This is a genomic window from Streptococcus sp. SCPM-O-B-15294 (M123) (assembly GCF_058200455.1).
Genome location: NZ_JBYQGU010000001.1, coordinates 173,015 through 230,685, shown reverse-complemented (window position 1 = coordinate 230,685; position 57,671 = coordinate 173,015). Strand labels below are relative to the sequence as shown.

General features: G+C 41.4%; 52 protein-coding genes, 7 pseudogenes and 1 riboswitch (2 of these 60 running past the window's edge). Of the genes and pseudogenes, 14 read left to right on the top strand and 45 right to left on the bottom strand.

Annotated elements, in window-relative coordinates:
• The 4 genes from AC3E8G_RS01000 to AC3E8G_RS00985 all read right to left on the bottom strand — a co-directional run.
• Positions 1-880: the 5' portion of a VanZ family protein gene (locus AC3E8G_RS01000; protein WP_490676808.1), read on the bottom strand. The gene continues 242 nt to the left of window position 1, outside the view; only the first 880 of its 1,122 coding nucleotides appear in the window; the start codon lies at positions 878-880; its stop codon lies off the left edge, out of view.
• Positions 881-1,017: 137 nt separating this feature from the next.
• Positions 1,018-1,614: a rhomboid family intramembrane serine protease gene (locus tag AC3E8G_RS00995; RefSeq protein ID WP_048716305.1), complete on the bottom strand. Its 597-nt coding sequence runs from the start codon at positions 1,612-1,614 to the stop codon at positions 1,018-1,020.
• 164 nt (positions 1,615-1,778) lie between these two features.
• Complete coding sequence (locus AC3E8G_RS00990; protein WP_490676806.1) at positions 1,779-2,489, bottom strand: CPBP family intramembrane glutamic endopeptidase; 711 nt, start codon at positions 2,487-2,489, stop codon at positions 1,779-1,781.
• A gap of 489 nt (positions 2,490-2,978) precedes the next feature.
• Positions 2,979-5,123 (bottom strand): AAA family ATPase, encoded by a 2,145-nt coding sequence (locus tag AC3E8G_RS00985; protein ID WP_490676805.1) that lies wholly within the window; start codon positions 5,121-5,123, stop codon positions 2,979-2,981.
• A gap of 260 nt (positions 5,124-5,383) precedes the next feature.
• On the opposite strand from AC3E8G_RS00985, the pseudogene AC3E8G_RS00980 reads away from it, so the two are divergent.
• A pseudogene (locus AC3E8G_RS00980) lies at positions 5,384-5,758 on the top strand (DUF421 domain-containing protein); the annotation flags it as partial.
• Positions 5,759-5,944: 186 nt separating this feature from the next.
• Complete coding sequence (locus AC3E8G_RS00975; RefSeq protein ID WP_021154436.1) at positions 5,945-6,148, top strand: CsbD family protein; 204 nt, start codon at positions 5,945-5,947, stop codon at positions 6,146-6,148.
• Positions 6,149-6,408: 260 nt separating this feature from the next.
• Here AC3E8G_RS00975 and AC3E8G_RS00970 read toward each other — a convergent pair whose 3' ends face one another.
• The 10 genes and pseudogenes from AC3E8G_RS00970 to AC3E8G_RS00925 form a co-directional block, all read right to left on the bottom strand.
• A complete protein-coding gene (locus AC3E8G_RS00970) occupies positions 6,409-6,825 on the bottom strand; it encodes a hypothetical protein (RefSeq protein ID WP_154857338.1) in 417 nt (138 codons plus the stop codon).
• A gap of 87 nt (positions 6,826-6,912) precedes the next feature.
• A complete protein-coding gene (locus tag AC3E8G_RS00965; protein WP_125329184.1) occupies positions 6,913-7,530 on the bottom strand; it encodes a CPBP family intramembrane glutamic endopeptidase in 618 nt (205 codons plus the stop codon).
• A 759-nt stretch (positions 7,531-8,289) separates the two neighbouring features.
• Positions 8,290-8,574, bottom strand: a complete 285-nt coding sequence (locus tag AC3E8G_RS00960) for a hypothetical protein (RefSeq protein ID WP_490676803.1) — start codon at positions 8,572-8,574, stop codon at positions 8,290-8,292.
• A gap of 247 nt (positions 8,575-8,821) precedes the next feature.
• On the bottom strand, positions 8,822-9,160 hold the full coding sequence (gene cadX / locus AC3E8G_RS00955) for a Cd(II)/Zn(II)-sensing metalloregulatory transcriptional regulator CadX (RefSeq protein WP_414281186.1): 339 nt from the start codon (positions 9,158-9,160) through the stop codon (positions 8,822-8,824).
• Positions 9,161-9,171: 11 nt separating this feature from the next.
• Entirely contained in the window at positions 9,172-9,786 is a 615-nt protein-coding gene (locus tag AC3E8G_RS00950; protein WP_002911684.1) for a CadD family cadmium resistance transporter, read from the bottom strand.
• Positions 9,787-10,085: 299 nt separating this feature from the next.
• The gene (locus AC3E8G_RS00945) at positions 10,086-12,149 is read right to left on the bottom strand and encodes a heavy metal translocating P-type ATPase (RefSeq protein ID WP_002893754.1); all 2,064 of its coding nucleotides are present in this window, start codon (positions 12,147-12,149) and stop codon (positions 10,086-10,088) included.
• Between the two features lies 1 nt (position 12,150).
• Positions 12,151-12,429 carry a DUF6110 family protein gene (locus AC3E8G_RS00940; protein ID WP_002893755.1) on the bottom strand — a complete coding sequence of 93 codons (279 nt, stop codon included), beginning with the start codon at positions 12,427-12,429 and terminating at the stop codon, positions 12,151-12,153.
• Between the two features lie 180 nt (positions 12,430-12,609).
• Positions 12,610-13,200, bottom strand: a pseudogene (locus AC3E8G_RS00935) (IS256 family transposase); the annotation flags it as partial.
• A 148-nt stretch (positions 13,201-13,348) separates the two neighbouring features.
• Positions 13,349-13,682 (bottom strand): annotated as a pseudogene (locus tag AC3E8G_RS00930) (diacylglycerol/lipid kinase family protein); the annotation flags it as partial.
• A 3-nt stretch (positions 13,683-13,685) separates the two neighbouring features.
• A pseudogene (locus AC3E8G_RS00925) lies at positions 13,686-13,829 on the bottom strand (IS982 family transposase); the annotation flags it as partial.
• Between the two features lie 350 nt (positions 13,830-14,179).
• Between AC3E8G_RS00925 and AC3E8G_RS00920 the strand changes: the two are divergent.
• Positions 14,180-14,788: a DUF1269 domain-containing protein gene (locus AC3E8G_RS00920; protein ID WP_002893760.1), complete on the top strand. Its 609-nt coding sequence runs from the start codon at positions 14,180-14,182 to the stop codon at positions 14,786-14,788.
• A 244-nt stretch (positions 14,789-15,032) separates the two neighbouring features.
• On the top strand, positions 15,033-15,254 hold the full coding sequence (locus AC3E8G_RS00915; RefSeq protein WP_002893762.1) for a tyrosine-type recombinase/integrase: 222 nt from the start codon (positions 15,033-15,035) through the stop codon (positions 15,252-15,254).
• 475 nt (positions 15,255-15,729) lie between these two features.
• On the opposite strand, the pseudogene AC3E8G_RS00910 reads toward AC3E8G_RS00915, so the two are convergent.
• From AC3E8G_RS00910 to rlmB, 9 genes and pseudogenes are all read right to left on the bottom strand, one after another.
• Positions 15,730-16,779, bottom strand: a pseudogene (locus AC3E8G_RS00910) (DUF389 domain-containing protein).
• On the bottom strand, positions 16,776-17,099 hold the full coding sequence (locus AC3E8G_RS00905) for a potassium channel family protein (RefSeq protein WP_000825751.1): 324 nt from the start codon (positions 17,097-17,099) through the stop codon (positions 16,776-16,778). Before AC3E8G_RS00905 ends, AC3E8G_RS00910 begins: the two are co-directional and overlap by 4 nt.
• Positions 17,096-17,455, bottom strand: a complete 360-nt coding sequence (locus AC3E8G_RS00900; protein WP_000397555.1) for a hypothetical protein — start codon at positions 17,453-17,455, stop codon at positions 17,096-17,098. The genes AC3E8G_RS00905 and AC3E8G_RS00900 overlap by 4 nt, the downstream gene beginning before the upstream one ends.
• On the bottom strand, positions 17,380-17,682 hold the full coding sequence (locus tag AC3E8G_RS00895) for a TMEM175 family protein (protein WP_006151097.1): 303 nt from the start codon (positions 17,680-17,682) through the stop codon (positions 17,380-17,382). The genes AC3E8G_RS00900 and AC3E8G_RS00895 overlap by 76 nt, the downstream gene beginning before the upstream one ends.
• A 353-nt stretch (positions 17,683-18,035) precedes the next feature.
• The gene (rpsI, locus tag AC3E8G_RS00890) at positions 18,036-18,428 is read right to left on the bottom strand and encodes a 30S ribosomal protein S9 (protein WP_002893764.1); all 393 of its coding nucleotides are present in this window, start codon (positions 18,426-18,428) and stop codon (positions 18,036-18,038) included.
• Positions 18,429-18,446: 18 nt separating this feature from the next.
• Positions 18,447-18,893, bottom strand: a complete 447-nt coding sequence (gene rplM, locus AC3E8G_RS00885) for a 50S ribosomal protein L13 (RefSeq protein WP_002876943.1) — start codon at positions 18,891-18,893, stop codon at positions 18,447-18,449.
• A 152-nt stretch (positions 18,894-19,045) separates the two neighbouring features.
• Entirely contained in the window at positions 19,046-19,909 is an 864-nt protein-coding gene (locus AC3E8G_RS00880; RefSeq protein ID WP_490676802.1) for a DegV family protein, read from the bottom strand.
• On the bottom strand, positions 19,909-20,421 hold the full coding sequence (locus AC3E8G_RS00875) for an NYN domain-containing protein (protein ID WP_490676801.1): 513 nt from the start codon (positions 20,419-20,421) through the stop codon (positions 19,909-19,911). Before AC3E8G_RS00875 ends, AC3E8G_RS00880 begins: the two co-directional genes overlap by 1 nt.
• An 18-nt stretch (positions 20,422-20,439) precedes the next feature.
• A complete protein-coding gene (gene rlmB, locus AC3E8G_RS00870; RefSeq protein ID WP_003010074.1) occupies positions 20,440-21,168 on the bottom strand; it encodes a 23S rRNA (guanosine(2251)-2'-O)-methyltransferase RlmB in 729 nt (242 codons plus the stop codon).
• A 96-nt stretch (positions 21,169-21,264) separates the two neighbouring features.
• Here rlmB and AC3E8G_RS00865 point away from each other — a divergent pair, with 96 nt between their 5' ends.
• Together AC3E8G_RS00865 and AC3E8G_RS00860 are read left to right on the top strand one after the other, a co-directional pair.
• Positions 21,265-22,227, top strand: a complete 963-nt coding sequence (locus tag AC3E8G_RS00865) for an aromatic acid exporter family protein (RefSeq protein ID WP_049487803.1) — start codon at positions 21,265-21,267, stop codon at positions 22,225-22,227.
• A gap of 116 nt (positions 22,228-22,343) precedes the next feature.
• Positions 22,344-25,565, top strand: coding sequence for an LPXTG-anchored zinc carboxypeptidase (locus AC3E8G_RS00860; RefSeq protein WP_490676800.1), 3,222 nt, complete (start codon positions 22,344-22,346; stop codon positions 25,563-25,565).
• Positions 25,566-25,624: 59 nt separating this feature from the next.
• On the opposite strand, the gene AC3E8G_RS00855 is transcribed toward AC3E8G_RS00860, so the two are convergent.
• From AC3E8G_RS00855 to AC3E8G_RS00805, 11 genes and pseudogenes are all read right to left on the bottom strand, one after another.
• Positions 25,625-27,292 (bottom strand): alpha-glucosidase, encoded by a 1,668-nt coding sequence (locus AC3E8G_RS00855; protein ID WP_490676798.1) that lies wholly within the window; start codon positions 27,290-27,292, stop codon positions 25,625-25,627.
• Positions 27,293-27,358: 66 nt separating this feature from the next.
• Complete coding sequence (locus tag AC3E8G_RS00850) at positions 27,359-28,489, bottom strand: ABC transporter ATP-binding protein (RefSeq protein WP_021154414.1); 1,131 nt, start codon at positions 28,487-28,489, stop codon at positions 27,359-27,361.
• 123 nt (positions 28,490-28,612) lie between these two features.
• Positions 28,613-29,473: a helix-turn-helix domain-containing protein gene (locus AC3E8G_RS00845; RefSeq protein WP_129270009.1), complete on the bottom strand. Its 861-nt coding sequence runs from the start codon at positions 29,471-29,473 to the stop codon at positions 28,613-28,615.
• A complete protein-coding gene (locus tag AC3E8G_RS00840; RefSeq protein ID WP_129270007.1) occupies positions 29,473-29,868 on the bottom strand; it encodes a Mini-ribonuclease 3 in 396 nt (131 codons plus the stop codon). Before AC3E8G_RS00840 ends, AC3E8G_RS00845 begins: the two co-directional genes overlap by 1 nt.
• Positions 29,861-31,204 carry a cysteine--tRNA ligase gene (gene cysS / locus AC3E8G_RS00835; protein ID WP_129270005.1) on the bottom strand — a complete coding sequence of 448 codons (1,344 nt, stop codon included), beginning with the start codon at positions 31,202-31,204 and terminating at the stop codon, positions 29,861-29,863. The genes AC3E8G_RS00840 and cysS overlap by 8 nt, the downstream gene beginning before the upstream one ends.
• 17 nt (positions 31,205-31,221) lie before the next feature.
• Positions 31,222-31,743, bottom strand: a complete 522-nt coding sequence (locus AC3E8G_RS00830; RefSeq protein ID WP_129270003.1) for a dihydrofolate reductase family protein — start codon at positions 31,741-31,743, stop codon at positions 31,222-31,224.
• Positions 31,744-31,751: 8 nt separating this feature from the next.
• Positions 31,752-31,916 (bottom strand): annotated as a pseudogene (locus tag AC3E8G_RS00825) (nucleoside phosphorylase); the annotation flags it as partial.
• Positions 31,894-31,989 (bottom strand): annotated as a pseudogene (locus AC3E8G_RS00820) (YdeI/OmpD-associated family protein); the annotation flags it as partial. The pseudogenes AC3E8G_RS00820 and AC3E8G_RS00825, both read right to left, overlap by 23 nt.
• A 30-nt stretch (positions 31,990-32,019) precedes the next feature.
• The gene (gene cysE / locus AC3E8G_RS00815; RefSeq protein ID WP_129270001.1) at positions 32,020-32,637 is read right to left on the bottom strand and encodes a serine O-acetyltransferase; all 618 of its coding nucleotides are present in this window, start codon (positions 32,635-32,637) and stop codon (positions 32,020-32,022) included.
• Positions 32,638-32,661: 24 nt separating this feature from the next.
• Positions 32,662-34,878, bottom strand: a complete 2,217-nt coding sequence (pnp, locus tag AC3E8G_RS00810) for a polyribonucleotide nucleotidyltransferase (RefSeq protein ID WP_324250047.1) — start codon at positions 34,876-34,878, stop codon at positions 32,662-32,664.
• Between the two features lie 363 nt (positions 34,879-35,241).
• Entirely contained in the window at positions 35,242-36,738 is a 1,497-nt protein-coding gene (locus AC3E8G_RS00805) for a hypothetical protein (protein WP_490676796.1), read from the bottom strand.
• A gap of 174 nt (positions 36,739-36,912) precedes the next feature.
• On the opposite strand from AC3E8G_RS00805, the gene pepF reads away from it, so the two are divergent.
• Together pepF and AC3E8G_RS00795 are read left to right on the top strand one after the other, a co-directional pair.
• Entirely contained in the window at positions 36,913-38,709 is a 1,797-nt protein-coding gene (gene pepF, locus AC3E8G_RS00800; RefSeq protein WP_490676795.1) for an oligoendopeptidase F, read from the top strand.
• A 54-nt stretch (positions 38,710-38,763) separates the two neighbouring features.
• On the top strand, positions 38,764-39,555 hold the full coding sequence (locus tag AC3E8G_RS00795) for a DUF2785 domain-containing protein (RefSeq protein WP_490676794.1): 792 nt from the start codon (positions 38,764-38,766) through the stop codon (positions 39,553-39,555).
• 73 nt (positions 39,556-39,628) lie between these two features.
• On the opposite strand, the gene trxA is transcribed toward AC3E8G_RS00795, so the two are convergent.
• The 5 genes from trxA to AC3E8G_RS00770 all read right to left on the bottom strand — a co-directional run bounded on the left by trxA (position 39,629) and on the right by AC3E8G_RS00770 (position 44,011).
• Positions 39,629-39,943: a thioredoxin gene (gene trxA / locus AC3E8G_RS00790; RefSeq protein ID WP_490676793.1), complete on the bottom strand. Its 315-nt coding sequence runs from the start codon at positions 39,941-39,943 to the stop codon at positions 39,629-39,631.
• Positions 39,944-39,955: 12 nt separating this feature from the next.
• On the bottom strand, positions 39,956-40,180 hold the full coding sequence (locus AC3E8G_RS00785) for a DUF4649 family protein (protein WP_490676792.1): 225 nt from the start codon (positions 40,178-40,180) through the stop codon (positions 39,956-39,958).
• Positions 40,181-40,824: 644 nt separating this feature from the next.
• On the bottom strand, positions 40,825-41,094 hold the full coding sequence (gene rpsO / locus AC3E8G_RS00780) for a 30S ribosomal protein S15 (RefSeq protein WP_004193424.1): 270 nt from the start codon (positions 41,092-41,094) through the stop codon (positions 40,825-40,827).
• Positions 41,095-41,336: 242 nt separating this feature from the next.
• The gene (locus tag AC3E8G_RS00775; RefSeq protein WP_490676790.1) at positions 41,337-43,064 is read right to left on the bottom strand and encodes a Cna B-type domain-containing protein; all 1,728 of its coding nucleotides are present in this window, start codon (positions 43,062-43,064) and stop codon (positions 41,337-41,339) included.
• Positions 43,065-43,282: 218 nt separating this feature from the next.
• A complete protein-coding gene (locus AC3E8G_RS00770; protein WP_490676789.1) occupies positions 43,283-44,011 on the bottom strand; it encodes a pseudouridine synthase in 729 nt (242 codons plus the stop codon).
• A 171-nt stretch (positions 44,012-44,182) separates the two neighbouring features.
• Between AC3E8G_RS00770 and def the strand changes: the two genes are divergently transcribed.
• Complete coding sequence (def, locus tag AC3E8G_RS00765) at positions 44,183-44,797, top strand: peptide deformylase (RefSeq protein WP_490676787.1); 615 nt, start codon at positions 44,183-44,185, stop codon at positions 44,795-44,797.
• Between the two features lie 267 nt (positions 44,798-45,064).
• Here the strand turns inward: def and AC3E8G_RS00760 are convergent, their stop codons facing one another.
• The gene (locus AC3E8G_RS00760) at positions 45,065-45,916 is read right to left on the bottom strand and encodes a mechanosensitive ion channel family protein (protein ID WP_154857290.1); all 852 of its coding nucleotides are present in this window, start codon (positions 45,914-45,916) and stop codon (positions 45,065-45,067) included.
• 149 nt (positions 45,917-46,065) lie between these two features.
• Between AC3E8G_RS00760 and sstT the strand changes: the two genes are divergently transcribed.
• A complete protein-coding gene (sstT, locus tag AC3E8G_RS00755) occupies positions 46,066-47,283 on the top strand; it encodes a serine/threonine transporter SstT (protein ID WP_490676786.1) in 1,218 nt (405 codons plus the stop codon).
• A 29-nt stretch (positions 47,284-47,312) separates the two neighbouring features.
• Here sstT and AC3E8G_RS00750 read toward each other — a convergent pair whose 3' ends face one another.
• From AC3E8G_RS00750 to AC3E8G_RS00730, 5 genes are all read right to left on the bottom strand, one after another.
• Positions 47,313-48,653, bottom strand: coding sequence for an alanine/glycine:cation symporter family protein (locus AC3E8G_RS00750; protein WP_490676784.1), 1,341 nt, complete (start codon positions 48,651-48,653; stop codon positions 47,313-47,315).
• Positions 48,654-48,809: 156 nt separating this feature from the next.
• Positions 48,810-48,900: riboswitch (glycine riboswitch) on the bottom strand.
• Between the two features lie 137 nt (positions 48,901-49,037).
• Positions 49,038-50,456, bottom strand: coding sequence for a C69 family dipeptidase (locus AC3E8G_RS00745; RefSeq protein WP_490676783.1), 1,419 nt, complete (start codon positions 50,454-50,456; stop codon positions 49,038-49,040).
• An 80-nt stretch (positions 50,457-50,536) separates the two neighbouring features.
• Positions 50,537-52,873, bottom strand: a complete 2,337-nt coding sequence (locus tag AC3E8G_RS00740; RefSeq protein WP_490676782.1) for an endonuclease MutS2 — start codon at positions 52,871-52,873, stop codon at positions 50,537-50,539.
• Between the two features lie 96 nt (positions 52,874-52,969).
• Positions 52,970-53,524, bottom strand: coding sequence for a CvpA family protein (locus AC3E8G_RS00735; protein WP_414286351.1), 555 nt, complete (start codon positions 53,522-53,524; stop codon positions 52,970-52,972).
• 10 nt (positions 53,525-53,534) lie between these two features.
• A complete protein-coding gene (locus AC3E8G_RS00730; RefSeq protein ID WP_023024429.1) occupies positions 53,535-53,825 on the bottom strand; it encodes a cell division protein ZapA in 291 nt (96 codons plus the stop codon).
• 152 nt (positions 53,826-53,977) lie between these two features.
• Here AC3E8G_RS00730 and AC3E8G_RS00725 point away from each other — a divergent pair, with 152 nt between their 5' ends.
• The 4 genes from AC3E8G_RS00725 to recD2 all read left to right on the top strand — a co-directional run.
• Complete coding sequence (locus AC3E8G_RS00725; RefSeq protein ID WP_490676780.1) at positions 53,978-54,457, top strand: glutathione peroxidase; 480 nt, start codon at positions 53,978-53,980, stop codon at positions 54,455-54,457.
• A gap of 55 nt (positions 54,458-54,512) precedes the next feature.
• On the top strand, positions 54,513-55,403 hold the full coding sequence (gene rnhC, locus AC3E8G_RS00720) for a ribonuclease HIII (RefSeq protein WP_414286349.1): 891 nt from the start codon (positions 54,513-54,515) through the stop codon (positions 55,401-55,403).
• Positions 55,404-55,406: 3 nt separating this feature from the next.
• Positions 55,407-56,045 (top strand): signal peptidase I, encoded by a 639-nt coding sequence (gene lepB / locus AC3E8G_RS00715; RefSeq protein ID WP_414286348.1) that lies wholly within the window; start codon positions 55,407-55,409, stop codon positions 56,043-56,045.
• A gap of 93 nt (positions 56,046-56,138) precedes the next feature.
• Positions 56,139-57,671 carry the 5' portion of an SF1B family DNA helicase RecD2 gene (recD2, locus tag AC3E8G_RS00710; RefSeq protein WP_490676778.1) on the top strand. Its footprint extends 903 nt past the window's final position, so only the first 1,533 of its 2,436 coding nucleotides appear in the window; it begins with the start codon at positions 56,139-56,141; its stop codon lies beyond the right edge, outside the window.

The following is a 57,671-nucleotide window of genomic DNA, read 5'->3' as shown; positions in this document are numbered from 1 at the left end:
TCCAGTAGAAATAGCCTACCACTAGGATTCCTCGCCAGATGGTACGAAGCCATTTTTGCTTGTCAAAACGCAAGCGGAATTTTACCAAAGCCATTCCCAAGGTTTTGCCCCGCCACAAGGGAAGCAAACTAAAGTAAAGCACCAAAACCGCTACATAGGGAATCATCTCTAAACGCTCGATTACCGCATAAAGCAAGGATAGCATCACAAAATCAATCAAGAAAGCAAGACCCATCCGGAAACCAGATACTTTCGTCCCTACTCGGAAAGAATGCTCGTCAATCTCATCTCGTGTTGGCAATAACCAAACCAGGAACCAACCAAGCAAGTAGCCCACTCCACCACCAGTGGTATTTTGAATAATATCATCGACATCTGCTAGGCGGTAAGGGCCCGGATACAGAAAGTAGAGACCTGATAACTGGGTCAGCTCCAAAAAGAGACTAAAGAGGGCTGTTAGGAGAATCGTTTTCTTAAAACCACACTTGAAATAATAACGTAGATACATCCCAAAAGGAATCAACATTAGGACATTAAAAGCTGGTACATAAAAAGTTGGATGCTTGATAGCCTGAAGCCAAGTACCAGTCTGCGCTAGATCAAAGGGGCTCTCCTTGAAAAAATCCACCACAAAAGCAAAGGGATGGAGATTGACCATTTCCGAGTAGCTAGTATGGATCTTACTCGGATCTGGCAGAGGCAAGACTACCAAGAGATAGACCGTCATCAAGTAAAGCATAAAAGAATAGAAAATCAGCACCCGCAATTTATTGACCGAGCCATATTTTCGATAATTCAAAATCATGTAGGGCAAGGTCAGCAAAAAGGCCAGGAAAGGAAAGAGCTGAACAGCTGTTTTGATTGTAGAAATGTATCCCATTGTGTCTCCCATTTACCGTTATAAAAACACCCTTTGCACAATGACAAAAGGTGATTTTTTCATTGATATAGAGTATTATACGGCCTGGTAGAGGAAGAGTCAAGGAAACAGGATGAAAACCTAGCTCAATAGTCGGCTTAATTGCTACCTCTCCCCTTCAAGCTTTTACTTCCGATAAAGACCAATAGATAACTCACAATCCCTGAAAGATGCAATAGCGTTGAGATCCATCCGGTGATTACTGGTAAGAGCATGAGACCAGATAGAAAAATTAAGAATAGATAAAGCCATTTTACGGTGCGTGATAATTCTTTCCACACGTTTGGCAGGAGCATAATCCCTCCGGTCACAAAGGCATAGCCGACGGCAGAGATCCCTGTTGCCTGAATGTCCTGCCCGCGTGTTAAGAAGTGAAAAACGATGGAAGAGAGGACTGTCGCCGTCACAAAAACGATTAAGACTTGTATGGAGCCTCTTTTTCTTTCTAGCAGTCCACCGAAGGGAAGGATCATGAGTCCGTTTAAAATCAAATGAACCCATAAAAACCAGACAGGAGCTCCTTTACTGCCATGCATCAGGGTCCCACTGACATATTGCCAACCATACACCGGCTTCGAATGAAAAGCCAATAGGTCATACATAGCATCCCCATAAAAGGAAGTCAATAAACCGAGCAACAAACAGATTAGAGCTATCGTACTGATAACAGGATAGGTTTTTATCATCGTTTTCATTTTAAAACTTCTTTTCTGTAAATAAATCAATTGTCTCACCTTGAGTATACTTTCATTATACCACCCCTTAAACGAAAATAAGATCACTTTTAAAAAGTGATCCTAGTTTCATTAAACAACTCCAACCTCTAACTCCCATTTCACGCCCGGCCACAGAGACAAGGTTATTTAACAAGAAAATGCCAGTAGATATAATTGAAGATGAATATCCAGATTGGTTTCCAAAAAGTGAGAAAATTGCTAAAGGCATGCAAGAAGATGGGCAACCGGATATCTTTAGTTTTCTTATAGACAGCTGCGAAGAAGAGCCCTGAACAGAAATAAAGAGAAAAGGTTACAGGGTCCCGATATTGATGGATCAGATGAAAGACCGCAAAGAGAAAGCCCGAAAGCAAAACGTCTAAATGAAACTTACTTTCTTTAAAGAAGACATTCATCAGATAGCCTCTAAAAATAAATTCTTCGATCATAGGAGATGTAACAGTTGCTAGGACAAAAAACAGAGTACCCGAAATACCAGGGCCATTTAGATAAATGGAGGATGGCAATTTGGTTTGATGAACGACAGGAACCAGCAAATCCTGAAAAGTTTGCAACACCCATCTCTCAACAAAGAACCACAAGAGCACCAGAGAAAAATACCCCAGATAGTGCCACTTCCATTTCTGTATATTTGAACGGACGACTATCTTCTGCCTTTGAAACCAAAATAGAATGCCGATGAGAAGCAAAGAGTAGAGAATCAAATAGATGAAATAAAGAAAACTTACATCACCATTGAAAACTCCAGTTAGGTAGATACCAAGGCCTTCAATCCCAAAAACAAATAGATATAACAGGAAGAGTAAAGCGACTCCATGTTTGGCATATTTCATATCATCTATTCTCCAATATCATTCTTCCATTCAATTAAGTACAAGTATAACACATGGAAAAACTTGTAGGCAAGGCAGCCCTCAATTGTCCCTTTTTGAACAGAAAGGGGAACTATCAATTGGTTATTTGATTCAGATAGATGGACGAAAAAACAATTTGAGACGCTTTCCCCTCCATTTAAGATGATGAATAAAGCATCCAGTTTACAAAGATATTACTGATTTTCAAATAAAAAGAACATCTCGATAGGTGATCTTTGTATAGAATAGTAATTCTTTCAAATTAACGTTTACTAAATTGTGATGCTATATAAGACTTCTTAATACCAGGTTTGTTTAACACAAATTGCAACTTAACTTAAATAGATTGATTAGAAGGAAAAGTCAACTTTATCCCCCCCTTTAAATTTATCTGTTTTTCTGAATTTCATTAAATTAAGGCATATTTTTAACAAATATCAAAATATGCCCTATATTAAACTAAAACTATTAATAGTCGCCTGTACATCTTAATTGTACTTCTAAAAATTCAGTTGAGGTGCTGTTATCATCATTAAACTGATTTACTTTATATTTTTGAGGACCTTTTCTTATATACAATTCTAGTTCTTGTGTTTTTAAATTCTTATAAAAAGATATTCCATTAATACTCTCTGCCTCTAAAATTAACAATGTTTTATCATAAACTTTTACATATTGCATATGGCTTTTTAAGTATAACTTTAATTTGTCAGGCAAACCAGAGTCATTAATTTTCTCATTAATAAATTTGAGATAATCTTCGAGACTCATTTTTAATATTTTTGCCTCTCTTTCTACACCAACAATTCCAAAACCATTTATTTCAATAGCATTAATATTATCTAACTCCTCAATTCTTCTTGTATCGCTAGTTTTATCTGCAATACCAATCAATATTCTTCCTTTAATATTTTTCCCGTGATTAGCCATTGCACACATATTCATCATTATCTTTTCAAAACTTTTTTTATCAAATTTCCTTTTAGGGTCTAGCGTAAGAAAACCTTGTTTAAAGTCAAATTTTCCCTCTTCAGTAACAACTTCATCCAAAAAACGGAGAATATCATGTTCTGAGATTTTTATATTAAAATCTGACTCCATTAACTTAATTACTAAGGTACCATTACGATTTTCTTTTAAAAAAAATCGATTCGGTTTATTAAAAAATTGATAAACCAATTGCCTAGAAATATGATAGTTTTGTTGAATTAAATTTATTAGTTTTGATAACTCTTTTTCTCCATTATTTTGTCTCAAAATAAGTTTCGAGTATTCCTCAATTGTCTTAGTTTTATTCCCATGTAATTCTTTTAAATCACTCCTATCTTCTGTAAGAGTGAAATATTCAACTTTAGTATTTTCATCTTTATGGTATTGTAAATATTTTCTCTGTTTTAAAAAATTTTTAAAATTATACTTTGTTCCACTGTAGGTCTTTTCGGAACGGCTCCAGAGTTCTGAAAATGTTAAAATTTTTTCCCCTGATTCTTTAAAATGTTTTAAAATATATTCATTATAATTTGTTTTAACTCTTTTAGGTTTTATTCGTGAAGTATATTTTCTTTTCCAATCTGAAATAATATAAGTCCCGTCATCTAGTTGGTAAAAATCTTCTTGACTCAAATATGAAATTACACTTTTTTCATTAATTTCTCCTCTCCTTCTCTTAATTTCTTCTAAAATATAAACGCTTGTTAATGGCTTGGCTTCAACATAAAAAATATTTTTCATGAGATCCTTAATAGAAATTTTTGCTATCCCAAAATTTTTTAATCCCCACTCCTTATTACCTAAAGATACTAATTCAGGATGAGCAACTAGCTGGTTTGATAAATATTGAGTCGTTACAATTTTATCTCCAACTTTTCCTCTGTCTTTATTAATTGATTTTTTTATATCTTGAATTCCCATTCTCTTCTGCTTAATCCATAGAAGTTTATATGCACTATCGCCTACAGATAAATCTAAATTAGGGTAGTCTAAATATTCGACATTATCGATAACTAATTTTTTAAACGGAATTACCTCTATAGATAATAAGATATATTCCTTAGATTTTTTTCTTCTTCTTTTTGCAGATTGAATTATAATGTCATCTTTTGAGATTGGTAAAATATTTTTTTTAACTATTTTTAATGTTCTGGTTATCTCTTCTTCGAGTACATATTTGTTAATTTCTGAACTTAAAATGATATCAATATTCTCTTTATCTAATGTAATTCTTTTTATTTTTAGAATTTTAAGATACATGTCAAAATAATTTTTATCACTAGCAGATATTCCAAATTTGTTTATAAGTTCAAAATAGGATATAGTTTTTTTATCTTTTAAATCATTTAAAAATTCTTTTGTCTTACAAACTAATTGCTCATCACACTTATAGTTTTTACTTTTTATTGTTGAACCATGCATCAATAAATTCATATTACTAAAGATTTTCGATTCAATCTGATGAATCCTCTGTTTAGATACTCCTTCAAGAATTCCAATCTCTTCATATGTATAAAAACGTTCTTGATTAATTCCATTTTTCTTATATATCATTGTTTTATACCGATCTGACTCTATCGACTTAAAATAATCTTCGAAAAAATTTTTTATTAACTTAATCATTATTTTCCTCCAGTATAATAAAAATAGAAAACGTAAATATTTAAATATATTGAACTCTATTTATTAAAAATCATATCCGAATTACTAAGCTTACAATTTCAAATTCTTTAATAGATTTAATAAAATAAAATCTAATTCAAAATTTATTGTATCATATTCTAAGCAGAATGTATTTTAATATTTAAGCATTACTCCAGACTAGATTTCTCATTAACTAAAAACAGTTCTATCCCTAGTTCATATGCTAAATATACAATTAATGGCTCAAACCCAATGTTTCTTCTATCAAAAACATCATTATCAAAAATGGGAAATTAGCTCCAGAAGCTTGTCGCTCAAAGAGACTTTCCGCATCAGACGTCACCCTGCAGCTACGGACTCATGGACTCTTCCAATTGAAAGAAGTTAAACGGGCTGTCACTGAGCAAAACGGAAAATTGATCATCGTAGGAATGGGAGATGAAAATCCTAAATATCCAGTTATCACCAACTGAGTGATCCAGACAGATATTTTGAAGACTATCAACAAAACTGAAGACTGGCTTATGGACCAATTCAAACAAGATGGCTACGAAAAAGTAGATGATATCTTTATCGCAGAGTACGACAAAAGAAAATTGAATGTCGTGACCTATTCATCCATCATTAGTTGCAATCTCACCATGACTCCTTCCCACTTTCAAAATAGCGTAGCGAATATTTGACTTCCTATTTCAGAAGGCATATACTTATATTAATCTGAGCTAAATAGTTTTTTTATTTTTAAATGAACTGTCTTGAATTCAGATTAAAAAAACTATTTACTTAACGGAGGTGACACTATGTCATTAGAAGATAAATTAAACCAAGTTAAAGGTTCTGTTAAAGAAGGTCTCGGTAAAGTAACTGGCGACACAAAAACAGAAGCTGAAGGCGTTGCTGAAAAAGTTGCATCAAAAGCAAAAGAAGTTGCTGAAGATGCAAAAGAAGCTGTTGAAGGAGCTATCAACGGTGTGAAAAACATCCTTCACAAAGACGATAACTAATCGTTAACGTTCTAAAACCACCCTATTTTCTGCAGTCCTATTTGACTGGGGAAGATGGGGTGGTTTTTGTTTATCTTTGATTTAATTTGGGTGTAGGAAAAAGAACACCCCGAAAGGTGCTCTTTGTAAATATTGTAATTCTTTTGAATTAACGTTTACTAAATTGTGAAGCTTTACGAGCTTTTTTCTATCCTTACTTCGAAAGCATGATGAGCTAAGCTGTGATCATGTTTATTCAAACTCTTTCCCATTTCTCTTTTCTATGATTGAGTCGGAACAATTGTAAGGTCACTGTGGTCATTTAAAAAACTATACATTGGTACTCCAAAACCCTCTTCCGATATATTCTCACATAGAGTTTTTACAAAAAATTCTATCCATTCACTAGAAGGTTCCACAGCATCATCAGTCTGAGGAGTGAACCACATTTGAGGAATAAGTTCCATTGTGTCTAAATCGAATGCAATCCCAATCATCATATTATAGAAATCAAATGAAGCATAAAAAGCACGCATATTATCGCTAACTTTATCAATTCCTAATTCAGGAGGTATTTCCATCATCGTAATCATCATATGATCAGTTATTTTTCCATTTTCCTCTTCAAACTTTTCAAGTACTCCTTGCTCACGGAGGATATTTTCTATTTTGAAGAACATTTCTTTATCTGCTAACATTATGTTATCCCCAGTAATATTATTAGTGGTCTATTGAGCAAAAATCTTACATGAAATTACAAATATAAAAATAATCAGAATACATAATTAAAAACCTATTAAAGACAAAAAATTAGCAAGCATGTGAATTAGTACAGAGTATTCTATCCTTTTAGTTCTATAATAAATGTAAGATACTATACCGCCTAACAAACTATACAGTAAAATCGATCTAATAAAAATTCCAATACTAGGTTCGTTCATGCAATGCACAAATCCAAACAATATATTTGATATGATGAAACCTTTCCTGCTCATATTATAGCAATAATTCATTATTGCACCATGAAAAGTTATTTCCTCTAAAACTGGTCCTACGAAAATTCCATAAAAATTGAATAACTCTACGCCCATAATATCTTTTAAAATTTGTAATAACGCATCATTTTGGGTATCTCCAAAAATGCTTACATACAAATGAACTGTAAGTCTTATCAAAGCAACGAATGCTAAACAATAAAGTACTTTGTTCCACTCTAGTTTCTGAATACGATTAATGACATTATGTTTTATGCTTATTTTATAAGAGAAATATAATGTAAAAAACAAGAAAAGTACAAATAGCAACCTAGCATAGACTAATGAAATATCTTTCAAAATAAAACAACAAAACGGTAAATTTGAGAGTAAAAATAACTGCCCAGTCACTTTATATTTTTCTTTCATTTTTAACTACCTCCAATAAACCATTATTAATACTTCAATCATTGCTTATTTCACTTAATCATTTTTCTGAAACTTAAAGCGGAAATGCTGAGATTCTTTGCATATACTGATTCTGACATTTTACCTTTCCTAAAAATTCTCCTATCTTAACAAAGAAAAACAGAACTCTTACATTATTAACCTCTCCAATAATCGAGTAAGCGCTTTTACACTTTTATTGTAACTAACTATTTTTATTTTTTCAAATAATTATATGCAATTACTAATTTGTAAAATTAAAGTAGACAAAAAAAGACATCCAAGAGAAAATTCTTGAATGTATGTAAACGTTGATATAATCGTGTTGATTAACGTTTTGAGTGCAGTGGTTGCCATCCAATCAAACATCGCTACGCTTGTTTTCTTGGGGCAACTGTGCATAGCATATCTCTACGCGACTAAAGTCGCTAGAGCTATACTAATTGCTCACCGCCAGTTCTCATACAAAAAAACACCTTGCAAGATGCAAAGTGTTTTCGTTTGTATTCTGTATTCCAGTAACGAATTAACGTTTAGAGAACTGGCTAGCTTTACGAGCTTTCTTAAGACCTGGTTTGGAAAGTATGGATTTCAGTTGGACTAAAAACAGCGTAATATCAAGGATTTTCTGAACAATATCTACTTTTTAATTTCATAAAATCTGAATCAATATTTTTAAAATAGGGAATAGTTTAGGTCTCTAAGCATTAAAATAATACACCTAACTTTGGTCACCGTTTTTTAGTTATTCACTCTTTTTTCGGATAGTGTTTTTAAAGTTATGATGTAAAATGCCGCAATTAAAACACTATACATCATAATCGGAGGATAGAGAATTAAGGACAGAATCAATCCCACTCCTTTAATTATTAGGTCAGGTATCAATAACTTCCTATATTGTGCGGTAGCTTCAAGTAATTCTTTCTGATCTATATTGGGTTTATCAATTACTTTATGTAAAAAACAGTTTGCTACCGTTGAAACAATAACGATCAGTCCATAAAAGAGCTGTGCCGTATGATTCATGAAATGACTACTAACTATTCCAGTAGCATAGGGCATAAATGAAACAAAAAATAAAAGATACAAATTCTTTCAAATTCCTCCCTTTTCAACTTGGCTAACTTGACCTGCATTACCTAGGTCGCTTTGCTTTAAATTATACTTTTTTCTTAAACATTTGATACGAGTAGGTATTTCTTATGAGTAATTTTCATCAAAAAATTTCATATATAATCTCCCTATAATCATGGAAAAGTAGTAAAAATAGTTGTTATCCTAGTTGATTAAAAAAATCTCTGATTTCCTCATCTTTTATAAAATAATATATAATTTTCCCCTCTCTTCTAGTGTCCAAGATGTTTTGATTGGCTAGTTTACGAAGATGGTGGGAGGCAGATGCCATACTGAGATTTAATAAACAGGCTATATCGCAGACACAGAGTTCTTCGACGGCAAGGAGATAAAAGATGATATTTATCTGTTTATTATCGGTAAATTTTGATAAAATGCGAAGTGATTTTTGGACTTTTTCCTTTTCAAGGTAGTTCGTTGCGGTTGTAACATTTTGTTGATTTATAACATCCACTTGACAGATACTATTTTTTTTCATAATTTTTTCTCCTAGCCTAACACAGCCCATAGCATGTCAAAGCTGTTGTTTTCAATCAGGATATACATCCCCAATCCTAAATAGACAACGGCAATAAACCATCTGCTATATTTTTCCAAAGTTTCTCCAACAGAAGGGACTTGTGCTAATTTTTGGGCAGAAAAAACCAAGAGATAAATCATGACTAGAAAAGTAAGTAAAGTCACTATCAAATTCGCTAAATTTAAGGTGGTAAAATATGGGACAAAGACACCAATATTATCAGCGCCACAACTTGCAAAAGTAATCATAGCGACTAGAAAAATCAGGTTTTTATTGTCTTTTCGCAAACCATCTTTTGCAATAGCTTCTCCATCAGAATCTCCTAAAAGCAAAACTTTGAGGCCTAGGAAAATTGGAATCAAACCGAGTAAACCTAAAATCTCTTTACTAGGAATATAATTTAAGACAAATGCAAAAAGCAAACTTAGGAATATTAGACTAACAGAGCCTAGAAATTGTCCTAAATAGATGTTAATGATGTCCTTTCTGCTTTTTCTTTTGGCAAAAAATAACATTAGGATAATAAGTAAGTCTACGGCTGTCCCAGAATACAGGATTATTGAAGTAACAATATTTTGAATCATAAAACACCTCATTCAAATATATTTTTGAATGTATTCTAACATTAACCTTTGTAGATGTCAACTTAAAATCCACCAATTAATAATTGCATGTCAATATTTGTATTGTGAAACTAGTTTCAGAAATATATAGTCTTAAAGTATGTCCACTGCCAATGGTTTTTTCAATATTTAAAAGGAGAGAACCAATTTGGTCCTCTCCAGGGTATAATTTTCCACCAACCCACTACAGTTGACAAAGAACCGTTATTCTCAAATGAGACAACTCCTTTTAGTTTTTATAACCTCAGCTTCTCGGTCTCTTACCTACTTTTAATAGAAAGACTACGAAGGACGATTCTTAAAGTAGTCAGATTGTGCAATATCGAAAGATTAGATGGGCTTAACCAATTTAACAACCCAAATCCAATTAAACTTCCATTTATTACAACTGTTTCTTGAATATTTCTTTGAATTAATTTCTGCAACGATTCAGATAAAGAATTCAATTCCTCGAAGAAATCTAAACGATTATCTAATAATAAAATATCACTCATCTGCTTAGAAATATCAGCACTTTCATTCATCACAACCCCAATATCTGCAAGCGTCAAGGCAGCAGAGTCGTTTAACCCGTCTCCAACCATCAAAATAGTTCGGCCAGCTTTCTGTAATTCCTGAACCAACTGAAACTTACCATCTGGTTTTAAATCAGTATAAACGTTGTCAAATGGCAGATCTTTAACCAACTCTTCTGTTCTAGCCAACGTATCACCAGTTGCCAGAATCAGTTTTTTCCCTTGGCGCTTTAGCTTTTTCAATGCAACTTTCGCCTCGCTTCTCAAGGGAGTGTGGATACAAAACATCCCAATTAATTCTTTCTTATAAGCCAAAAACAATAAATTGTAATGAGTCTTATATTGCTCAATCAAGGCCAGCTGCTCAGAACTAATTCTTACCTGTTCGTCTTGCATTAGTACATAATTTCCAATGACAACCGATTGACCATCAATTTGCGATTTAATCCCTTTGCTTGCAACATACTGAAGCTTGCCATGCATTTCTTCGTGTTCAATGCCTTCAATTTCAGCTTGTTTAACAATTGCATTGGCAATAGGATGATAGATATGTTCCTCCAAACATGCACTTATTCTTAAAATATCTTTCTCAGTATAATCTCCGAAAGGAAGAACCTTTTCAACCAAAGGATAACTCGTCGTGATGGTACCCGTTTTATCAAACAAGAAAGTATCCACTTCCAGATATTTTTCTAATACATCACCATCTTTAATAACCATTTCTCGATTTAGACCTTCCTTTATGGCCGTAAGGTAGGCTACAGGTGTGGATATTTTTAGAGCACATGAAAAATCCACCAATAAAAAGGAAATGGCTTTTGAAAACGAACCTGTTAACAGATAAGTCAAACCAGCACCTAAGAAGTTATATTTTACAACCTTGTCTGCCATCCTAATAAAATGACGTTGTTTTGTCTTCTTACTCTCTTCAGATTTTTTCATCAGATTGATGAGTTGCAAAATACGACTGTTTATCTGATTATCAGTCACACGAATTCTTAACTCTCCTGTTTCCAAAACAGTATTCGCACATACAGAATCTCCCTCTTTCTTTTCAACAGGGAAGCTCTCTCCAGTCAAGGAACTCTCATTGACCATGCCTAATCCTGAAACCACTTGGCCGTCAAACAAGATTTCATTACCTTGGGAGACAACTAATACATCACCTACTTGAACATCAGAACTCTTGATGCTGATGACCATGTCTCCCCGCACTAAGAAAACATCACTTTCTTTAGCAAGAAGGCTTTGTTCCAAATCTGTTGCTGTTTTTTTTAAAGACCACTGATCCAGATGATTACCCAAATCAAGCATAAACATGATGTTGCTAGCTGTCTTGGATTGGTTCATAAACAAGGACAACAAAATGGCCGAACAGTCCAAGACCTCCATGGTTAGTTCCTTGCGCGCTAAAGTTTGATAGGCTTCTTTGACATAACCCAAAGCCTGATAACAAGTCCAAATATAACGAATAGGGTAGGGTACAAAACTTCGAAACAGCAAACGCTTAATCGCTGCACCCGATACAATTGAATAAGCACTCTCTTCTCTACGAATGGGAAGAGTCATCAAGTCCGAAACTTTCCCCTTGTCAATTTTTTTTAAAAAGGCCTCTGCATTTTCTAATACAGAGAAGCCTTCTTTCATACGTAGAGTAAAGTGCTGCTGATCCATATAAAACTGAATAGAGTCGATCCCTTTTTCATCTTTAGCCAAGGAACGAAGATAATCTTGAATATCCAAGGTCAGTGAAAACGAGGACGATAATCGGATATGTTGATATCCTCTGTGTAGCACTTTAAAAGACATATTATTCACCTGTCAGGCTATCTAATTGTTCTTCTTTCTTTTCCTGTTCGTATAAATATTTAGCGTCTTGTAAAACATCATCACCGTGTTGTTTTACAACAGAAACAGATGCATCCAGTCCATCTTTCAATTTGTAAGCTTTAGCCAAGGCCTTAGAATAGCCTTTCTTAGCTTCTTTACTTGCTAAGACTTTCAAGCCAAGCGTCCCAAATGCTACCCCTCCTAAGAAGAGAGATGATTTTTTCGCAACTTTTGCGACGTTTAATACTTCTTTTAACATGTTTATTTCCTCCTTGTAACTATTGTAGCGAAAAATGACAGCAAAAGCAATTGCTGATATCTGATATATAGATAAAATTCTCTATACTGATATTTAATTATATTATGATGAAAACAATATACTTTATTTTTTGATACTGTAAATAATTATGTGTAAACACTTAAGTAGAGTTATGGAGTGTTAATTAAATAAGCTTTCAAGTGTATCAGAACATTGACCAAACCCTTTATGGATTCGTTGACTTTGCTTGAAATTATAATCTTCAAACAACGTAACTAAGTAACGTTCCAGAGCCTCCTCATTAGGAAAAAGAACCTTCTTTTTCGTTTGATGTTTGATTTCTTTGTTAAGAGACTCAATGAGGTTTGTCGAATACATGCTGTGCCAAATCTGGTAGGGAAACTGATAAAAAGTTAAAAGATTATCCGTCTTCTCCAGACTTTCCATGACTTTCCTATACTTTGGTTTCCATTCGGCGAGAAAGTCCTCTAAAGCTTGTCCTGCCATTTCTAAATTTTCAGCACGATAAATCATTATAAATTGCCCCAGAATAACCGCTCTATCTGCTCGTTTCACTTTACTAGCTAGATTTCGACTAATATGAATTAAGCAACATTGTTGTTTAGCTAATGGGTGAGCCTGACTGATAATCTGCTCAAGCCCCTTAAAGCCATCTGTAACTACAAGAGAAATCTGTTGGATTCCTTGGTTTTGAAGCTTGTCTAACAGGGTGGACCAAGAAGCATTGTTTTCTTGAGGCAACTGTGCATAGCATATCTCTATGCGACTAAAGTCGCTAGAGCTATCCTAATTGCGCACCGCCAGTTCTCATAGAAAAAAACACCTTGCAAGATGCAAAGTGTTTTCGTTTGTATTCTGCTGTCCAGCAACGAATTAACGTTTAGAGAACTGGCTAGCTTTACGAGCCTTTTTCAAGCCTGTTTTCTAGTATTTTTATATCTATTGGCAGATTATCCGACTTATCCCCATCAACATCTGACTCTAACTCAACCTCTGAAGAAATCCTAATATTGCGTACTTTGATATATTCGATATTATTGTTACCTACTAGATCCCCTTTTTAATAAATCTGGGATAGCCGATAATTTAGAAATGATGGATGAATCCTTTAAAATCAAGATATTTCCATATTCATCTGTATTTTCATCAAATAGTTTTTTGTCTGCATAGTAATTGGATAGAAGAACTAAGACCTGAGTAGCTTCACCTTCATAATTGCCATTTTTGCTTTCAAAAGGTAATAATTGCTTGTTCATAGCTTGGCGAATCAGTTGCACCAGCCAAATTAATTGTCTTGACCGACGAATAAAGCGACTTCTTTCAAGGATTCGACCATAAGGAAACAGTTGGCAGATTCTATAAAAGTGTCGATGTGATTCGGCACGCTCATCAGACTCGCTACACAGAGCTGGTACATAATATCTGCTATAATTTTCTGGAAGATTTGGTCAAGCGGTCTTTTAGCCGTGTGACAGGCATACAGGAAAAACACTATTTATTTACTTTTTGCACGGGAGGCTTTAAGATGTTGCTGGACGCCTTTCTTGATAATCACTCAGAGTCGCCAGAGTGTCTGGGCTGGGATATGGCAAAGATATACCGCTGCCTGAAACTGTTCTTTGACGCTGATAAACGCGACATATCAATTAAAATGTCGCACTAAAATGATTGAAAAGTGATTGAAACTGTATTATAATGAACGTATATATTTAGAAAAGAGGTACTAACTATGGAAAACCTAGTAGTTTCAGTCTTTAACACTGAAAGCGAAGCTTATCAGTCCTTTGCGGATTTGAAGGCTTTCCGCCAAACTCAGACGACCAAGGTTGCTCAAATCGCCTTGGTCAAAAATGAAAACGGTCACATCGTTGAAAAAGAACGCTATGACTTTGAAGATTCAACGACGGATGCAACCCTAGAAGGTGGCTTGCTCGGTGCAGTTATCGGGCTTTTGGGTGGTCCTATCGGCGTCTTGTTTGGTTATGGTATTGGCAGCCTCTATGGTTTGGCTGCTGGTGATACCGTTGATACGGCAGAAGCTGGCTTGATTGACGTTGTGTCTCAAAAATTGATCGACGGCGAAACAGCCGTTGTCGCCTTGGTGCAAGAAAACAACGAAGCAGTCATCGATGCTTACTTCACCAAGTACGACACCCAAATCGTGCGTTGGGATGTAGCAACCGTCGTAGCCGAAATCGAAGCAGCTCTGCAAGTCCAAGAAGACCTCTACAACCAGGCACGTGCACAAATGAAGGCTGAACGTAAAGCCGAACGCAAGGCTAAACTTGAAGAATTCAAGGCAAATGTCAAAGCAAAATTTGACAAATTGAAAGCCTAACGTCTAAGCGTCTCATAAATTTAAATGTGACTGAGACGCCATTTAAAATTTATGTGCGTCGGATTCTCACAGTTAAATAATTGCGTTGACAAAGCCGTTACAGCCGTTCTTCCATTCTTTGAAAAGAATGTTTAATAGACAAGAAATCTGGACTAGTATTGGTCTGGATTTTTTTGTGAATATAGAGGTCATAGCTTTTTGACTATGCTTCGTTATAATTAGAAAAATTTTAAGTTTTATCAAGATGAAATCAGTCAGACGAAGACATCCCGAATTAGCACCAGCATCACCACACAAACTAAGACATACTGGTGCTACTCTTGCTAAACAAGCAGGTGTTTCTCTTGAAGCCTTCTCAGAAGCTCTTACTCATAGTGATAAAGAGATTACAAAAACTTACGTTAATATCAAAGATAAAGTCAATCAGACTGTAGGTGATATTGCTTTTCGTAGTTTAAAAAATTGATGGGGTGAATATGGGGTGAATTTTGGGGTGAACTTTGATTTTTTGAAACAAAAAAGACATCCAAGAAATAATTCTTGAATGTCTGTAAACGTTGATATAATCGTATTGATTAACGTTTTGAGAATTGTGATGCTTTACGAGCTTTCTTAAGACCTGGTTTGGAAAGTATGAATTTCAGTTGGACTAAAAACAGCGTAATATCAAGACTTTTCTCCGCTTTTATAAAAGCTTTTTTCCAATCAAATTCAACTAATTTTATCCGAATGGTGTGGATTTTACCCCCAAAATTACAGAGAATGGAGCTGATAAACACTAAACGTTCACACCATTAGTTAAATGATTTTTTGTTCATCATTTTTCTTAGATGATAGAACTTCTAATTTATTTCTTATTCAAGCAAAAACAACCTGCTATAAGTAAGAAAGAGGAAGATACAAGAAAAACACGGCGTAAAAACCGATTCAGTTCATTGTCCTCAATCCTTGTCTGCTTCATTTTCTTTTACGAGATCGTTTTGTGAATCTTTTTCAGAGAGTTTTTGATCAATATACTTGTCAATGTTTTCATAAAATTCCTTGGTCGCTTCACTATCTAATGTTGGCGAGTTCTGAACTTGATTCACTTTCAATTGAACAGATTGAATACCGTAAGAGGCTTGTTTTTGGTGGAGTGTTTCTAATTCTTCTTCTGAAATCGGATCTCCAACAACCGTCAAGACCAATTCATTGTTACTTGACTTGTAGACTTGATTAATAACCGTATAATTGGCGAACTCTTTTCCTACAAACTGTTTGATCCCTTCTTTGCGCGCTTATTCTATTGTCAGAGTAACTGCCGAATAGCTAGCTGGAAGAATCAACAATACAATCAAAGATATCAAGCCAATTCTCATTTTAATGCTCAGCTCTTTAAATGAAGTTAAAGGAGATTTTCTCATCAAAATTCTTGTTCCAACAATGTTGGCTAGCATGATAAAGACACAGTTGATCAAGAAAAGATAGAGAGCCCCCAATAAAAATCGTACATTCCCATTAGCTAAACCATAGCCAGCAGTACAGATAGGCGGCATCAGAGCTGTAGCAATGGCTACTCCTGGCACGATATTGTTTGCTTCTTTTTTCCTTGAACCGATCACACCAGCAATCCCACCAGCAATAGCAATGAGGACATCCCAAATGGTTGGAGAGGTTCGTGCAATCAACTCGCTACTTGCATAAGACAAGGGAGAAATCCAGAAATACAGAGTCGAGACAAGCAAACTGACCAACACTTGAGTCAATAAAACCTCTAGAGATTGCTTGATTAAACGCGTATCAAAAATAGCTAAACCGAATCCCAGTCCAACAATCGGTGTCATGAGAGGTGAAATCAACATGGCTCCTATAATGACAGCTGTTGAATTCATATTTAGTCCGATAGAGGCAATAAAAATTGCACACATCAAAATCGCTGTATCTCTCAATCGAACATGAAGGTCATCGTATAATTTCTCACGGTATTCCCGTGTTGAATAATTGGCAGTCATTTGTCCTCTCCTCTTTCCTTATTTAAATTGGTATAATAATTAAAAATAACAGCTGATAAACAGCCAAAAAATATGAGCCCATAAATCGTCAAGAAGACACTGGTAATCCTTCCAATCAAGGTCACAGCTAGGAGATCCCCGTAGCCGACAGTCGTCGAAGTCACAAAAGCATACCAAAGACCGTCTCCGTAATTTGTGATAGCAGGTTCAACTAGGAAAAGCACGCCTCCTGACCCAAAAACAAAGGTCACAAAACTCAGAGCAAACCGAGTAAAACCCGTAACCTGCATAATATGCCATAACATTTTTAAACGTTTCATTTGTTCTCCTTATTCATACTAGCTCCTGACCGAGCCGTTTTTTTCCAATAATCAAAGTGAAGATAGGACATGATCTCCATCAGAGAAAGATAGACAAACTGATAGATCTGATTTAAGCTGATTATCAACTGATATTGTTTGAAAAATGACTGGAAGAAAGACCAGATATGACTGTCTTGAATCAGTCCCTTCTTAATATCAGACAGGATATTAGCTAAAGCTCCCAAGGACTGAAACGGTAAATCCTTGACATTTATATAGATCCGGTCCACCACATCATTCAGACTGGTATCTTGGATGGCATGAAATTCTCCAAAGAGAACTCCTGCCGCTCCAAGAGTAGAAACAAATTCCACCAAATAATTTCTGAGGAAATTTTCTCAACCTTTTCCCATAATGTGTTTAGTGCCATCCATAACGATCCCAACCAGAAAAAGGAAAGAAAACAAGCAAAGAAATTTTGCCGTAAATCCCAAAAAGCTTCAAGACTTGGTGTTGTTGGTTTTTCTAACTCTAAAACCAAGATGGTCATAATAATTGCTAGAACAGCATCTGTCAATACAATTAATCTGTCTTTCTTCATCGGATTGCATCCCCTTTCTTTTTTGTAACATTCTATCTTATCGCATAATATTGGATATTCTTTCATAATCCGACTACAAACAAAAATAAACCAAAAAGTATGTCCCTATTATACTATATTTAACTCTAGAAGTATTCATCCATCTAATTAATAAATATATCATATTTCACAATAAGTGAATACTATCAAAGATTCATCCCCTTTCACTTCATCATGTAGTGTTGCTTAGATTTATCAAAAACAACCAAATTTGTATTAATTTCAAGTATCACCTAGTTACAAAAATTTGGGGTGAACAGAAAAAGCATCCCGTATTTTTGATACGAAATGCTTTCAATAAGTTTAAATAAGTTTTAACGTTTACTAAATTGTGATGCTTTACGAGCTTTTTTCAAGCCTGGTTTCTTACGTTCAACTTTACGTGAGTCACGTGTAAGAAGTCCTGCGCGTTTCAATGAATCGCGGAAGTCTGGGTCTACTTGAAGAAGGGCACGAGCAATACCATGACGGATAGCTCCTGCTTGACCTGCGTATCCACCACCTACAACGTTAACGAAAACGTCGTATGAACCTGCAGTTGAAGTAACTGCGAATGGTTGGTTGATTACAAGACGAAGGTCAGCGTGTGGGATGTACTCTTCAACATCTTTTTTGTTAACAGTGATTTTACCAGTTCCTGGAACAAGGCGAACGCGTGCAACAGCGTTTTTACGACGTCCAGTACCTGCATATTGTGCTTGTGACATACTTTATTGTTCCTTTCCTTAGATAAGTCCTGAAATATCAAGAACTTCTGGTTGTTGTGCAGCGTGAGTGTGCTCAGCTCCAACGAATACTTTCAATTTCATACCTTGAGCGCGGCCAAGAGTATTGTGTGGAAGCATACCTTTAACTGATTTCTCGATCAAACGTACTGCATTTTTAGAACGAAGTTCACCAGCAGAGATTGATTTCAATCCACCTGGGTGGTTTGAGTGAGTGTAGTAGATCTTATCAGTTGCTTTTTTACCAGTCAATTTAACTTTTTCAGCATTGATAACGATTACGAAGTCACCTGTATCAGTGTGAGGTGTGAATGTTGGTTTGTTTTTTCCGCGAAGCACGCTAGCAACAACTGCTGAAAGGCGTCCAAGAGGTACATCAGTTGCGTCAACAACGTACCATTTGCGTTCTACTTGGCCTGGTTTAGCCATGAATGTAGTTTTGTTCATGATTTCTCCTATATGAATGTCGTTTTTGTTTACAGGGCGGATGTTCCGGTCCGCAAGTTATTTGAAAGGTTCCGGGGCCTTACAAATGGGGTAAACAATACCGCCTACTATTGTATCAAAATTCTAAGATAAAAGTCAACCGATTTGGAAAATTATTTGCGATTTTCTTTTCCCATGACAAATCCGATCAAGGAATTCGGGCCGACGTGAGCTGAAATAACTGGTCCAAGAGGCATCACGAGGACTTCATCGATCCCTTCAAGCGCAAGCATTTCTTGCTTCAGTGCTTCTGCTCCTTCTAGATCGTTGGTATAAGATACCAAGGCTGTGCTTTCACCGATATCGGCTTTGATCAGCTCCAGTAATTCTCGGACAGCTTTTTTGCGTCCCCGAACCTTGCTAATAGGAACTAATTTCCCTTCCGTATCTATCCAGAGAATGGGTTTGATGCTGGCCAAACTTCCCATGATCGCAGCACTCTTGGAAAGACGCCCGCCACGCATGAGGTGGTAGAGATCATCGACGAGGAAATAAGTCCGCAGTTTTGGCGCTAGCTCCATGATTTCTTCTTTGGCTTCTGCTAATGAACGGCCCGCATCACGCGCAGCTACTGCACGCATAACTAGGTAACCCTCTCCAATCCCAGCAGCCTTCGGATCGACAATCTCGATCACGGCTTCCGGGTAGTCTTCTAAAACCAGGTCTCGCGCCATGACTGCACTCTGGTAAGTCCCAGATAAGACCGATGAAAAGGCTACATAAAGCAGGTCTTTCCCTTCTTTGGCAATTTGTTCAAAGGTCTCCTGGAATTGGCCCACATTGACCTGACTGGTTGTCGGTTTGGCCCCATTTTTCATGGCTTCTAAAAGCTCCGGGCTGGTCAATTGACCTTGGCCAACTGTCTGGTAAACCGTCCCATCTAACTCAATGGTCAACCCAAGAATGGTCACCTGGTGTTCCTTGGCCCAGTTCTGGTCTAAATCTGCGGTCGAATCGGTTAAAATAGCAAATGTCATTACTTGTCTCCCATCATTTCTTGTAATTGTCGCAATACTTGGTGATCGAGCGGTCGCATGGGTGGTTTTTGATCGTTGACCACTTGCTGCGCTTGATTAAGGTTTCCTTTGACGACTGCGACCCGTTTTTCTAACTCTCTAGCGGATACCCGAAGGGCCCCTTGAGCAAAGACGGTCCATTGCTCATTTAAGTCACTGGTCGCTACCGAAACTTGGTGGAGGGGCGTATTAAGCTCTGCCGCCAAACGCTCGATATAGTCATCTGCCGTTTCATCCTCGCCGGAAAAGACCACCTGAACATTGAACTCCTCATAGGTCTGTCGCACTCCTGGCATATACTGGGCATCAAAGACACAGATGACTTCGATCCCTTCAAAGCTAGCATAGTGGCTCAGTTTTTGCAGGAGGATATTGCGGGCTGCATCGAGCTCACTTTTTTGAAAGAGCTGGCGGGTCTCCTGCCAAAAGGCAATCATATTATAGCCGTCAACCAATAAGATTTTTCGTTTCATATCATTGCCTTTCTAGAATTATAGTCGATTGCGAAAGACCTCATACATGAGGATGGCTGCTGCCACACTGGCATTGAGGCTTTGCACATGACCATTCATGGGAATGGTGATCATCTCATCGACTTGCTTTTTGATGTTGGCTGAGATCCCTTTTCCTTCATTGCCAATGATCAAGGCTAACTTGCCAGCCGTATTCCACTGGTGCGATGGCGTGCCGTTCATGTCGGTTCCAAAGATCCAGAAGCCCTCTTCCTTTAGCTTGTCTAAGGTTTGGCTAAGATTGGTCACACGCGCAATGGGAATGTGTTCCACTGCTCCGGTAGAAGTTTTTGACACCACTGGGGTCACCCCAACCGCTCGGTGCTTAGGAATGATGACTCCTGAGACATTGGTCGCATCAGCTGTCCGCAAGATAGATCCAAGATTGTGCGGATCTGTTAAGCCATCGAGAATCAATAAAAGCGGGTTCTCTTCTTGGGCTGTCTGTTTCAGAATCGCTGCCAAGTCGGTGTAAGCAAAGGCTGCCACTCGAAGAACAAAGCCTTGGTGAACAGCTCCTTCTGTCATTTCCTGCAGGGTTTTCTTTGGCGTCCAAGAAATCGACACTTTTTTCTCAGCTGCTAAGGCCTTGATCTTGTCGACATTTTTCCCTCGGAGATCTTCTTGAATATATAATTTATTGCCTGTGTTGGCTTGTAAAGCCTCGGTGACTGCGTGGACACCGTATACGATATCGTTATTTTCCATAGAACTAGTATACCACAAGAAAGGAGGAAGAGGCCAATTCATGATATAATGAAATCAAATCTATCTCAATGAACAAACATAACTAGAAAGGAAGCCATGCCTCTTTTTCAACGAACCATCAAGCTCACCTTGGCCACCTGTTTAGCAGCTACCCTTGCTTATGCTCTGGGCTTGACCTATGCCATCTCAGCTGGCGTCATTGCCATCTTGAGTATCTCTGATACGCGTCGCAGTACCATCAAGCAGGCCTACCAGCGCTTTATGTCAACCTTGCTAGCCCTTGCTATCGGAAGTCTCGCCTTTTCCTTTTTAGGATTTAACCTTTGGGCACTGGGAGTTTTTATCGCTCTCTATGTTCCTGGTGCCTTTCTATTGGGTTGGCAGATCGGTATCACCCCTAGTACGGTGTTGGTTACCCACCTCTTGATTGAGCAGTCTACCTCCTGGGGGCTCTTGCTCAATGAACTTGCTCTCTTTTTAATTGGGACCAGCTTTGCCTTGCTGGCCAATCTCTATATGCCTTCTAATCAGGGAGCGATCGATCATTACCATGATGTTGTTGAAGACCAACTAAAGAAGATCCTTGGTCGTTTTGCGGAATTACTTGGTAAAGGGGATGGTCGCAATGATGCTCGCTTGATTAAGGAGTTGGATGGTATCCTAAAGGATGCTTTGAAGCTAGTTTATCTGGACCATTCCAACCACCTCTTTCACCAAACCAACTACCATATTCACTACTTCGAAATGCGCAAGCGGCAAAACGATATTCTGCGAGATATGGCAGAAAACGTCAATCGCTGTCAGTTAGCGGCGAGTGAAAGCATAATCCTGGCACAACTATTTAAGAAGACGGCTCAACAGTTAAGCCAGGAAAATCCTGCCCAAGATCTTCTAGATGATATTAGTCATTATTTGGCGATCTTCCGCGAACGCCCTCTTCCCAAGACCCGTGAAGAATTCGAAACACGCGCCACCTTGCTCCAACTCTTAAGAGACTTAGAAACTTTTATCCAAATCAAGGTTGATTTTTACCAACAATTTCATAAGGAAACAGAATAGACAGAGAAGCCCTTGCAAGATGCAAAGGCTTCTTTATTAGGGTAATCGTTGTAAACGCTTTCCTAAAATGGTATACTAGAACTGGAAAATAACTTTTTTTAAGGAGGGTCTTCTATATGAAGTCTTCATATAAGAAACATTTGTACACTACGACACTCAGTCTCTCAGCGGCTGTCTTGCTTTCCGTTATCGGTCATGGCCAAGCTTCAGCCGATAGCTTAGAAACTCCTCAAACGGAACCAAGCACGGTCCTTGAAGCGACACCTGCTACTGAGCAACCTGTGACAGCCGAGACGACTAGTCCCGCTACAGCCACAGAAGTAACTCCTGCTAGTCCTGCAGAAACAGCAGCGACTTCTGATGGGACTTCTACTACAGAAGTTGCTCCAACCGCTAGTCCAAGCACTACCCGTGCTACAACAACCGCTGACCAAGCGACTCGATTGGCGGATAGCACCATTTATCTCTCTGAAAAGAGTACGATTGATGACAAAGTCCAAGAAAAAGCTCAAGCTGCTGGCAAGATCAGCTGGACCTTAGACAATAAACCTCTCTCTGAGTGGAAAACCTGGGATATGGAGACAGGAACACTGAGCAAGGATCCATTCCTCACTATCACAGAGACCGCAAACGGCAATGATCTGGATCTCCACATTGACGTGCAGGATCTCTTTGGTGAAGATCTCAGTCTTCGTAGCCCAAATAATATTCGCCGGACTTATCGCAACTACATCGGCAACCATGAACTAGTCGGAACCAATGCAGACTTGGGTGTGACCATCAATAAAACCCTTGTTTTTCGACCTTACCAAGACTACCATACGCATGAAGAAATGCTAGCTGCTATCGAAAAATCCAAGGAAGAAGCGAAACCCGATCGTTTAGTGCAGCTGGAAACCCTTGGCAAGAGTGCCCAAGGCCGGGATATGAAGATGGGGATCGTGAGCAAGGACCAAGCCAGCATCGATCACTACCTCTCTAGCACCAATCCTACAGCCTTGACTAAGCCAAGCGAAATGCTGGCTGCACTGAAGGACAAGACCTTGGATTACAAATTACCTGTCTTAGTCCACAACACCCACGCGGATGAACAGCCTGGAATTGATATCATCACTGGCCTCTTTCATACCTTTGCTACCAAGGAAAAAGTGACCTTTAACACTACAGATGAAGCTGGAAATGCTAAAACTGTAACGCTAGATATTCCAACCTTGCTCAATAAATTCATCTTCTTATTTGACTTCACGGAAAACCCAGATGGGGATGCTCTCAACCTGCGGGCCCTAGCAAACGGGCTCGATCCAAACCGGGATGCCAGCTACCAAACCAACCCTGAAGTTCGCACGGTTATCCAAATGATCAACAAATGGAATCCGATCGCTCTCTACGACTTACACGGTTTTGTCAAAGAATTCTTAATCGAACCTGCAACGCCACCACATGATCCGAACTTCGAATACGATCTTCTGTCAGACCTGATGCTAGAAAATGCCCATCATATGGGACGGGCAGGAGTTGCCAATTCTAAATACAATAGTTACATCATTCCAAAACTGGATTGGGGCGATGGCTGGGATGACTCCTTCTCTGGCTATACAGGGGTATATGCTGTCTACCATGGTATCTTAGGCCATACCATTGAAATTCCAGAAGGAAATGAAGAATCCTACAAAGCAGGTCGCAATGCTGTTCTAGGAGGGATTGACTTCCTCAACCAAGATCCGGACCGTCTCCTTGAGATGCGTCTCAACTTCTACCTGCGCGGTCTCAATAAAACCGAAGATCCAAAAGCTGAAAATGAACTGGTCGGTCCAAATGGGGAAATCGTTGGACGTGTGAAAAATGGTCGTCCGAAATTCTTCCCAGACTACTACGTCATCCCAATGAGCCTCGACAAAGACAACGATGCCCAAGAAGCCTTCAATATGATCGACTACTTCAAACGCAATGGTGTCCTCGTCAAGGAACTTAAAGAAGATACAGGTCCCTACAAAAAAGGGGACTTGGTCATTGACATGGCCCAAGCCAAACGTGGCTATGCCAACCATATTCTCTACAAGGGTTCCAACGAATCTGCCTGGGCTGCTATGTACGCAGAGTTGCTGGTCAACTTCCCAGATATGAGAGGGTTCAAGTCCGAACCCGTCTTTGCGGATGGTCTTTTCAACGGAAAATTAGGAGAAGTCACCACCACCCGCGCCACTCGTACCTCTGAGATCGATCCAAAAGCGCCTTACTATGTGATCGCCAATACCTCAGCCAGTGCCGTTAAAGCTGTCAACCAGGCCATCGCGCAAGGAAAATCTGTCTACCTAACAGATGATGGCTACATCGTTGACCGCGATACCTTTGCTTCGCTCCTACCAAACTATGCCATTTATGGGGATGCCCTCTACAAGGTACCAAGCGGACCAACCTTGAAACCGATGAAGGTTTACTCTCCGAACTACCACTATAATTGGGCTGGAGTAGATGCGCCTGCTCATACTAGTCTGGTCCTTGAAAAATTAGGCTTCCAAATCGTCAATACACCAGAAGAAGCGGATGTTGTTATTTTGGAAAGCAACCGCTTTGACGCTTCCATTTTTGGCAAGAAACCAACCCTTGTCATTGGTGGGGAAGCCATGCAAAAGCTGGAAAAATTGGGAGTTCTTACAGGATTTGACGCTGAAAAACTAAAAGGCGGTAGTGACTACGAAGGCTTGATGAAAGCGATCATTGATGATCAGGATCCATTGACCAGCGGATACAAGAAGAATACCCTCTTCTACTCCAACTCAGGAAACTGGATTGAAAAGGTTCCAGAACATTTCAAGACCTTGATGAGCATCGCTCCGAGCGATTATTATATTGCAGGTTGGTGGCCACATAATGATGTTCTGGCTAACAAAGTCATGGCCATCTCTGGAGAACTGATGGGACAACCACTCTTTGTCTATGCAGGAAATCCAACCAACCGTCAACACCCTGTCCACTTCTTCCGCTGGGTAACCAATGCGATCTTTGGCAGCAAGTTGGCAAGCTTGATGGATTACGTTCCAGCTAAAGAACCAGATCAAGTGGTGGTTCCAATTCATAACCAAACAAGCAATCCACAGCCAATCTTAGCCAAGAAGGATAATCCTAAAGTCCTCCTTCCACAAAAAGAAATGACAACTAAAAATGAAGAAAGCGTGCAAGCCTTGACTTACCAAGTAGGACAAAGCTTCCAAGAAAGTCCAGCCAAGGCACAATTGCCACAAACTGGAGAAGACACAACTGCGCACTTCATTCTTTCAGGCTTCTTGTTAGCCGTTAGCGGAGGCTTCCTCCTCTTGAAAAAGAAAGAAGTTGAGTAAGCTCCAGGTTTAGACTTGGATGACATGAAAAGAACCTTCGCAGACGCGAAGGTTCTTTTCTATTCCACCAATTCCAACACAACCGTTTGGTAAGGGACTAATTCGAGCACTTGGTCTCCTTCTTGGAATAATCCTGCTGTATTATTTAAAACGACTGTTTTAATCGGAGCTGGCAACTCCAAGGTGGCCTGGCGATTTTGGAAATTGCTGATCACCAAGAGACGCTTGTCCCCACGGCGTTCAAAGGCGATGATGTTTTCACAGTCCCGATACGCTGGGATCATATCTCCAAATCGGATAGTATTTCCATAGAGGGGATGGCGATACAAGGCCGTCAGCTGCCGGTAATAATTCAAGATGGAATTTGGATCCTTTTCCTGATCTTCCACATTGATGGCAACATCTGGTTTGGGACTGATCAACCAAGCTGACCCATCGCTAAAGCCCAGACCTGGCTCTGCTGACCATTGCATGGGTGTCCGTGCATTGTCCCGGCTGTATTTGGCAATCGCAGCTAATGCTTCTTCCTCACTCAAACCAGCTTCTTTAGCCACATGGTAGCCATTGATGGTCGCGATATCATCAAAGTCCTCAACTGATTCAAAGATTTGGTTTTCCATCCCAATTTCTTGGCCTTGATAGATAAACGGAATTCCCTTACGCAAAACCTGAATGGTTCCTAGAGCTTTTTTACTGGTATCGTTTACCGGACCTTCCGCAATATAATGGGACACGCCACGAGGTTCGTCGTGGTTTTCGATGATGGTCGAGAGAACACCAATCCTATCTGCGCGCTCATGCGCTTGGAAAATACTTTCCTTAAGTTCTTCCGCTGTTGGAAGAGTATGGTCAAACCAGCCCTTTCCTTCCTGCCCTAAGCAGGTTTGCTTGAAGTCAAAGATAGAAGAAAAGACACCGTCTTTTCCAATGAAGAAATGCAATTCTTCGTCGGTTTCATTGAACACTTCCCCAACTGTGAAGGCATTGTACTTGGCGAAGGTTCGCTCATTTAACTCTTGCAAGAAAGGTTCAATCGATTGGGCATTCACTAGAGACTCCAGTACTGGGACCAAGCCATTTTCGCGATCAGACGGAAGCGAACGCCATTCTAGATCTTTTTTGATATTGATAATAGCATCGATCCTAAAGCCCGCAATTCCCTTGTCCAACCACCAGTTGATCATCTTGTAAATTTCTTCGCGCAAGACAGGATTTTGCCAATTAAGGTCTGGCTGATCCTTGTGATAAGAATGGAGATAGTATTTGTTGGTGCCAGGAACTGGTTCCCAGACACTGCCTCCAAAGTAACTTTCCCAGTTGTTGGGTTCCTTGTCACTTTCGATGAAATAAAAGTAATCTGCATAAGGGCCATCTGGATCTGATAGAGCTTTTTGGAACCACTCGTGATGACTGGAGCAGTGGTTAACCACCAAGTCCATAATGATAGAAATGCCCCGCTTCTTACCTTCAGCAATTAGCTCCTCCATATCTTCCATAGTTCCAAAAATAGGATCAATGGCATAGTAGTCTGAAATATCATAGCCCTGGTCAATAAACGGACTCTTGTAAATAGGCGATAACCAGAGAATGTCAATTCCTAAGTTTTGAAGGTAATCGAGTTTCTTCGTGATTCCTTTCAAATCCCCAACGCCATCACCATTGCTATCTTTAAAGCTTTTTGGGTAGATCTGATAAGCGACCTTCCCCTTCCACCAGTCTTTTTCCATGTTTTGTCTCCTTAAAATGAAAGTGACTGAGACATATCGTATCAGTCTCTACAGTGTCAGTAGGTATTAGTATACTGTTTTTTCAGTTTCTTTGTCGAAGAAGTGAGCTTTGTTCAAGTCAAATCCAAGTTCGATGGTTTCACCAGTTCCAAGGTAGTCACGTGCATCTACTTTAGCGATGAATTCGTTGTCACCAACTTGGCAGTACAAGTGAGATTCTGAACCAAGCAACTCAGATACAGAGATGGTTGCTTTCACGACTGATTCTGGGAATGTTTCAAGGAAAGCAGCTTCTGTATTCACGTCTTCTGGACGGATACCAAAGATCAATTCTTTACCATCATAGCCTTTTTCTTTCAAGACTTTCAAAGCACCTTCTGGAACTTTCAAGTTCAATCCATTGGCAACGATGTGTCCACCTTCCAATTTCACGTTAATGAAGTTCATTGCAGGGCTTCCGATGAATCCGGCTACGAATTTGTTGACTGGGTTTTTGTAAACTTCTTGAGGAGTACCGATTTGTTCCACACGTCCAATTGTACCAGTACCTGCAGGGTTTTTAGTAGCAGACATGATAACGATACGGTCAGCAAGAGTCATCGCTTCTGTTTGGTCGTGAGTTACGTAGATAGTTGTAGCTCCGATACGGCGGTGGATTTTCGCGATTTCAGCACGCATGGATACACGAAGTTTCGCATCCAAGTTTGACAAAGGTTCGTCCATCAAGAACACTTTTGCATCACGGACAATGGCACGACCCATAGCCACACGTTGACGTTGACCACCAGAAAGGTCAGCTGGTTTACGATCCAAGAATTCTTTCAAGCCAAGGATTTCAGCTGCTTCTTGTACACGTTTGTCGATATCTTCCTTGCTGTATTTACGCAATTTCAAACCAAAGGCCATGTTATCGTACACAGTCATGTGTGGGTAAAGAGCGTAGTTTTGGAATACCATGGCGATGTCACGGTCTTTAGGTGCCACGTTATTTACAACAGTACCATCGATGGAACATTCACCTTCTGTGATATCTTCAAGACCAGCGATCATACGAAGAGTTGTTGATTTACCACATCCTGAAGGACCTACGAAAACGATAAACTCTTTGTCTTTGATGTCCAAGTTGAAATCTTCAACTGAATAGTGTTCACTGTTTGGATATTTTTTGTAAATATTTTTAAGATTTAATTCTACCATGATGGTACTCCTTTGATTTTTATAATTCTATTGTAAATGAAAACGCTTTACAAAACTATGGCAAGTCTCACAAAAAAGAAAAAGAGTTTTGTGCAAGTTGCACAAAACTCTCAATTCATTCCGTTAAATCACATCCTGTAGAACCAAATGGTAACAAAGGGCTAGATCAGTCAGATTTTTTAACTGGAGACCCGTTAGCTCTTCCCACTTATCAATCTTGTATTGGAGTGAATTGCGATGGAGATAGAGTTGCTGGGCCGCCTTGGTCACAACTGCCCCATTGTCCCAGAGGGCAACAATGATATCCTGCAACTGGTCTTGACTCCCAATCAACTGATGCAAGCGTTCTTTGATAGGATGGAGATCCAAATCTGCCTGCTCGATTCCCCATAGGTAGAGTTGAGAAAAGCGGTAAACACCTTGATGGCCTTCTCGGATCCAGGCTCGAAAGGCTGCCCGTTCTGCTCGGATGACAGGAGATACTTTCCCAGCTTTTGACTCGGTCCATACCTGCCCGACCATGATGGATAAACGAATGTTAAAATCATACTCCATGGCAGAGACGGTATCTTTTAAGATATCAGCCACAGCCAGCGACTGCTCTTGATCTAGAATGAGTACATAGTCCTGTCCACTCAGTTGCAAGACTGCCCGAAAGTTGGGCAAAAGCGTCTGCATCATCTCTAACCAGGAAGCCGTTCCTTCCGCTGTCGAGTGCGAGAGGTGGCAATAGACAAGTTGCATTTTTTGGATAACTTGAGGGGCTTCTCCCTTTCCATCGATCAGGTATTGGTACCAAGGATTGGGAACAAGATCTTCCTCACTAGCCAACCAGGCAATCAATTGTTTTTCTCGCTCGGTTAGCTCTTCTTCCCTCAGTAGCAACCATTGCTGGGCCTGCAGGGGAATGGCTACATAACCAACTGGTGGATTGGGGTGATCCGTCACCTCTGCCTGAGGGAACCACTCTCTGATATTTTTCACTATTTTGTTCCTTCTTCCACTTTTTGGATACACCAAGCTACCAATTCCTCTAAGCGATTGATTTCATCTGTCAGATGCAGGTAACCCATGACCGCTTCAAAACCCGTCGACATGCGATAGGTCACGACATCCGCATTTTTGGCCTTGGTATGGCTATTGGTATTGCGACCGCGCTTATAGATCTCGACTTCTTTCTCTGTCAAAAGCTCTTCTTCCAACATCATCGCAATCAGACTAGCCTGAGCCTTGGCAGAGACGTAGCGGGTAGCTGCCTGATGAAGTTTATTGGGCTTGGTCATCCCTTGCAAAATCAGGTGCTTGCGAATATACATAGAATAGACCGCATCTCCCTCAAAGGCCAGGGCAATCCCATTGATTAGATTGACATCAATCACGAGTCCACCTTACACCTTCTTTTGTATCCAAGAGCTTGATTCCTTGCGCAGCCAATTCATCGCGAATGGCATCTGCTCTCGCAAAATCTTTCTTAGCCCGCGCTTCCTGGCGTTCAGCGATCAAGGCTTCAATATCTGCATCCAAGACTTCTTCGACAAAGACCACTCCAAAGACTTCTAACATCTTGGTCAAGGCATCCTTGACGTCTTGATTGTAGTGACCTGAATTGATCCATTTAGCCAATTCAAAGACGACAGTAATTCCGTTCGCTGCATTGATATCTTCATCCATCGCCGCGATAAACTTGTCCACAAAGCCTTGCAAGTCTGCTGGATCCACTTCTCCTGTGAACGGTTGCTCATAGGTATTTTTCAAATACTTGAGGTTGGTCTCCGCATCGCGTACCGCTTTTTCTGTGAAGTTAATGGGCTTGCGGTAGTGCTGGGTCGCAAAGAAGAAGCGAAGGACTTGGCCGTCGATGGTCTTCAATGCATCATGCACAGTAATGAAGTTACCTAAGGACTTGGACATCTTGACATTGTCGATATTGACAAAGCCATTGTGCATCCAGTAGTTGGCAAAAGTTTTGCCTGTTTTGGCTTCAGACTGGGCAATTTCATTGGTATGGTGTGGAAACTCAAGATCGGCTCCACCACCGTGGATATCAATGGTATCGCCTAAAATCCCCGTTGACATGACCGAACACTCGATGTGCCAACCAGGACGACCAGGACCCCAAGGACTGTCCCAAGAAACTTCACCCGGCTTCGCAGCTTTCCAAAGGGCAAAGTCGACTGGATTTTCCTTGCGGGCAGTCTCTTCATCTGTCCGACCAGAAGCACCTAACTCCAAGTCTTCTAGAGTTTTGTTGGCTAACTTAGCATAGTTGTGGGATTTTTCCACACGGAAATAAACATCCCCTTGGCTCTCGTAGGCATAGCCTTTTTCGATCAAATCAGCGACAAAACGAATGATGTCGTCCATAAACTCGACCACACGAGGGTGGCGGGTTGCAGGTTTGACCCCGAGAGCCGTCACATCCTCACGAAAAGCCGCAATGTACTTGTCTGCCACTTCCTGAGGAGTAATGCTTTCTTCCTTGGCACGGTTGATAATCTTATCATCCACATCTGTAAAGTTGGAAATGTAGTTAACCTCGTAGCCACGATACTCAAAGTAGCGACGAATCGTGTCAAAGGCTACTGTCGAACGGGCATTCCCCACGTGGATATAGTTGTAAACTGTTGGCCCACAAACATACATGCGGACCTTTCCTTCTTCGATTGGGACAAATTCTCGCAAATCACGAGACATGGTGTCATAAATTTTAATCATGCGGTCCACTCCCTTCTTTATTTCTGACTTTTTCGGCTGAAAACCAGCTCTGCAAAAGGGCCAAATTGTCTGAGGCTATCCAGTTGATAAAAGCGCTGCCCTTCCTCTTGGGTAAAGAGGGGAACCCCCTTTCCTAGGATAAGGGGCGCTATCTGAATAATGAGGTGGTCGAAAAGATCCGCATCCAAGAGCGGTCCTACCAAGGAATTACCACCAATCACAAAGACATTTTTGCCTTTGTCAATCTGGCGAACAAAGTCCACCACATCCCCAGCTACTGGCTGGTAATTGCTGACAGGCAGGTGCCTATCATGCGTAAAGACATAGTTTTCCGTAGCTTGATAAAAACTTTCTACATCTTGCAAATCTTGGATTTCCTCAAAGGTCCGCTTACCCATGATGGTGATATCCATTTGCCTGTAAAAGTCATCATAGCCTGTATCCTCTATAGAAGCAAGCTGATGCAGCCAGTCTATCCTGTGCTGGCTGTCTGCCAAGTAGCCATCCATGGTGATACAGCCGTAAAAATAAACTGCCATTCTTGTAGTTACCTTTCTAGTTCCTTTGCTATTGTCAAAGCGATAGTGAAAAAAGTCATGGCATCAGCTGTCCGCTCTTCATGGCGGGCACCCCAGGTTCGGTTATGATGATCTACATAGTCAGCTGTGTAGAAGAACTGATAGACTTTACTCTTGCGAAATTGACTCCAAGCCTTCTTTCAGTTCAAGGACTACCTGGTTCAAAATAGCATCTGGTAAATCTGACAGGTCGGTTCCTCCTGTCATATTTCACTTCGATAACTTTTCCAACCTTTTCTAAAGACTTGATGAATGGTGACTGGCTTCCTTGGCGTGCTCCATCTTATTCACGTAGTATTCACGCTTTTCTTCTTCCTGGTGAATGATTGGCTCATCCTTCTTACCGTGAACACGAACAATCTTGGCAGGAACACCGACAACGGTCACATCACTCGGTACATCAGAGACTACCACTGCCCCTGCTCCTACTTTGGCCTTGGCCCCAATCTCAATCGGGCCGATGACTTGAGCATGAGCGGAGATCAAAGCTCCTTCACGAACCGTTGGATGACGCTTCCCTGTATCCTTTCCAGTTCCACCGAGCGTCACCCCATGGTAGAGCATGACGCCTTTTTCAACAATAGCTGTTTCCCCAATAACGAGGCCCGCTCCATGGTCGATAAAGACACCCGAAGCAATTGTCGCACCTGGATGGATTTCGATCTGGGTCCAAAAGCGCCAGAACTGACTGTGCATCCGAGCTAGAAGCTTAAAGCCATGATTCCACAAAAAGTGAGAAACACGGTGAGCAGCTAACGCTTTAACGCCTGGATAGGTCAAGAGGACCTCCAGCGAGGTACGTGCTGCTGGGTCATTTTCTTTTACAATATCAATGGTTTCACGCCACCATCCCATACCGTGCTCCTTTCTTTTAAATGCTTATTCTTTCGTTGCTTCGCCTGAATCTTTGGCAAAATCTTTTCTAGGTTTGTGGTGACGAGGACGGTCGCCATGACGATGACCCTTCTCACCTTTTTCTTCCGAATGTTCTGTTTTTGGCGGACGTGGCAAGAGTGCTTTCATAGAAGCATCGACACGACCTTTTTCATCAATCTTGATAATCTTGACATCCACTTCATCACCAATAGCTACCAGGTCTTCGACACGGTTGGTGCGAGTCCAAGCCATTTCAGAGATGTGAACGAGGGCATCCGTCTTGTCAAATAGGTTGACAAAGGCACCGAATTTCTCGATACGCACAACTTTAGCATGGTAGACTTCGTCCACTTTAGCTTCACGAACCAAACCAGCAATGATTTCTTTAGCGCGGTTAATAGCAGCTTGGTCGCTCGAGTAGATAGACACGTTTCCTTCTTCATCGATATCAATCTTAACGCCTGTTTCAGCGATGATTTTATCGATGGTTTCTCCACCTTTACCGATGACAATCTTAATCTTGTCCACATCAATCTTGATGGTATCAATTTTCGGAGCAGTTGGAGCCAATTCTGGACGAACTTCTGGAATCGTTGCTTCAATCACGTCAAGGATTTCAAAACGAGCTTTCTTGGCTTGGGCAAGAGCTTCAGTCAAGATTTCCGCAGTAATCCCTTGGATCTTGATATCCATTTGAAGGGCTGTAATCCCGTCACGCGTACCTGCAACCTTAAAGTCCATGTCTCCAAAGTGGTCTTCCAAACCTTGGATATCTGTCAATACGGTGTAGTTGTTTCCATCTGAAATGAGACCCATAGCAATACCTGCTACTGGCGCCTTAATTGGCACACCACCAGCCATGAGGGCAAGAGTTCCCGCACAGATAGATGCTTGAGATGAAGAACCATTTGATTCCAATACTTCTGCTACCAAACGGATGGCATATGGGAATTCTTCCAAGCTTGGCAAGACTTGAGCAAGGGCACGCTCACCGAGAGCACCGTGACCAATTTCACGACGACCAGGTGCACCGTAACGTCCAGTTTCCCCTACAGAATATTGTGGGAAGTTGTAGTGGTGCATGAAGCGTTTCTTGTACTCAGGGTCTAAACCATCGATGATTTGCGTTTCACCCATTGGTGCCAAGGTCAAAACAGAAAGGGCTTGCGTTTGTCCACGCGTAAAGAGACCTGAACCGTGAACGCGAGGAAGGTAGTCCACTTGTGCATCCAACGGACGAATTTCATCGACCTTACGACCATCTGGACGAACCTTGTCTTCTGTAATCAAACGGCGCACTTCTGCGTGTTCCATTTGTTCCAAGATTTCAGCCACGTCCCGCATGATACGGTCAAATTCTTCGTGGTCTGCATATTTTTCTTCGTAAACTGCTGTGACTTGGTCTTTGACTGCTTGAGTTGCAGCTTCACGCGCCAATTTTTCTTCAACTTGAACAGCTTTTTGAAGGTCGCTGTTGTAGGCTGCAATGATTTCAGTTTGCAATTCAGCATCCACATGAAGCAATTCAACTTCTGCTTTTTCCTTCCCAACTGCCGCAACGATTTCTTCTTGGAAGGTAATCAATTCTTTGACAGCTTCGTGTCCTTTAAGAAGGGCTTCCAACATGATTTCTTCTGACAATTCTTTGGCACCAGACTCTACCATGTTGATAGCGTGCTTAGTACCAGCTACTGTCAATTCAAGAAGCGATTGCTCTGCTTGCTCTTGAGTAGGGTTGATGATGATTTGGCCATCAACATAACCTACTTGTACCCCAGCGATTGGTCCGTCAAATGGAATATCTGAGATAGAAAGTGCCAAGGATGAACCAAACATCGCTGCCATTGGGGCAGATGCATTTTCATCGTAAGAAAGGACTGTGTTGATGACTTGCACTTCATTACGGAAACCTTCCGCAAACATTGGACGGATTGGACGGTCAATCAAACGTGCTGTCAAGGTCGCATCTGTTGAAGGACGTCCTTCACGTTTCATAAATCCACCAGGAAATTTCCCAGCCGCATACATTTTTTCTTCGTAGTTGACTTGAAGTGGGAAGAAATCCCCAGTTGCCATCTTCTTAGACATAACGGCAGCAGTCAAGACAGTTGACTCACCATAACGCACGACAACAGAGCCATTGGCTTGCTTAGCAACCTGACCAGTCTCTACGATCAACTCACGACCCGCAAAAGTCGTTTGAAACACTTGTTTTGTCATTGTAATCCCCTTTGGATTGATAAAATTATACGACTTGCCTACAAAAATCAGGATACAAAGGGCGTGAAGAATCCCGTATGAAAATAGGAGATTGACGCAGTGTGCCACGCACACCAGGAAATCTATCTTTTTCACTAGGGATTTAGCCCGTGTTCAACTATCAAGATACTAAGGCCACCCAACTCAACGAGATCGGGATTTCAACAGCCTTTCTGTATGTTATATCCTCATCTTTGTATCCAAGCACGTATAACCTTTATTTTACCATATTCAAGCCCAAAAGAAAAAGGCTTTAAAAGCCTTTTTCGAGGAATATTTGATTTCCACTTATTTTAAAATTCTAGAGCTAGATATAGCTACCGTCTATTTTCCATTCCACACATTTTCTTTACTAACGACATAGAATCGCGTTTTGTGTTCTCCACCTGAATAGTCTTTCTTGCTCCGCTTCAACACATAGCGCTCAAAAGGTTGAGAAGAGGTCTTAACTCTAGTTGTTACTGTAACTGTATCATTCTCAACGACCCACTCATCTGCTGAAGGAATAACAACCTCTGGGCCAGCACCTCCACGTCCACCTAGAACGAATTCAAAAAACTTCTTATCTTTCGAAGAGTATATCCATCCTTGTTTTCTTTCTTTCGCAAGTTGAATTAATTGATCTGTAGTCATAGATTGAATGGATTCTGATGTTTCTTGAGCTTCCAATTTTTTAATGACATCTGCAAGTTGATAGGTACCTGGAGTATAAGTATTGAAATAATCTAAAAACATGCCTTCTGTATAAGAATAGATACCGCTATGATCATTTGATAAATCTAATATAAAGGTTGGTTTGACCAATCTAGAATACATTAAAGAATAGCCATTCTCTACTACCGAGTGGATATCCTCTTGATCTTCCGCACTCAATCCTTTAACAGTAGATGCATTTCCCCCTTCCACTCTCGTCGTAAACTCAAGCGCGATCCAGCCTTGGCCAGATTGGAGCTTGCCCCAGGTATATCCATCAGCTGTAACCGTCTCAGTTATCGTGTAAACACCTTGCGGGATCATCCCGACTTCTTCCCCCTTGATCGATGCTTCTTTACGAATTCGAAGATCTGAAACTGCTACACGGACTTGGTAACTATTTGTTTGCTGCTCTGAGGTACTTGCTTGGCTGATCGCCTTCTTCCCAGTCTCTAGTTCTTTCCATCCAAATTTTGCTTGATCCAATTCTTTTGCTGTAATCCCTAAGGCTTTTTCTGGCTTCTGACCGTCCCCATTTTTAATTTGGATCTTATTGACAGTCTCCAGCTTTCCTTTTTGGAACTTGTAATGGATCAAATCTACTTCTGGTTGAAGAGACGAAAAGCTAGCATAAATGACCGAGCCATCCTCAAAAATTTGAAAACTTGAACGAGAGCCACCAGAGGAAGCCACAAAAGCTGTATGCAACAATTCTGGTTGCTGGCCTTTCAGATAGTAGATTGCTGAGACTGTTTGGCCATTCCCAATCAAGAGTTCGTCCCGCCCATCCTTATCCAAATCTGTATAAAAATAGGAAAGGTTAGGTTTACTACCCAGAGTTTGAAGATATATGGCATAGACATACTCATCCGATTGAGGATCTATTTCTTTTAGTTTGGTCTCTAGACCTGCACTATCACCTGCTTCGATCGCCCTAGAGTAGGCCTGGTAACGCTCAAGCACTGTTTGATAGTACTCATGCCCAGACGATGCTTTTTTGGAATTTTTTCCATCTGTTACTTCACTTTGAGCTGTAGAGGGTTGCGTCCGAGGACGTCGCTTAGGCCCACATGCCACCAAGGTTAGCAAGGTCATCGCTACCAAGCTAACTTTATAGAATTTCTTCATCGTATACTCCCTAAAACTTTCTCCACTTTATTATACCAAAAGAAGGTAAAAAAGCTAGAAAATCCTTGGCTTCTTATTGGATCCAGCTAGCTTTGATAAGTTCTCCTTTCACCTATCATTCTCCCCTATTTTCTGCTATACTGAGTATAGTTATTTGATCAAAAGGAGAACACTATGGAATTAAAAAAACGTTCTGAATTTCCTGAGAACGAACTCTGGGACCTCACAGCCCTCTACCAAGATCAGGAAGACTTCTTGCGCGCCATTGAAAAAACACGCGAAGAAATCAATGAATTTGTCCGCAACTACAAGGGCAAGCTCCACACTTTTGAAGACTTTGAAGCTGCCTTTGCGGTCTTTGAACAAATTCAGATCCAACTCAGTCACATTGGCAACTACAGCTTTATGCCACAAACGACTGACTTTGGCGATGAAGCTTTTGCGGAAATTGCCCAAGCGGGGATGGATTTCGAAACTTGGGCTAGCGTCGAACTTTCCTTCTTTGATGATGCTTTGGTAGAAGCGGATGAAGAAGTCCTTGAACGCCTGGGACAACTCCCTCACCTCACTTTTGCCATTCGTCAGGCTAAAATCAAAAAAGCTCACTACTTGGGAGCTGATGTGGAAAAGACTTTGACCAACCTTGGTGAAGTCTTCTACGGACCACAAGACATCTATACCAAGATGCGGGCTGGTGACTTTGAAATGGCTGATTTTGAAGTAGACGGAAAAGTTTACAAGAATAGCTTTGTCACTTATGAAAACTTCTACCAGAACCATGAGAATGCAGAAGTCCGTGAAAAAGCCTTTCGTTCCTTCTCAGAAGGATTGCGCAAGCACCAAAACACTGCTGCTGCCACCTATCTAGCCCAAGTCAAGTCTGAAAAGCTGATCGCAGATATGCGAGGCTACGACTCTGTCTTTGACTATCTCTTGGCTGAGCAGGAAGTGGATCGTTCTATGTTTGACCGTCAGATTGACCTGATCATGAGGGACTTCGCTCCGGTCGCTCAAAAATTCCTCAAACACGTGGCCAAGGTCAACGGCCTTGAAAAAATGACCTTTGCTGATTGGAAGTTGGACTTGGACAGCGCGCTCAACCCAGATGTCACCATTGATGACGCTTATGACTTGGTCATGAAATCTGTGGCACCACTTGGTGAAGAATATTCTCGCGAAATCGCCCGCTACCAAACCGAACGTTGGGTCGACTTTGCGGCCAACGAAGGCAAGGATTCCGGTGGTTATGCGGCTGACCCCTATCGCGTCCATCCTTATGTCCTGATGAGTTGGACAGGGCGCATGAGCGATGTTTATACCCTGATCCACGAGATCGGACACTCTGGTCAATTCATCTTCTCAGACAACAACCAAAGCTACTTCAACGCCCACATGTCAACCTACTATGTGGAAGCTCCATCTACCTTTAACGAGCTCCTCCTCAGCGACTATTTGGAACAGCAGTTTGACGATCCTCGTCAAAAACGCTTTGCCCTAGCACACCGCTTGACAGACACCTACTTCCACAACTTCATCACCCACTTGTTGGAAGCAGCCTTCCAACGCAAGGTCTACACCTTGATCGAAGAAGGTGGCACCTTCGGTGCTAGCAAGCTCAACAGCATCATGAAGGAAGTCCTGACCGAATTCTGGGGTGACGCTGTTGAAATCGATGACGATGCAGCGTTGACCTGGATGCGCCAGAGCCACTACTACATGGGGCTATACAGCTACACCTACTCAGCTGGCTTGGTTATCTCAACAGCGGGATACTTGCATTTGAAGAACTCCGAAAATGGAGCTAAAGATTGGCTAGATCTCCTCAAATCAGGCGGCAGCAAGACCCCACTGGAGTCAGCTATGATTATCGGAGCAGATATCTCAACGGATAAACCACTTCGCGATACCATCCAGTTCTTGTCTGATACGGTTGATCAGATTATTGCTTACAGTGAAGAGTTGGGAGAATAAACTCCTCTACAGCTAACTCTAAAATAAGCTAGTAATAATGCAGAGGTGCTAGGGATGTATCAAGAATTACAAAGTAAAGTAACAGAAGAAAAACCAAGCTATCGTCGAGAAGAAATCCAGTGGTTGCTGGAACATTTAGGAGACCCTTCACCAGAAATTCGAGATGATCTTGTTTTTACAAGCTTAGCTAGAGGGATTCAAGAAGAACTCTTTACACAAGAACAGTTTCATTTCATTTCTAAGACGATTATATCCGATGAAGGAGTAGAAAAAGAGATTGACAAGATTGGACTATCGACACTTGATCGTTCTTTTAGAGCACTGATTTATGCCAATCTCTTGTCTGCAGATGCCAACAAACAATCGATTTTTTATCAGGGATTAAAAGCTGATATAAGATATATTATACTGGATCAAGGCTTACACTATCTTTTAAAAGAAAAGGATACAACAGGTTTTTCCAGCCAGTATGGCTGGGTTCACGCTTTTGCGCATGGAGCTGATCTTTTGACAGAAGTAGTTTGTCATCCAGAATTTCCCAATAAAAAAGTTCACGAAGGATTGGACATACTTGGCCAAATCTTTAAAAGAATTTCAATTCGTTTTACCGATGATGAGGATTGGCGTTTAGCTAGAGTGCTCTATGAACCTATTTTGCAAGGGAAAATCGAGCAAGAACAAGTAGCTTCTTGGATAAAAACGCTTGACTTTCCAATAGAAGAAAGGGAAGATTTTTATAAATTTTCCAACCTTAGATCCTGTCTGTTAGAAGTCTACATTCAACTTGATCAGAGAGACTTTTTACAAGATGAGTTGAAAGAGGCCATTCAATCTTTTCAATACTAACTGTTGCACTTATTCTTGCAATTTATCATATAAAAAAAGCACTCCCATTTTATTAATGGGAGTGCTTATGCTTTTAACTCAACTCAGCCACAATGGCCTTGATTTGTTCTGCAGTGTGAACACCAGCAACTTGTTTAACCACTTGTCCATCTTTTTTGAAAAGAAGAGTAGGGATAGACATAATGCCGAAATCACGCGCTGTATTTGGATTTTCATCAACGTCCATTTTAACGATTTTCAAGACATCTTCTGAAAGTTCTTCAGACAATTTATCCAAGATTGGTCCTTGCATACGACATGGACCACACCAGGTCGCCCAGAAGTCTACCAAGACCAATCCTTCTTTTGTTTCTGCTTCAAATGTTGCATCTGTAATTGCTTTTGCCATTGTTTTTCTCCTTTAGTTTTTGTATTGATCGAGGTCCTGCTTCATCAAATAGAAGAAGACATCTCCGTAAGTTCCATGGTAATCAAGTTCGTGCCCATTATAGGTCAATTTTTGTACGGGATAGTAATCCGCTACACCGATCAAGCAGGTCTGTTGGGAGCGTTCAAATTCTTCATAGGAATCAAAATGCACGACTCTTTCTTGTTTTGCACCATCTAGATATGTAATATCAATCATATCGATAACCTCTATTTCTTAAGATGCGTCTATTGTAACTCCGTTAATTACATCTGTCAAGAAAAACGACTCACTCAGAATCATGAATCTTGTCCAAAATATACAACAAAAAAGCCCTCTGAATTCAGAGAGCTGTTTTGAGGTCAAGCTAAAATCCTAGTGAAAACAAAAAAGCTATTCAACTAGAGTAGCCTTATTTTCAAGATATGCTCAATCGAACACGGCCTAAGCACTTGGCAGAAAAGATAAAATTTCCTAGAAACTGAAGTTTCTTCGTTAATTTTCCTATTTTTGCTTTGTGCTTTTGACGGCCTTTGTATCATATTTCTTGCTGTATAAAACGTTTCTAGACAAGGCGACGACCGAAGATTGTACTAGATTTCTTCTGAAAACAAAAAATCTCCCCGAAGGGAGATAGATCTGGCCTATTTTACCTTACGATGCTAGGAACCGCAGCCGAAGATTATACTATAATTCTAGTCAAAAAGAAAAGCTACTCTACAATAGAGTAACTTAACTTTTTTGTATTCAATTGAACACGGCCTAAGCACTTGGCAAAAAAGATAAAATCTCCTAGAAGCTGAAGCTTCTTCGTCAATTTTTCTATTTTTGCTTTGTGCTTTTGACGGCCTTTGTATCTTGAATTAACGACGAAGTCCAAGAGAGTTGATCAACTCACGGTAACGGTTAACGTCGTTCTTACGAAGGTAAGCCAACAAGTTACGACGGCGACCGATTTTCTTCATCAAACCACGGTAAGTAGCGTGGTCTTTTTTGTGTTGTTTGATGTGGTCGTTCAAGTGGTTGATTTCCCAAGTAAGGACAGCAACTTGTACTTCTACTGAACCAGTGTCACCTTCGTGACGTGCGTATTGTGCAATGATTTCATTTTTTTTCTCTTTTGAGATTGCCATGATAAGCTCCTTTTCTTTATGCTCTATCCGAGTGGCAGGTTTGGCATAGCCTGCTACCAAGAAAGAGTTAGTTGTCTATTCGACCTATTCATTCTACCAAGATTTCATCTTTCTGTCAAACACTTATGCTCCCATCAAAAGCAGAAATACGATTCTTTTGAATCATGTATTCTAGAAGTCTTTTAACAGAAAAAAACAACTATCTTTTTAGATAATTGCCTTATTTATTTCCATTGTAGCTGTTAGTCAGCTTTACGTTTACCACTTAAGAGCATCGCTACACCAACAAGAACTAACAGCGCACTTGCTCCGAGCAAGCCGTTGGAAGCAACTTCACCAGTTGATGGAAGAACTTTTTTCTTTCCTTCTTTTGGTGTGCTTGGAGGTGTTCCTGGTTTTTCTGGTGTACGGTTATTGGTAATATTGAAGCCTTCCACAGTCGCTTCATAGCCTTCAATTGCTTCTTCTGAAACAGTGTAGGCAATATTATTTCCAGCATCGTCTACAACATCTAGATTGTCGAAGCTGTACAACCATTTGCCATCCGCATCTGGCTTCACTTCTTTGGAAGCTACTTTGACACCATTTGCTAAGAGATTAACGGTGATGGATGATGGGCGTTTCCCATCTTTGTTGTCCTCGTCATTCCAGGTTTTTTGACCAGAAACGCTTGTTTTTTCTTTTTTGTTAACGACATCACGGGAAATTGCAATCTCATTTCCAAAATCTTCCAGACTGAGCTTGATTGGCTCTTGAGAAATCACATACCCTTTTGGAGCTTGAGTCTCTTGAATAGTATAAGCCCGCTTGGTCAAACCAGTGATGGTTCCTGTACCGTTCTCATCTGTAGTGATTGTTCCGACTTCCTCACCAGTTTCATCTGCTGTCACAGTAAAGACAGCACCTGCAAGAGCTTGACCATTTTCTCCTTTTTTATGGATGGTGAATGAATATTTCTCACCATTGAAGTCTCCTTCAAGGAATTGATATAGAATATCTGCTTCTTTATGTTGCTCTTTGACTTCTGTGGCAGTCATCGTTGCATTGTTTTTATATTCTGTGTTGATGGCTGGAACCTTGTCCAAATACACATCATACCGAATGGTCATCCCTTGCTCAGGAGCTAGATCCCCGATATGAACGGTTAGTGAACGACCGTCCTCACTGACAACCGGAGAATAATTCTTAGTCACATTTGTGGTATCCCGCAAATGATAGGCACCATCTTCGTCACTGATTTTCCAAGTTCCTGTATGAATGTTAACAGAATCTACCTTGATTTTTCCATCTGTAAAGGCCAATTGGTCCTTAATATCAATATTATGGAGGGCAGTGTGACCTTGGTTGATGTTCAAGGTATAAGTCAATTTCAATTTATCGTCTGAGTTGGTCCAGCCCCATTTGCTAAAGACCTCTGGAGTTGGAGGATACTCACCTGGATTGACTCCTTTGTATTCAACCTTTCCACCTGAAATGACTGTTTTATCAACTGAAAGTGTAAAATCAAGTGTTGTATTTCCCTTAATCACGGAGTGGTCCACACGAGCAAAGAAACGCAATTTCCCTGTTACATTGGCCATTTTTTCAGGATAGTCTGTATAGGTAACCGTGATGACTTTTCGTTGATCGTCTACTGTCGCAGTTGCAACTTTTTGACCATTTGGATCCAATAAGTCAATGGTATCTGTTTCAAAGACCTTAAAACCATCTCCAAGTTGGATGACCGTCTGATCGCCTGCTTTTACACGACCGTTCGGTAAAACAAAGTTTGCTTCAACATTAAAACTTTCCCAAACACCGAGTGGTTCTGTTAAGTCACCGCCAGTCGATTTAGAGATGTTCACAGAGCTTACAACATCATTGATTGTATCGGCATGTACTTTAGTAACCCCATTGGGTTTAGCAAATCCTAAAGCTGCTAATAAAAACAAGGCAACTGTTGTCACAACAGCAAAGAGCCACTTTTTCATAAACGATTTTTCTCCTTTTTTACGTTTACTAGATAAGTCCAGTCAGGAATGAAGACCATTACCTATTACAGATTTTTACAAAACCTATCTTTTCTCATTATAATTGATTTGCTTTGATAGTACAAGCAATTTTATATATTTTTTGTCTGTAACATTCATTTTTTTGATACAAGCAAAAAACTAGCCCCGTTTCCTCGGTTTGCTAGCTTTCCCTTTGTTTATAATGGGATCCCAAAGACCTCTAAAGACGCCAATTCAGAAGGCTGGAGCCTACGCCACTCCCCCAATTTGAGAGCAGGATCTAGACTCAATGGCCCCATGGAAATCCGCTCAAGGTCGGTGACTTCCTTTCCACAAGCCGCGACCATGCGCTTGACCTGGTGGAATTTGCCTTCAGCGATGCGGATCTGAACCAAGCAACTTTTAGCTTCTTGATCAACCTCCAACATTTCCAACTCCGCTGGCAATGTGGTGAAATCCTTCAATTCTATTCCTTCTTTGAAGCGGACGACATCTTCCAGAGTCATGATTCCAGCTACTTGAGCACGGTAGACCTTGTCCACATGCTTCTTAGGCGATAGCATGGCATGAGCCAACTTACCATTATTGGTCAAGAGGAGTAAGCCATGGGTATCGATATCTAGCCGTCCGACAGGAAAGACTTCCTTATGTCTGGCCGTGTCATCTAACAAATCTAAGACTGTTTGATGGCGGTCGTCTTCCGTTGCTGAAATAACCCCTTTGGGTTTATTGAGTAGATAATAAACAAATTCCTCATGGAATAAACTTTCTCCCAGATAGGTCACTTGATCTTTATCCGGATCAATATGAATCTTGGCAGAGGTTTCCACCTTTCCATTGACCTGAATCTTTTTTTGCTTGAGGACTTGCTTGACCTCTGTCCGGCTTCCCACTCCACAGTCCACTAAATATTTATCTAGACGCATGCTTGTCTCCTTCATTCTTCTTATCATTATACCATGAACCGGACTAGGATTCTTCCCTTTTCTAGTTTATAGTCCGTCTAGTCCATTAGCATCCCTCAATCAATTGGGAAACTTTCATTCTAAAAGGAATTATGATATGATGGTTTCTAGAAAAAAGGAGTGAATGAGAACATGTCTGCAATCGAAACCATTACAAAAGCTGCCCATCTAATTGATATGAATGATATTATCCGCGAAGGCCACCCAACTTTACGTGCTATCGCTGAAGAGGTCACTTTCCCACTGTCAGATCAAGACATCATCCTAGGGGAAAAAATGATGCAGTTCTTGCACCATTCACAGGATCCTGTCATGGCAGAAAAATTGGGTCTCCGAGGTGGAGTTGGACTCGCTGCCCCTCAGTTGGACATTTCTAAGCGCATCATTGCCGTTCTCGTCCCAAATCCAGAGGACGAAGAAGGAAATCCTCCAAAAGAAGCCTACTCCATCCAAGAAGTCATGTACAATCCTAAAATTGTCTCCCACTCAGTCCAAGATGCGGCTCTAGGAGATGGGGAAGGGTGTCTCTCTGTAGACTGCAACGTTCCTGGTTATGTGGTTCGCCACGCTCGCGTAACAGTAGACTACTATGACAAGACAGGAGAAAAGCACCGTATCAAACTCAAAGGCTACAACTCCATTGTGGTCCAACACGAAATTGACCACATCAATGGCATTATGTTTTACGATCGGATCAATCCGAAGGATCCTTTCGCTGTCAAAGATGGCATGCTTATTTTAGAATAAGAAAAAAGTATTTTTAAAAACTTTCCTTAGGTGAGTACGGACGCCAGCGAACTTCTACGAAGTTCCATGACTAATTATTGAGCCTAAGGTCTCAATAATTCCGAGTGCTTGAAATCACTGTATTTCAAGCACTTTTTTCACGGCGGAAAGTTTTATATCTACTTAAAAGATTCAAAGTAATAGAAATTTTTTTTAAAATATTATCTAGTTATTTTAAGTAAAAAAGTTTGTCTACATTCTAAAAAAAGACCAATAGGTCTTTTTTTGTTAAGGTGTGACAGAGAAAGTAGTTGGAATCTCGATGCCATGTTGTAAGAGGGCATCATGATAGAGTTTGTAATAAAGATGGTAGATGGCCACTTGGCTTCCCGACTGGACCATCATGGCGACGCGGAAGGAATAACGGCCTGTCCCTTTCTCGATTTGAGGCCCTAAAATCGTTGGACCATCTAAGATTTCTGGATGCTTCTGGGCTTGTTCATCGTTGACTTGCTGGAAGATTTGATAAATCTTATCCAGATCTGTCTGAGCAGAAATCGGCATATCGATGAGGACGCGCTGGTTCCCCCGAGAGAGATTGCTGACAACCATAATATTGCGATTGGGTACATAATGCAAAGTCCCATCTGCATCTCGCACCTGGGTCGTCCGAATGCCCACACTAGATACGGTTCCAGCGATGGTGATCGGACCATTGGTCAAACGAACGGTATCCCCGACGTCTATCTGACGTTCCAGAAGAATAAAGAACCCATTGACCAAGTCTGATAGGAAGCCCTGTGCTCCTAACCCAATGGCAACCCCTGCAATTCCAGCACCTGCTAAGAGACTAGAGACTGGCAAGCCCAAGATAGAAAGAATCCAGTAGATCAGGATAAAATAGAGACAGTAATTCAACAGACTCTCTACCAGCCTTAAAATAGTATTCCTACGCGCTTCGTCTTGGCCTACATAATTCAGAGAAGGCTTCAAGATGCGTTTCACCAAACTATGGATTAGTTTTTTTGCAAGTAAAAATAAGACGAATAAGATAGCTAGCGAAATCAATTTCGAAACCAATTCATCCATCATCTTGGTCCAATCAAACTGACTGATATAGCGAGAAAAAATGTTTTTCATACCTTCTATCACTCTCCTTCTCTCTTTTTCCTAGTTTGATTATATCAGATTTTAACCTTTAGAACCAGTAACCTCCTCCTGTACTCACCTTGATTTTAAGATTTAACTATCGTATAATGGACGGTAAACTTTCAATAAAGGAGGTCCTTATGGTTAAACGACTCATTCAAACTTGGAACAAAACCAATCTGATGAAGCGGATTGCAATCGGAATCTTCGTTGGAGCCCTTTTAGCTCTCCTGCTTCCTCAAGCATCTGCAATTGGTCTATTAGGGGAAATCTTTGTAGGAGGTTTGCGGGCTATTGCTCCTCTTCTAGTCTTCGCCCTTGTCGCTAACGCCCTCTCCCAGCACCAAAAGGGAACCCAAACCAATATGAAATCAGTCATTGTCCTCTACCTCCTGGGAACTTTTGCGGCAGCCTTGGTAGCGGTCCTGGTGAACTATCTCTTTCCTATTACCATTTCTTTAACAGGAACTAGTGCTGAAGGAACTTCTCCCGATGGACTAGGGGAAGTCATCAGCAACCTTCTCTTAAAAATCGTGGACAATCCGCTCAACGCCCTTATTCAGGCTAATTATATCGGGATTCTATCCTGGGCCGTCGTCTTTGGTGTTGCTATGAGAGAAGCGAGTGAGCACAGCAAGGACCTCCTTCAAACCCTGGCAGATATCACTTCCAAGATTGTCGAATGGATCATTAACCTTGCGCCATTTGGGATTCTTGGCTTAGTCTATACAACGATTGCAGGACAAGGATTTGATGGACTTAAAAGCTATGGCCTCCTCTTACTTCTCTTGGTTGGCACCATGTTCTTCGTCGCTCTAGTCATCAACCCGATTTTTGTCTACATCATGATTCGCAAAAATCCTTATCCGCTCGTCTTCAAATGTCTACGAGTCAGTGGACTGACTGCTTTCTTTACTAGAAGCTCTGCTGCTAACATCCCTGTCAATATGAAGCTCTGTAAGGAACTAGGTCTTAACCCTGATACTTACTCGGTCTCTATCCCTCTGGGATCTACTATTAATATGGCCGGAGCTGCCGTTACCATTAATACCCTGACCCTAGCTGCTGTCAACACCTTAGGCATTCAGGTCGATTTTGGGACTGCCCTGGTCCTCAGTATCGTTGCAGCTGTTTCAGCCTGTGGGGCTTCTGGAGTAGCCGGTGGTTCCCTCCTCTTGATTCCTGTCGCCTGCAGCCTCTTTGGTATCGACAATGATATCGCTATGCAAGTGGTCAGTGTGGGCTTCATTATTGGCGTTATCCAAGATTCTTGTGAAACAGCCCTTAACTCATCGACAGACGTCCTCTTTACAGCCATTTCTGAAATGAAAGATTGGCCCAAAGAAAAACGCTATTAAGACAGAAAGACCAGATCACACGATCTGGTCTATTTCTTTTTCTTAAAATATCGTTTGCTTTCCTTTAGAACAATAGGCGATAAGGCTAACAAGGCGATGAGATTCGGCAAGGCCATCAGTCCATTCACAATGTCGGCAATGATCCAGACCAACTCTAACTGAAGAAAGCCTCCTACCCCCACCATCAGGATAAACAGAAGACGGTAATAGGGAATGAGTTTGACACCCGCCAAAAATTCGACACAGCGTTCACCATAATAAGACCAACCCAAAATGGTCGTCGTCGCAAACAAGACCAAACAAAGAGTCAGAATGATCCCACCGATGTGGCCAAAGGTCGAGATAAAGACCTGTTGGGTCAAATCACTCCCAACTTGCCCCACTGTTGTCCACTGGCCAGATACTAAAATAGCTAGACCAGTTAGGCTACAAATAATTATGGTATCGATGAAGGTCCCGGTCATAGAAATCAAACCTTGCTCCACTGGCTCTTCCGTCTTCGCTGCAGCTGCTGCAATCGGTGCCGATCCCAGTCCTGACTCATTGGAGAAAACTCCACGCGCCACCCCTTTTTGAATCGCCTCTTTCACCAAGGCTCCTGAAAAACCACCGATAGCCGCGGTTCCTGTAAAAGCACCTTGGAAAACTTGAGATAGAACGGTCGGCACTTGGTCCATATTCAAGACAATAATGTAAACTGTCGCGAAGATATAGGCTGCAGCCATAAAAGGAACCACCTTTTCGGAAACCTTGGAAATCCAATGAATTCCCCCAAATATGACAGCCGAAACGATTCCTGCAATGACCAGACTAGCGACTTGAGGAGAAAGTTGAAAACTAGTCTTCAAAGAGCCCGTAATGGCATTCACCTGGGTCATGGTTCCAATCCCAAAGAGAGCCACCAAAACACCTGCCAATGCAAAGAAGATGGCAAGGGGACGCCATTTTTCCCCCATCCCATGGAGAATGTAGTACATCGGACCACCAGAAATATGACCATTGTCATCCTTGGTCCGGTAGCGAATGGCCAACAAACCTTCTGCATACTTGGTCGCCATCCCAAAGAAGGCCGCCATCCACATCCAAAAGAGGGCACCTGGACCTCCTGTCTGAATCGCTGTCGCTACTCCGACAATATTTCCTGTCCCAACTGTCGCTGCCAAGGCTGTTGCCAAGGCTCCGAAGCTAGAGATATCCCCTTCTCCTTGATCTTCTGTAAAAATGAGCCGAAAGGCTTGGGGTAAACGAAAAACTTGAAGCAAGCCCAAGCGGAAGCTCAGATAAATCCCAGTCCCCACCAAGAGGATCAAAAGGGGAGCCCCCCAGACCACATTATCTACTTGTTTAAAAAACGCCAACCAATTTGTCATCCTTATCTATTTCTCCTTTTATCATTTGTCTAGCTTTAGAAAGGGATAGCCATCCACTTCCTCCACATCATCTATCCAATCATCCAAGGAGAAAAAGAAAGAGCACATGTCAAAACATGTACTCTGGTGCTCCAAATAAAAACCAAAAAGGCTTCTATCTTTTGCTCTGTCCTTTTACCTGAGAGTTTGAGTAGAATGCTCTACCTTGCCCCTTCGGTGCCTTTACGGTCTCTCCAGAGTTCCGTCCATTTCACAGTCATAGGAAGGCCCTACTTCTGAAAAACTTCATCCGGTATGATGTTCAATTTGTTCTATTTTAGCATAAGTTGAAAAGAAGGTCAATATTTTCAGAAATTATCATGAAAATAGTACAGCTTAACTCAACTAGTCACTCAAAGAGAAATGGTTGGTCATCAGGTTGCTAGCATCCAACAAGATCTTATCCAATAAGCGATCCGTCGCTTCTTGAATCTGATCACTCATTTCCTGATTTTCTCTTTCGAAGTCAACAGTTTGTCCTGCTGCCAAGGCTTGATCCACTCGTCCAATCCGGGCATGGCCCAGGGCCATAGTGCTTTCTTGGTAATCTTCTAAATCTCCAACATGATGACTATAGTGGGCATCTGCCAGACCAGCAATGATCCGATTGGTCCAATAGAAGGAATCTGTCGTCACTTTTTCTGTCGTGTTGGCAAAATAATCCGGAGTCGTATCGACCTGGGTAAAGAATGGAACCGCCGTATTGAAGGGCATAGACCCATAGCAAAGCCATTGAATCCCGGTTGTCTCTTGAGGACGATTTGGCCGCAATTGGAGAATGGCCGTCTGACTGGTCCGGTTAATACCAATGGTACGGAAGGGCCGACGACTATGACTATCCCCTTCTAAACCGTAAGGATCATAGGCTGAATCCTGGTAGTGACTGCTGAGGACATATTTGACATCTTCAATCGTAATCTTGCGGTAAGGTTTTTGACACCAAGGAAGGAAGAAGGAACGAGGATCTTGCTCCACTTCTGGGTTGAGGAACCGTTGAATATCCCAAGCCCGTGGCGTGTTGTAATGGCGGTCCTTGTCTCTTTGGCTCCCAAAAGCATAACGAGGGTTAAAGGACGAACCGTCAAAATCCAAGGCCAGGTGATGGCGTTCCACAAAATCTTTCAAGTCTGGATCACATAAAAACTCTTCTGGGCGATCAAACTCAAAGCAGTCACTTCCCAATTGATTGGGATTGGTCACATAGGCATCGTCTGGTACACGGCGGGCCATCCAGTGATGACCTCCGATAGTTTCCAACCACCAGATTTCATGGACATCGCTGATAGCCACTCCATTAGACTCATAGGTTCCGTATTCTTCTAGGAATTTCCCCAAGCGAAGCACTCCTTCTCGGGCAGTCTGGACATAAGGAAGAACCAAGGTCAGCATGTCTTCCTCCCCAATGCCACTTTCCACCAAAGGATCCGCACCCAAGACCCGGCTATTGGTCGTAATGGTCTCTGTCTCACTCATGGCCACATTGTAACGATTGATCCCTGCTTCTCCCCAGATACCATCCTTAGGAATAGCATCTGGAACAGCTGTGTAACGAACAGGGTTATCAGGCAGGTCTATCTCAAAAGAAGATAGGACCGACCGATAATGACGAGGCTGGTCCTCAGGTTGAACAACGATAAATTTCTTAGGAGTAAACACTCCGTTTTGAGAGTCTTCAGTGCGAGCTACAATGGTTGAACCATCATAACTGGCATCTTTTCCGACAAGTATGGTAGTACAAGAATCGGACGAACGATTAGGGGTCATATGCTTTCCTTCTTTCCGTTTAAACTGACTGTATTATAGCAAAAAGCGTGCCTGATTAAAAGGCACGACTGACTCTTTGCTTATTTAAAGGTCACAATTGTCGCTCCGCTTCCTCCTGCATTTTGAGGAGCGTACTCGAAGCTTTTGACATGCTTATTGCGACGGAGGTACTTGGTAACTCCTTCCCGGATGACCCCTGTTCCGATACCGTGGATGATATCGACTTGGGCCATATTATTGAGAAGGGCTTGGTCGATAAAGCTGTCCAATTTTTCCATGGCTTCCTCATACCGTTTGCCACGAAGGTCCAAGCGAGCCCGAGGTCCATTGGCATTGGAACGTTTGACGACGTGGACCTGGCGTTTTTTCGGTTGTGAAGCATCTTTGTCAGCTTTTAACAGATTAAATTCTTTTTCTTCCAAGGTCATCTTGATCAGACCCACTTGGGCTTCCCAGCGACCATCCTTGAGCTGCTTGGTAAGACTTCCTCTTTGTCCATAGCTGATGACCAAGATCTCGTCTCCGACTTTTGGAGCACGGGCTTTCTTAGCCTGTTTCAAGACCTTGTTTTTCGATAGGTCGACCGTTTCTGGGGCCAATTTCTTCAACTGAGACTTGGCTTCAATAATTTCATGGGGCTTGAGTTGCGATTTGGCATGGAGACCTTGCAAAATCTGGTCGCTTTCTGCTAGAGCAAGATCTACAATTTCTTGCGCTTCTTTACGCGCCTTGTTGAGCTCTGTTTCCCGCTCTCGGGTCAACTCATTGTACAATTTCTTGAGGACGCGGTTGAATTTCAGATTTTCCTGTTCGACATCTCGGATGGATTCGAGGCGTTTGCGACTTTCTAGGGTCTGAGCTTCTAACTTTTCAATGATGCGGTTGACATCTCGATCCTGATTGGTCAACCCCTGCGCTTGACGAACAATCACTTCTGACAAGCCTAGACGACGCGCGATTTCAAAGGCATTGGAACGTCCTGGTACCCCCTGCATAAATCGATAGGTCGGACGCAGGCTGTCCGTATCAAATTCCATGCTGGCATTTTGGACACCAAGAGTCTCAATCCCATAGGCTTTGAGTTCTGGATAGTGGGTGGTTGCCATGGTCTTGATCCCTCGTAAGCGGAGATCTTCTAGGATGGCGATCGCCAGTGAAGCTCCTTCCTGAGGATCCGTTCCAGCTCCCAACTCATCCAGCAAGACCAAGGATTCCTCATCGACCTGCTCCAAAATAGAGACAATATTGGTCATGTGACTGGAGAAGGTAGATAAGCTTTGCTCGATCGACTGCTCATCCCCGATATCAGAGAAGATTTGTGTGAAGACAGCCACCTTACTCCCAGCGTCCGCTAGGATTGGTAATCCTGACTGGGCCATTAATTGGGCTAGTCCCAAGGTCTTGAGCATGATGGTCTTCCCACCCGTATTTGGTCCGGTAATCACAATCTCTGTGAGGTCTTTACCAAAGTGGATATCATTGGGAACAGCCTTCTCAATCAAGGGGTGGCGCACCTGCAAGAGCTGAATCTCCCCTTGATCTGATAAGGTTGGAATAGTCCCTTTCCGGTCCTGTAAAAAGCGATGTTTGGCCCGAACGAGGTCAATATGACCGATCAGCCAAGCATTGTTCCGGATTTCCCCCGCATGAGGACGAAGGAGGTTTGAAATTTCTTCCAAGATCCGGAGCATCTCGAAGCGTTCATCTGCACGATGGTTGGCAATTTCTTCATTAAGATTGACGACCGCTCGAGGTTCGATATAGACGGTATTTCCACTGGCTGAAATATCGTGCACCACACCGGCAATCCGGTTGCGGTAGGTGTTTTTGACTGGCAAGACATTTCGTCCATTCCGACTCGCTACGACCTGATCAGCCAGCATTTCGGACTTGGTCTTCAACAATTCTTGTAGAATGTCTCGCACTTGGTGTTCATTCTCTTGAATACGCCGACGAATTTTGGCCAAGGTTTCACTGGCAAAGTTTTCAATAAATCCTGCCTCATTAATGGCATGGAGACTTCCCTGCAACTGTGGAAGGTCGACTAGATTTTCAAATATCCGATCCAGTTTTTCCAAGCGGACATTTTCTAATTCATCATAAAAATTTCGCAATTCATGGGTCACGCGCAGGACTTTCTTCACCGCTAACAATTCATCGATATTGAGCGATGTTTCTAGTTCTAAACGTTTGGTTACTGGACGAATTTCTTGGATGGTGGGCACGCTAAAGTGCGGATGCTCCACAAAGATCTGAGCCATATCCGCCATTTCAAGAAAGGCGGTTTCAATTGCTTCTTTTTTGGCAAGTGGAGCTAATTCCTGCAACTCCACTTCGCCCTGCTCCGTTTGCAAATAAGGTTCTACTAAGTTTTTGACTTTTTGAAACTCTAAGGTTTCGAGAATTTTTTGATTCATGTTTCTCCACAACAGAAAAGGAGGCTAATTTTGGTCTAAGCCTCCCCTTCCTTTCTATAATAACTCTCATGAACTGTTAGACATGATGAGAAGTGATTACACACCTAAGATCTTTACAACCCAAAGTTGTTTCAAGAGGCCTGCTGTAAGGGGGCTATGCTGCACCATAAATCGAATGAGGAAACTTCCATGGAGTCGATCTTGAATGGCTGCCATGGGAATGGTTGATAAAATCGTGAATCCCATTTGCAGAACAAAGTAGGTTACTAGAACAGCTAACACACCACTGGCAATCTGAAACGGATACTCCTCCCATTTTTCAGGCGTTGGAATCAAGGGAATAAAGAGTCCAATCACTCGACCCATCGCATAGACTAAAACAAACAAGATGAAATAAGCTAAACCGGCGTAAAAAACTTTGTCTAAGTGAAAGAGTTGATCTGCACCATAAAAATAGTTTTTTGAAGCTTGTGTTGCACTCGAAAATGGGATCCATAGACTAATGGTTTTTGCCAAGGACTGATAGCCTGATCCTGCGACCAACATGGCCACAATCATGGTTAAAAAATAATATCCTTGAAGCAAAATCCCTCGTGAATACCCAATATAAAAACTCCAAGCTAGGATGAATAAAATCAGGATTGAAATCATGCAACTCCCCTTAATTAGATGATCTACCGACCAGGCCATCTAGGGCCTTGCGACGGAAATCTTCCAATTCTTTTTCCTTATCGTCAAACTCAATCTCACGACTCAATTGTGTTGACAAACTATTGATTGCTAGTAAAATGGCCAGGGTCTCATCATCAGCAGCTGGCATTTGTTCTTTAATAGCTTCATATTTTTCTTTCGCGACCCGTTCAACCTCTTCCATAAAGAGATTATCATGATTAGTTGTAAGAGTCAGCGATTTATTACCGAAAGTAAATTTGTATCTATTTAAGCTGGACATAAAAAATCACCTCACGATATTATATCAAAATCTAGCCCGCTTGTCAGTAGGAAAATCCCCTTCCCATAGGAAATACCGGACACTAGGGCCACGGTTTAACTTTTTTCGACTCAAGCGTGATACAATAGAGAAAGTAGGAAAGGACGTGTAAAATGACTATCTATGATTTCACCGTAATGGCCCAAGATGGGAGCCCCTTCTCCCTCGAATCATACCGAGGCCAAGTACTCCTCATCGTCAACACAGCAACTGGTTGCGGTCTGACGCCTCAATACCAGGGATTGCAAGAACTCTATGAACGCTACCATGACCAAGGATTTGAAATCCTTGACTTTCCATGCAATCAATTTATGGGCCAAGCACCGGGTAGTGCGGAGGAGATTAATCAATTTTGTAGCCTCCATTACCAAACTAGCTTCCCACGTTTCGCAAAAATAAAAGTCAATGGGAAAGAAGCCAGCCCCCTCTACCAATGGTTAAAAGAACAAGCTAGTGGTCCCTTGGGCTCCCGCATTGAATGGAATTTCGCCAAATTATTGATCGATCGCCAAGGCCAAGTCATCCACCGCTTCTCTTCAAAAACCGATCCTCAAGCAATTGAAACAAGCCTAAAAGAAGTTCTTTCAGACTAAATTCGACTGGTCTTTTTCTGGCCTTTCATCTAGCTTTTATGATACAATAAGGGCTATGGAAACAATTACATTGTCCCCTCAAAACGAGGACATCCAAGCATTTGTTCGTCAGCACCAAGACCACCTACTACCTTCAAAAAATCCTTATATCCATTATTTTTTCAAGGCACCTGGTGCAACCATTTCGATTTACACATCAGGAAAGGTTGTCCTCCAAGGTAGTCAGGCGACGCGCTATGCTGCCTTCTTCGGTTACCAACAAGATCCGATAGACCAAGCATTTGCCGGACAAGACTTCCCCTTAATCGGAACGGATGAAGTTGGAAATGGCTCTTACTTTGGAGGGCTTGCCGTCGTGGCTTCACTGGTCAGCCCGAAGCAACATGCCCGCTTAAAAAGTCTAGGTGTTGGGGATTCTAAAACCTTAGATGATCGAAAAATTCGAGCTCTCGCACCAATCCTCAAAAAAGAAATCCCGCATCAGGCCTTACTGCTGACACCTAAAAAATACAATCAGGTCATCGCCTCTGGCTACAATGCAGTATCTGTCAAAGTTGCCCTTCACAATCAAGCTATTTATTTGCTCTTGCAACAAGGTGCAAAAGCTCAAAAGATTGTGGTGGATGCCTTTACGACCAAAAAAAACTATGATCGCTATGTTCAAGCAGAAGCGAATCAGGTCCCACAAGTCGTCACCCTAGAAGAGAAGGCCGAAGGAAAATACATGGCGGTAGCTGTGAGTTCCATTATTGCCCGTGACCTCTTCCTCCAAAATCTGGAAGATTTGAGTCAAGAACTCGGCTACACCCTTCCTAGTGGAGCTGGTACGCCTTCAGACAAGGTAGCTGCTCAACTATTACAGACCTATGGTATTCAAGCCCTTGACTACAGTGCCAAACTTCATTTTAAGAATACAGAAAAAGCAAAAAAATTGATAGAAAGATAAAGCATGAAACGTTCAAAAAAACCAACTAATCCTGTCCTTTCTTTCCTGAAAGAATGGGCACTCTTTGGCCTCATTATTGGGGGCATTATTCTCTCTCGTATTTATCTGTGGACGCCTGTCCGTGTCGATGGCCATTCTATGGATCCGACCTTGGCAGATAGCGAATACCTTCTCGTTATCAACAAACTACCTGTCGACCGTTTTGATATTGTGGTCGCTAGTGAAACAGAGAATGGTAAAACCAAAGAAATCGTGAAACGGGTCATTGGACTTCCTGGAGAAACCATCGAGTACAAAAACGATGTCCTCTATATCAACGGCAAAGAAACTGACGAGCCTTACTTGAAAGACTACATTCAAAAATTTAAAGAAGATAAATTGCAGTCAACCTATTCTGGAAAAGGATTCGAAGAAAATGGAGAGCTCTTCCGCCAAATGGCACAGATAGCCGAAGCTTTCACCGTTGATAAAGATGGAAATGCCACCTTCTCTATAACACTGAAAAACGACGAATACCTCCTCCTTGGAGATGATCGGATCGTCTCAAAAGATAGCCGCCAGGTGGGGGCTTTCAAGAAGGAACAAATCAAAGGAGAAGCCGTTCTTCGCCTTTGGCCACTCCTTCCATTCCAGACGTATTAACCCATGATGAGGTTGGGACTCTTGTTCCAATCTCTTTCAATATCTTCGTGAGAGATAAACTCTCTCAGACCATTACTTAAAAGGAAACTCTGCATGGAATACTATTTCTCAGGAACCATTGAGCGGGTCATTTTTGAAAATCAAAGTAGTTTTTTCCGGATCTTATTGTTGGATATCAATGATACAGATGCAGAGGACTATGATGACTTTGAAATTATCGTTACTGGAACGATGGCAGATATCGTCGAAGGAGAAGATTATACCTTCTGGGGAGAACTGGTCCATCATCCGAAATATGGCCAACAGTTGCAAATGAATCGCTATGAACGAGCCAAACCCACAAGCAAAGGCTTGGTGAAATACTTTTCTAGTGATCATTTTAAAGGTATCGGACTCAAAACGGCCCAAAAAATCGTGGATCTCTATGGCGAGGATACCATTGATAAAATTCTGCAAGCACCTGAAAAGCTAGCCTCTATCTCCGGACTTTCTAAAAAGAATCGCGAGGCCTTTGTCGAAAAACTACAGCTCAACTATGGTACGGAACGGGTCCTCGCCCAACTTGCTAACTATGGCATCCCTAATAAACTAGCCTTCCAAATCCAAGATTTCTACAAGGAAGAAACCTTGCAAATCGTCGAATCGGCTCCTTATCAACTGGTCGAAGATATTCAAGGAATGGGCTTTAAGATTGCTGACCAATTAGCAGAAGAATTAGGGATTGCCAGTGATGCTCCTGAACGCTTCCGAGCTGGACTGGCTCATAGTCTTTTAACCCTCTCCTTAGAAACAGGCGACACCTACGTTGAAGCCAAAGAATTGCTCCAAGCCACCATCCAACTCTTAGAAGCTTCTCGTCCAGTCGAGCTCGATCCAGCCAGCGTCGCCCAAGAATTGGCCAGTCTCATCGAAGAAGACAAGGTGCAAAACATTGACACTAAGATTTTCAACAACAGCCTCTTCTTTGCAGAAGAAGGGATCCGAAGCCATATCGGTCGCCTGCTAGAAAAAGGAAAGCAAGAATCTTTCGACCCAGAAAAAATCGAACAAACGATTGATGACATTGAAGATGAACTCCACATTCACTACGACCCCATCCAACGGAAGGCTATCCAAGAAGCCATCCAGCAAAAGGTCTTTGTCCTTACAGGTGGACCAGGAACGGGGAAAACAACTGTTATCAATGGGATCATCGGGACCTATGCCCGCCTGCACCAATTAGACCTTCGCAAGAAATCTCAATTACCAATCCTCTTAGCTGCTCCAACCGGTCGAGCAGCCCGTCGAATGAGTGAACTGACGGGTCTTCCGAGCGCCACCATTCATCGTCACTTAGGAATGACGGGAGACGACGACACGAGTCACTTGGACGATTATCTCGATGCGGATTTTATCATTGTCGATGAATTCTCTATGGTGGATACTTGGCTGGCCAATCAGCTCCTCAGCAACATCTCCTCCAATACCAAACTCTTAATCGTTGGTGATGCGGATCAACTCCCTTCTGTGAGTCCTGGACAAGTCCTGTCCGATCTCCTACAGATTCCAAGCATTCCTCAAGTCAAACTGGAACACATCTTCCGTCAAAGTGAGGATTCGACCATCGTCACTTTGGCCAGTCAGATT

What these genes read in the sequence shown, in the direction of transcription:
- AC3E8G_RS00740 (WP_490676782.1), bottom strand. Translation starts at nt 52,873, where the DNA reads ATGAATCAAAAAATTCTCGAAACCTTAGAGTTTCAAAAAGTCAAAAAC.
- AC3E8G_RS00795 (WP_490676794.1), top strand. Translation starts at nt 38,764, where the DNA reads ATGTATCAAGAATTACAAAGTAAAGTAACAGAAGAAAAACCAAGCTAT.
- trxA (WP_490676793.1), bottom strand. Translation starts at nt 39,943, where the DNA reads ATGGCAAAAGCAATTACAGATGCAACATTTGAAGCAGAAACAAAAGAA.
- AC3E8G_RS00770 (WP_490676789.1), bottom strand. Translation starts at nt 44,011, where the DNA reads ATGCGTCTAGATAAATATTTAGTGGACTGTGGAGTGGGAAGCCGGACA.
- rpsO (WP_004193424.1), bottom strand. Translation starts at nt 41,094, where the DNA reads ATGGCAATCTCAAAAGAGAAAAAAAATGAAATCATTGCACAATACGCA.
- lepB (WP_414286348.1), top strand. Translation starts at nt 55,407, where the DNA reads ATGAAACGTTCAAAAAAACCAACTAATCCTGTCCTTTCTTTCCTGAAA.
- cysE (WP_129270001.1), bottom strand. Translation starts at nt 32,637, where the DNA reads ATGGGATGGTGGCGTGAAACCATTGATATTGTAAAAGAAAATGACCCA.
- def (WP_490676787.1), top strand. Translation starts at nt 44,183, where the DNA reads ATGTCTGCAATCGAAACCATTACAAAAGCTGCCCATCTAATTGATATG.
- AC3E8G_RS00860 (WP_490676800.1), top strand. Translation starts at nt 22,344, where the DNA reads ATGAAGTCTTCATATAAGAAACATTTGTACACTACGACACTCAGTCTC.
- sstT (WP_490676786.1), top strand. Translation starts at nt 46,066, where the DNA reads ATGGTTAAACGACTCATTCAAACTTGGAACAAAACCAATCTGATGAAG.
- AC3E8G_RS00850 (WP_021154414.1), bottom strand. Translation starts at nt 28,489, where the DNA reads ATGGTAGAATTAAATCTTAAAAATATTTACAAAAAATATCCAAACAGT.
- AC3E8G_RS00745 (WP_490676783.1), bottom strand. Translation starts at nt 50,456, where the DNA reads ATGACCCCTAATCGTTCGTCCGATTCTTGTACTACCATACTTGTCGGA.
- pepF (WP_490676795.1), top strand. Translation starts at nt 36,913, where the DNA reads ATGGAATTAAAAAAACGTTCTGAATTTCCTGAGAACGAACTCTGGGAC.
- rnhC (WP_414286349.1), top strand. Translation starts at nt 54,513, where the DNA reads ATGGAAACAATTACATTGTCCCCTCAAAACGAGGACATCCAAGCATTT.
- AC3E8G_RS00965 (WP_125329184.1), bottom strand. Translation starts at nt 7,530, where the DNA reads ATGAAAGAAAAATATAAAGTGACTGGGCAGTTATTTTTACTCTCAAAT.
- rplM (WP_002876943.1), bottom strand. Translation starts at nt 18,893, where the DNA reads ATGAACAAAACTACATTCATGGCTAAACCAGGCCAAGTAGAACGCAAA.
- AC3E8G_RS00875 (WP_490676801.1), bottom strand. Translation starts at nt 20,421, where the DNA reads ATGAAACGAAAAATCTTATTGGTTGACGGCTATAATATGATTGCCTTT.
- AC3E8G_RS00895 (WP_006151097.1), bottom strand. Translation starts at nt 17,682, where the DNA reads ATGAAGAAAGACAGATTAATTGTATTGACAGATGCTGTTCTAGCAATT.
- AC3E8G_RS00915 (WP_002893762.1), top strand. Translation starts at nt 15,033, where the DNA reads ATGAAATCAGTCAGACGAAGACATCCCGAATTAGCACCAGCATCACCA.
- AC3E8G_RS00775 (WP_490676790.1), bottom strand. Translation starts at nt 43,064, where the DNA reads ATGAAAAAGTGGCTCTTTGCTGTTGTGACAACAGTTGCCTTGTTTTTA.
- AC3E8G_RS00920 (WP_002893760.1), top strand. Translation starts at nt 14,180, where the DNA reads ATGGAAAACCTAGTAGTTTCAGTCTTTAACACTGAAAGCGAAGCTTAT.
- AC3E8G_RS00730 (WP_023024429.1), bottom strand. Translation starts at nt 53,825, where the DNA reads ATGTCCAGCTTAAATAGATACAAATTTACTTTCGGTAATAAATCGCTG.
- AC3E8G_RS00985 (WP_490676805.1), bottom strand. Translation starts at nt 5,123, where the DNA reads ATGATTAAGTTAATAAAAAATTTTTTCGAAGATTATTTTAAGTCGATA.
- AC3E8G_RS00725 (WP_490676780.1), top strand. Translation starts at nt 53,978, where the DNA reads ATGACTATCTATGATTTCACCGTAATGGCCCAAGATGGGAGCCCCTTC.
- rpsI (WP_002893764.1), bottom strand. Translation starts at nt 18,428, where the DNA reads ATGTCACAAGCACAATATGCAGGTACTGGACGTCGTAAAAACGCTGTT.
- pnp (WP_324250047.1), bottom strand. Translation starts at nt 34,878, where the DNA reads ATGACAAAACAAGTGTTTCAAACGACTTTTGCGGGTCGTGAGTTGATC.
- cadX (WP_414281186.1), bottom strand. Translation starts at nt 9,160, where the DNA reads ATGAAAAAAAATAGTATCTGTCAAGTGGATGTTATAAATCAACAAAAT.
- AC3E8G_RS00970 (WP_154857338.1), bottom strand. Translation starts at nt 6,825, where the DNA reads ATGTTAGCAGATAAAGAAATGTTCTTCAAAATAGAAAATATCCTCCGT.
- AC3E8G_RS00865 (WP_049487803.1), top strand. Translation starts at nt 21,265, where the DNA reads ATGCCTCTTTTTCAACGAACCATCAAGCTCACCTTGGCCACCTGTTTA.
- AC3E8G_RS00945 (WP_002893754.1), bottom strand. Translation starts at nt 12,149, where the DNA reads ATGTCTTTTAAAGTGCTACACAGAGGATATCAACATATCCGATTATCG.
- AC3E8G_RS00905 (WP_000825751.1), bottom strand. Translation starts at nt 17,099, where the DNA reads ATGAAACGTTTAAAAATGTTATGGCATATTATGCAGGTTACGGGTTTT.
- AC3E8G_RS00950 (WP_002911684.1), bottom strand. Translation starts at nt 9,786, where the DNA reads ATGATTCAAAATATTGTTACTTCAATAATCCTGTATTCTGGGACAGCC.
- AC3E8G_RS00855 (WP_490676798.1), bottom strand. Translation starts at nt 27,292, where the DNA reads ATGGAAAAAGACTGGTGGAAGGGGAAGGTCGCTTATCAGATCTACCCA.
- AC3E8G_RS00735 (WP_414286351.1), bottom strand. Translation starts at nt 53,524, where the DNA reads ATGATTTCAATCCTGATTTTATTCATCCTAGCTTGGAGTTTTTATATT.
- AC3E8G_RS00880 (WP_490676802.1), bottom strand. Translation starts at nt 19,909, where the DNA reads ATGACATTTGCTATTTTAACCGATTCGACCGCAGATTTAGACCAGAAC.
- AC3E8G_RS00750 (WP_490676784.1), bottom strand. Translation starts at nt 48,653, where the DNA reads ATGACAAATTGGTTGGCGTTTTTTAAACAAGTAGATAATGTGGTCTGG.
- AC3E8G_RS00995 (WP_048716305.1), bottom strand. Translation starts at nt 1,614, where the DNA reads ATGAAAACGATGATAAAAACCTATCCTGTTATCAGTACGATAGCTCTA.
- AC3E8G_RS00830 (WP_129270003.1), bottom strand. Translation starts at nt 31,743, where the DNA reads ATGGCAGTTTATTTTTACGGCTGTATCACCATGGATGGCTACTTGGCA.
- AC3E8G_RS00975 (WP_021154436.1), top strand. Translation starts at nt 5,945, where the DNA reads ATGTCATTAGAAGATAAATTAAACCAAGTTAAAGGTTCTGTTAAAGAA.
- AC3E8G_RS00760 (WP_154857290.1), bottom strand. Translation starts at nt 45,916, where the DNA reads ATGAAAAACATTTTTTCTCGCTATATCAGTCAGTTTGATTGGACCAAG.
- AC3E8G_RS00940 (WP_002893755.1), bottom strand. Translation starts at nt 12,429, where the DNA reads ATGTTAAAAGAAGTATTAAACGTCGCAAAAGTTGCGAAAAAATCATCT.
- rlmB (WP_003010074.1), bottom strand. Translation starts at nt 21,168, where the DNA reads ATGGAAAATAACGATATCGTATACGGTGTCCACGCAGTCACCGAGGCT.
- AC3E8G_RS00805 (WP_490676796.1), bottom strand. Translation starts at nt 36,738, where the DNA reads ATGAAGAAATTCTATAAAGTTAGCTTGGTAGCGATGACCTTGCTAACC.
- AC3E8G_RS00785 (WP_490676792.1), bottom strand. Translation starts at nt 40,180, where the DNA reads ATGATTGATATTACATATCTAGATGGTGCAAAACAAGAAAGAGTCGTG.
- AC3E8G_RS00990 (WP_490676806.1), bottom strand. Translation starts at nt 2,489, where the DNA reads ATGAAATATGCCAAACATGGAGTCGCTTTACTCTTCCTGTTATATCTA.
- AC3E8G_RS00960 (WP_490676803.1), bottom strand. Translation starts at nt 8,574, where the DNA reads ATGAATCATACGGCACAGCTCTTTTATGGACTGATCGTTATTGTTTCA.
- cysS (WP_129270005.1), bottom strand. Translation starts at nt 31,204, where the DNA reads ATGATTAAAATTTATGACACCATGTCTCGTGATTTGCGAGAATTTGTC.